This is a genomic window from Sinomonas terricola (assembly GCF_034931225.1).
Taxonomy (GTDB): domain Bacteria; phylum Actinomycetota; class Actinomycetes; order Actinomycetales; family Micrococcaceae; genus Sinomonas; species Sinomonas terricola.
Window position 1 is genome coordinate 1 of the sequence record NZ_JAYGGQ010000020.1, and the last position, 57066, is coordinate 57066.

Below are 57066 nucleotides of genomic sequence, written 5' to 3' on the forward strand. Positions count from 1 at the left end.
GGACCGCGAGGACGATGACCTTGTTCTTCGACATGGCCCATGCTCGGGCCGTGGCGTCGCCGATGTCCCGAGACATGTGTCGCGTATCAGCTGTCGCCGATGTCGCGAGACACGTGTCGCCTATGTCCTGAGATCACACACCTCCACCACCGCAATGTGATGTCCTAGGCATCGAGAACGTCCCTGGTCCTCGGACCGGGGACGTTCTGTTTTCATCGCCGGCTGTGGGTGTGTGGGACACCGGATGCTTCCGTTATGAAGTCCCCTTGATGCTCGGTAAGAACCCTTGAGAGGCACTTCCCTGCGATAAGGGGACTGCCCTCGGGCGAGAGCGCGAGTTTGCCGAGAGCTGCGAGAACGGACATCGATGCGGGCTACGGCGCGAGCGCGAGGGCGATCGCCTTCCCCATGATCTGGGCCGCGTCCTTGGTGGGCCGCACGCCGTCGAGCGTCATGCCTGCGGCATATACGTCGGAGTCTCTCACCCCCGCGGGCGCGTCCACGAACGTCCAGCCCCGCTGCTGCGCGAACTTCCCGAGTGCCGCGTTGAAGTCTGCCGTGGCTTGCGCTTGCGCATTGCGCGGCGGGATCGCCGAAACGAGGACGCGCCGCACGCCGGCCTTCGCGACGATCCGATCGAGGTTCGACTCGGTCTGCGCAAACGGCACGCCTTGGTTCACGTCGTTCGTCCCCGCCATGATGACGAGTACGTCGACGTCGAAGGACTTGACGCCCGCGGCGATCTTCGCCGTCGTCGCCCCTGCGGCAGCCCAGCCGCCTGCGAAGGCGAGCTGCGGGCCCGCTGCGTACGCCACCCATGACAGGGAGCCAGCGCGGCTGGCCGCGAAGTCAGGGCTGTCGCCGAGCGTGATCGCGTCGCCCACCGCTGCGAAGCGGAGAGGGGCGGGCAACGACGGGGCGGCACTTGCACTCGGTGACGGCGGCGCCGCGGTGGGCGACGGCGTCGCTGCAGGCGTCGACGGAGACAGGAGAAAGGTCGCCGCGGGCCTTTGAGCGTTCGCCCGCTCCAAGGAGGGCTTCATGACGGCGGCGACGACGAGAAGGATCGTCACGGCAGCGAGCACGGCGATGCCGACCACCTGGATGCGCGTGCGGCGCACAGCACCTCCTCCTGTCTGATTGGGCGGGCAGCCTCGAAGGCCCTCACCAGTTTGACACGTAAAACGCCACGATCGGCGATCGCCTCAGCGGCCCAGAAGGCTCAAGATTCCTGCGGAGAAGTTCGCGATCATGCCATCGAGTCTCGGATACGCGCGTGGCAGCTCGCGTCGAGCAGGCAAGTGCGCCTCGGCTAGGACGAGCGCCGCATACGCCTCAGGCGAGTCCCGGCTCTCGAGGAGCGACTCCCCCGCGGTCAGATACTCGGCCTCGGGGGCGTGGTACGGCCAGGCCGTCGAGAGGATCGGGAGCCCCAGGGCGAGGGCATCGACGGCGATCAGCCCGACCCGGCCCGGCATGAGGATGCCGCGCGTGAGGCGGCCGAGGGCGGCCTTGACCCGCGCGTCGGCATATCCGAGCAGATGAGTCTGCCCACGCTCGACCGATCGGCCCAGAAGCTCCTCGTCCGCTCCGCGGCCCGCGACGAGGATCTTGATGGCCGGATCCTGAGCCCACACGTGGTCAAGCGCCTCGGCGAGGAACCCGATCCGCTTGCTCGCGTCGAGGCCTCCGATGAAGCAGAAGGTCTTGAGAGGATCAACGTCGCCGAGCAGCTCGCGGGCAGCACCGTCGTCGGTGCCAGCAACGGCGGCCTCGAGCGCGGCGGTGTCGATCGTGTTCATGACGGCCGTGACCCGGCTCGGATCGGCGCCGGATTCGATGGCGAGGCGTGCGCCGCCGGGCGTGTACGCAAAGACGTGGCCGGCCCGGCGAAGCTGCCACCGCTCGACCAGCGAATCGAGCGGATTGGCACGGCCGACGTACGAGCCGATGTGGCCCCACACCCCGACCTTGGTCCCGCGAAGTGCTGAGAGGGCGAGGGCGAGGTTCGTATCGATCGACGAGCCGAGGTGGCCGACGACGACGGCGTCGCACGACTTCCAGCTCCGGTAGGCGGTTCCGAGGCGCAGGGAATGGCCGGCCACCGGAATGCGGAGCTCGCGGTACGGCGTGATCCACGGGAGCTGGGCGGCGTCGTTCCGCCCTGACTGGGCACCGTCGGGAACGTCGGCGAGGACGGCCAGCTCGATGTCGTGTTCGGCGAGGGAGGTCCTCAGGCCCTCGAAGAACGCGACGCGGTACGTGGGAACGTACGGCTGGACGATCGCGACCTTCGTGCGGCGGGAGGTGTCGGTATGGCCCATGCGCGTCAGGCGCCAATCGGCGAGAAATCGAACGCCGGCTCGTACTTGCGGCCCAGGGCCGCGAAGTCCCACCCCTCCGCGATCCACTCGCGGACAGAGAGCACGTTGCGCGCATCGACGATCTTCCGCGCGGTGGTGACGGATCCCAGCGCACGCGGCGTGAGGCGGGCGAACTCCTCCCATTCGGTGAGGACGAGGATGAGGTCGGCCTCGGCAACGGCCTCATCAAGACTCTCCACGTAGTGAAGCCGGGGGAATCGGCGGGCCGCGTTGTCGTTTGCCTTGGGGTCATAGACGGCGACGTCGGCCCCGGCGTTGAAGAGCCGGACGGCGACGTCGAGGGCCGGGGAATCGCGGACGTCGTCGCTGTTCGGCTTGAACGCGGCGCCTAGCGCGGCGATCCGCTTGGACCGCAGCTCGCCCAGCATGGACGTGGCGAGGAAGACGGCGCGCTCCCGGCGGCGCAGGTTGACGTCTTCGACGTCGCTCAGGAAGCGCATGCTGCGTTCCTGCCCCAGCTCGCTCGCGCGCGCCTGTAGGGCACGGACATCCTTGGGAAGGCACCCGCCGCCGAAGCCGAGCCCAGCGCGCAGGAACGAGCGGCCGATGCGGGGATCGAGGCCGAGCCCCTCGGCAAGCACCCGGATGTCTCCCCCTGCCGCCTCGGTGAGCTCCGAGAGGGCGTTGATGAAGCTGACTTTGGTCGCGAGGAAGGCGTTGGCGGCCTGCTTGATGAGCTCGGCGGTCTCGAAGTCGGTCACGAGAACGGGGACATCCTGCTCGACGGTGGCCGCGTAGACAGCGGTCAAGGTCTCGGCATGGTGGTCGGCGTCGACCCCGAGCACGATGCGATCGGGCGCAAGGGTGTCCTTGACCGCGAACCCCTCGCGCAGGAACTCGGGGTTCCAGGCGAGCCCGATCTCGAGCGTGGGATCCTGCTCGCGCGTGAGGATGTCTTGGAGCCTGCGGGCCGTGCCGACGGGCACTGTCGATTTCCCGACGATCAGCGCGTCGCGCGTGATCGTCCGGGCCAGAGAGCTGATGGCCGCTTCGACGAACGAGGTGTCCGCTGCGCCCTCGCCACCCCGCTGAGGGGTTCCGACGGCGATGAAATGGACATCCGCCCAAGGGCCAACCTCTTCGTAGGAGGTCGTGAAGCGGAGCCGCCCTGAGGCGACGTGGCGCGCGATGAGTTCCTCGAGGTCGGGCTCGTAGAACGGAAGCTCGCCGACGGCCAGCGATTCGATCTTGAGCGGATCGACGTCGAGGCCGATCACCTCGTGGCCCATTTCCGCAAGGCATGCTGCGTGGGTAGCCCCCAGATACCCCGTGCCAATCACGCTGATTCTCATAGTTATCCCCCGTTACCTGGAATCCGCCAGCGGCCCATCGGCGAACAATTCATTTTTATATCATTTGTTTGTTTTATTGCTTCGCGCCCGAAACGCCTGGCGTCCAACGCTCCGCGTCCGGGACGACTTAAACGGAATCGGCCCGGCCCACCCAATTTCGGGGACCGGGCCGACTCCGCTGAGGACGTCAGGCGTTGCGGCGTTGGCGGCGGACGAAGGCCAGGGTGCCGACAATCGCGCCACCGAGAACCAGCGCGCCCGCGCCAATCCAAATCATGAGCATCGGCAGCGTCGCACCCGTGTTGGCCAGCGCGGCGCCGCCGCCCGTATTGGCGAGGGAGGCGCCCCCGCCCGTGTTGGCGAGCGAGGCAGGCACGGTGGTGATCGATGCCGTGCCCACATTGCCCGAGGTGAGGCCAGTGGCCGTGAGGGTGTAGGTGCCCGTGGCGTCGGTCGGGAGCGTGACGTTCACGGAGAAGGCTCCCGTGGAGGATGCCGGCTTGGTGAAGGTCGTGAGCGCGGCCTTGACGACGGACAGCGTGACGGACGTCGCACCGTTGACCGAGACGGAGACCTGCTCACCCGGCAGGTACGAACCCGCAGCGAAATTGACGGTTACGGTGCCGCCGGGCGTCGCCGTGCCCGAGACGGTCACATTCCCGCTCGGCACATAGCCCGCGGCGTTCGCGGCGGCGGGCGCGCCAACCACGGCCAGCAGCGCGAAGGCCACTACTGCGAAGGCTTTCTTCAACATAACAAGGTCCCCAGTCTTCGATCGAAAGTTGAGTATCGGCTCTGAAACCGCCGACGAACAGCACTCGACAGTGACATTAGCGTACTATGTCGCGGCACGAAAGTGACAAATCAGAAGTGCTTGATGTGTTAACAGTGGGAGTCGAGATCATGTCAGGCTTCTCATCTGCATGCGCGGCCCCGAGAAATTGGAAGCGCAGAGTCACCGATTGCCCGGGCGAAAGCTCGGCGTCGGTCTGGGCCACGGGGTATCCGGAATTCATGTCCTGGTGCACGTTGAGGGGTGCCCCGTCCTTCCACGAACCGAGATAAACCGAGGACGGCGGGGCGTAGACGTTCACCTGGGTCTTCACGTTGCCCGGCTTGACGCCGTAGATCCCAGCTCCGGTGACGTACCCGGGCAAGGAGGTCCCGGCGTCGGCTGGCGCAGAATTCGTCAGGGTGACCTCGACAGCCCACGTCGGCCTGCCGTCCTCCCGGCACACGACGCCGCCGACACGGTAGGACTCGCGGAGGTAGTAATCCATCTTCGCGCCGGTCGCGTCATTCAGATACACGCCGAAGACGCCGTGCTGGGGCGTCTGATCAGGAAGCTCGCCGGACATTCCCGCCGCTTGGATCGCGTCCTGTTCCTTCGCTTGGGGGCTCCACGCGAGAAGCCGGCGTTCCCTCACGGAACGGTCCAGTGCGTCCATCATCGGCTTCGGATGGAAGCCGCCGCTCGCGATCTTGGCGAAGACGGCGCCGGCTGTCGTCGAGAAGAAGTCGTCCTTTCCCGCGCCCTGATACTTCGCATAGGCATCGCTCAGGAGCACCCGAACGGCATTCGATGAATCGAGCGTCTCCCCCGTGGGCAGACTCACGGACCCCGTGGCCTGTAGCAGATAGCTGAGGGCCACCGGATCGATGGAGAGAACGCCGTCAGCCTGATTGCCGTACTGCCGCTTCCACATCTCCACAGCGAGGCCGGCGGTGAGAGGGAATTGGGGGACGAGATTGATGTCTTGGAAATACTCGCCGACGATCGTCCCATACAGGCCTTTCGTCTGGTCTGCGAGGGGAAGGACCGGCGAGGGGAACTTCTGGAACTCCTTGGCCTCGGTATGCCGCCCTAGCGTGATGTGGCCGTGGTCGACGTGCACCTCGACAGCCGCGCCGGGAATCCCGCCCGTCGCGCGGAGCTCGGCGTTGTTCTGGACGAGCACAAGATAGGTTCTAGGCCCGGAATCACCGAGCATCGCCGGCAGGACGCTCGTGGCCGTATTGGCCGCGACCGCCTGTTGGGCAGCTTGGCGGAGGAGATCCTTGAGCCGGTCAATTCCCTCCGAGAGCTGGGGGACGGCCCCGAATCCCGGCTGCACCTTCGCGACCGTGAAATACGCGTCCTGCAGGACGCTGGCCGCCTGGCTGACCTTGGGCTGAGCAGCGGCGATTGCCTGCACGTCCAGCACGCCGTGGGCGGGCTTGACCGTGGCGGGATCGATGTTCTGCGAGACCTCGGCGAGCGGCAGCACAGCCCCGTGGGTGACATCCGAGAGGATCCCGGCGAGCTGCGTCGTCGTAGAGAAGTTGGTTCCCGCAATCGGGATGTACCCTGCGGAAAGCCACACAGGGTCCGAGACGTAGCCGTGCGCGGAATCCACGTGTGAGGCGAGCTGCTGCGCGGCGTCCCGCGCCTGATCCGCATGGCCCTGCGCGATCTGCGTCTGGACAACCTTGGCCAGGCGTTCCGCCTCCGCGATCTCCTGCTGGGCGAGGTGGGCCCGTACGCCGAGCCAGACCGCCGCCGCGACAAGCACCAGAAGGACGACGGCGCCGATCCCCCACGCGCGCACGCGCCGACTTCGCCAGTCGAACAGTGCGCGACGGCGGGAAGGCGCCGCGTGCTTCACGGGGGCACTCGTCACTGACGCAGGTCCTCCACGTTGTCCCGGAACCATTCGACGGTGGACTTGAGGCCCTGCTCGAGCTCGATCGCCGGGTACCAGCCCGTCGACTTCAGCTTGGAGACGTCGAGGAGCTTCTGCGGAGTGCCATCCGGCTTCGTCGTGTCCCACTCGGTCGCGCCCTCGTAGCCGACAATCGCGGCCACGGCTTCCGCCAGCTCCTTGATGCTCACATCGGTGCCAGTGCCCACGTTGACGTGCTCGGCGCCGTCGTACGCCTCCATGAGGTGAAGCGCCGCCGAGGCGACATCGTCGACGTGGAGGAATTCACGGCGGGGACCGCCCGTCCCCCAGTTCGTAACCGCGGCCGCGCCGGAAAGGCGGGCCTCCTCGTAGCGGCGGATCATGGCCGGCAGCACGTGGGAGCCGAGCCGGGAGAAGTTGTCCCCGGGCCCGTAGAGGTTGGTCGGCATCGCCGAGATCCACGGGAGCCCGTGCTGGCGGCGAACGGCCTGGACCTGGAGGATGCCCGCGATCTTGGCGATGGCGTAGGCGTCGTTCGTGGGCTCGAGCGCGCCGTTGAGCAGCGCCGATTCGGCGATCGGCTGCGGGGCGAACTTGGGGTAGATGCACGAGGATCCGAGGAAGAGCAGTCGCCCCACCCCCACCTCGACCGCGGCGTCCATGACGTTGAGCTGGATCTGCAGGTTCTCACTCAGGAAGTCGGCGGGGTAGGTGTTGTTGGCCAGGATTCCGCCGACTTTGGCCGCGGCGAGGAACACGACCTCGGGGCGTTCGTCCCGGAAGAACTCGAAGACCGCGGCGCGGTCCCGAAGGTCCAGCTCGGAGGACGTGCGCCCCACGAGCGACGTGAAGCCCTCGGCCTCGAGCTTGCGCCAGATGGCGGAGCCGACGAGGCCGCGGTGGCCCGCCACGTAGACGCGGGCGCCGCGATCGAGCTGGCTCGGGGCGAATTCGAGCTCAGCGGACACCGGTCACTTCCCCCCAGCTTTCGAGTTCCACGGTGTCGACCCACGGGCGCTCGGGGAACTTGAGGGCCTGCACGTCGGCGTCGACCATGAGCCGGGCGAGCTCGTCTGGGCCGACCGTCGGCTCCCAGCCGAGCTTCTCCCGCGCCTTGGACGCATCGCCGATGAGCGCATCTACCTCGGACGGACGCAGATACCGCTCGTCGAATCGGACGTAGTCGCGCCAATCGAGGTCGAGGTGGCCGAAGGAGACGTCGAGGAAGTCGCGGACGGTTCGGCGCTGCCCGGTGGCAAGCACGAAGTCGTCGGGCTCGTCGGCCTGGAGCATGCGCCACATGCCCTCGACGTATTCGGCCGCGTAGCCCCAGTCGCGGATGGCCTCGAGGTTGCCCAGGTACAGGTGATCTTGCAGCCCCGCCTTGATGGCGGCAGCGGCACGCGTGATCTTGCGGGTCACGAACGTCTCACCGCGGCGCGGGGACTCGTGGTTGAAGAGGATCCCGTTGACCGCGAACATCCCATAGGCCTCGCGGTAATTGCGCGTGATCCAGTAGCTGTAGACCTTGGCGGCCCCATAGGGGGAGCGCGGGTGGAACAGCGTCGTCTCGCTCTGCGGAGGCGGGGCGGCGCCGAACATTTCCGACGACGACGCCTGGTAGAACCGCGTGTGGATGCCTGAGAGGCGTACCGCCTCGAGCAGGCGCACCGAGCCGATGCCCGTCGTGTCTCCTGTGTGCTCGGGCTCATCGAAGGAGACCCGCACGTGGGACTGCGCCGCGAGGTTGTAGACCTCGTCCGGCCGAAGATTCGCGAGCAGGCTGACCAGGCGCGCTCCGTCGCTAAGGTCTCCATAGTGGAGGAACAGCCGCGCACCCGGCTCGTGGGGATCCACGTAGAGGTGGTCGATGCGCGAGGTGTTGAAGGTCGAGCTGCGGCGGATGAGGCCGTGGACCTCGTAGCCCTTCGAAAGCAGCAGCTCGGCAAGATACGAGCCGTCCTGCCCGGTGATGCCCGTGATGAAGGCTTTTTTGGTCACAACGAGTGTCCTTCCCCCGAGGCCGCCCTCACGCCAGCAGACCCCATGCCGCTGGTTATCGAGAGTCAGCTACCATTAGGCTCACCACTGAGATGGGCCCACCATACGAGGTCTCAGTATGCCGTGACTTCTACTGAAAAAACGATCCGTCACCACTGAGATTAACTACACTTGCCACTGAGACCGTCATGACAAGGCATATCATGCCCCGCCGATAATCGGTGTACGGTATGGGTGATTTGCGAGGCCTTGAGGGGGGATCGTTCGTGGGTGATGGGCCAACGCATGAGGCCGGACCTCCTGTCATCAGCCTGAGATCGGCACCGGGAGCCAGGGAGAGCTGGGACCGGCCACAAGCCGTCGTGTACCTATGGGCTGTGGCCGAGCTGCTCTTCGTCACGAATCCGTGGCAGCTCAGCTCCCGACTCCGGGTCTCCGTGCTGCGGGCTTTTGGGGCCGAGATCGGCACGGGCGTTGTCTTCCGCCCCCGCACCCGAATCCGCTTCCCGTGGAAGCTGCACGTCGGCAACGACTGCTGGATCGGTGAAGGCGTCTGGCTCCACAATCAGGACCACGTCTACATCGGCCACGATGTAACCATTTCGCAGGAAACGTTCCTCACGACGGGCAGTCACGCGTACCGCCGCGACATGGCGCTTATTACGAAGCCAGTTCACATTGAGCCCGGAGCGTGGGTGACCACGAGGTGCATCGTCTTGGGTGGCAGCCGAATCGGCCGCTCCGCGCTCATCACTCCGGGCACAGTCGTAACCGGCGAGGTGCCCGAGAACACCATCTGGGGCAGTTCGGTGCCCGCATCGGCCCTCGGCCTCCGCTTCGATCCGGCGACCCCGCGATGACGACGCCGAACAAGCCCCTGCGGATCGCTCACGTCGTGACCCTCGTCAGCCCCGATGGGGCCTACGGGGGCCCCGTGCGGGTAGCCGCGAACCAGGCCAAAGCACTCATCGAGCGGGGGCATGAGGCCACACTTCTCGGCGGTTGCTGGGGCTTCGACCGCCTTCCCGAAACGTACGACGGCGTGCCGGCTCGCCTTTTCCCGGTGGCGAACATTGTTCCCGGCTCCGGCTTCGCCGGCCTCTTCTCGCGCCAGCTCGCGATGCACCTGTTCCGGCAGGCGAGGTCTTTCGACGTCGTCCACATCCACCTCGCGCGCGACCTCATCACCCTTCCGGCTGCGTGGATCGCGCGGAATCGCGGGGTGCCGTACGTCGCTCAGACGCACGGGATGATCGACGCCTCGGCCAACATTCTGGCCAAGCCGCTTGATCGGTTTCTGACGAGGCCGCTGCTGGGCGACGCGAAGACCGTCCTCCATCTGACCCCGCGCGAGGCCAGCGACCTCGGCGAGGTTGTCGGTGGGCGGCGCGAACTTCGCGTCCAGCACCTGCCGAATGGGGTTCCCCCGGCTGCCTCTCGCACCGGCGTCGACAACGACGCCCCGGATGTTCTCTTCCTTGCGAGGCTGCACCCGCGAAAGCGGCCGAGATCCTTCGTCGAAGCCGCCCAGATTGTCAGTGAAGCCTTCCCGCGGGCAACCTTCTCAATCGTCGGCCCGGACGAGGGCGAGGAACCGGCGGTTCGGGAGCTCGCGCTCCGCTTCGATCCGTCCGGGACGCGGATTCGTTTGGAAGGCGCGGTCAGCCCCGATCAATCGACCGAGCGAATGCGGCAGTCGAGCATCTATGTCCTGCCCTCGGCCAACGAGCCATTTCCGATGAGCGTGCTCGAGGCGATGGCGATTGGGCTCCCGGTGATCATCAGTGAAGACTGCGGCCTCAGCGATGCCGTGCGTTCGGCCGGAGCCGGGCTTGTCGTCGACGGTTCGACGCGCTCGGTTGCCGACGCTATGTTGCAGCTTCTCGGGGACGCCGATCGGCGTCGGTCTTTGGGAGAGAACGCCCGACGGCTCGTCTTCGATCGCTTCTCGATGCCCGCGATCGCCGAACAACTTGAGGAGATCTACTTGGAGGCGACAATGGCCCGCGCCACGGTCCGGAGCATTGCATGACAGCCCAGGACTACGCTCCTCACGGATCCGTCTCGGAGCCTTCCCAGCAGGAGCCGAAGTCATCCCTTTCGGTACTGATCGTCGGGATGCACTATTCGCCGGAGCCAACAGGAAATGCGCCTTACACCACGAAGCTGGCTGAAGGCCTGTCGGCAATGGGGCACCGCGTCGAGGTCATCACGGGGTACCCCCATTACCCGCACTGGCGCATCGCGGATGGCTATTCAGGGCTTTCCACCAAGGAGACAGTCAACGGCGTCACCGTTCGCCGATTTCGACACAGCGTGCCTTCGACCCCACGGACGCTAAACAGGCTTCTCATGGAAGTGACCTTTGGTCTTCATGCCATGTTGCGGCGTTGGGGAAAACACGACGTCGTCCTCGTCGTCAGTCCGGCCCTCTTCTCCGCAGTGTTCGCAGTTTCCAAGGCGCGAATCAAGGGAACACCCGTGGGCGTGTGGGTCCAGGATCTCTATAGTCGAGGACTCAGCGAAACGGGCGGGAGCACCACCGCGACATGGCTGATGAAAACGATCGAGTCCAAAGTCCTGGGCGCCTGCACAGGAGTCACTGTTATCCACGGCCGATTCCGCAACTACGTCGTGAACGAACTTGCGGTCCACGCCTCGAAGGTCAATGTGATCCGCAATTGGACCCACATCCATTCAGAGCAGCAATTTGACCGCGACGCGGTTCGCGGGCGACTGGGCTGGGCCCCTGATGAGACTGTCGCCCTCCACGCCGGCAACATGGGGGTCAAGCAAGGACTCGAGAACGTCGTTGAGGCCGCGCGGCTTGCCGACGCGTTCGACAGCCACGTGAGATTCGTCCTGCTCGGGGAGGGCAATCGCCGCGAGGCTCTTCAGGAAGCGGGCCGCGGAGTAGCTTCGCTGTCCTTCCTGAAACCCCTGAGCGACCTCGAGTACTCCGAGGCTCTTCGTGCCGCTGACGTGCTGATCGTCAACGAGCGACCAGATCTGCGCGAGATGAGCGTCCCGAGCAAACTCACGTCATACTTCGCAGCCGGACGGCCCGTAGTCGCAGCCACTCACCCTGAAAGCGCGACTGCCGATGAAATCCGAGCATCGGGTGCTGGCATTACGGTCGACCCAGAGAGACCCTCGGTGCTCCTGCGTGCAGTAGAGAAACTCGCACTTGACCCCGGCCAAGCGGAAACGCTCGGCAGCGCTGGACCTTCATATGCTGAGCAAGCTCTTTCAGCGGCTGTTGCCCTCGATGCATATTCGAGGTGGCTCGCGGACCTCTCCGGGCTCCCATCTGGACCTTCCTAAACAGCCGCCAGGGAGTCCTTGCAGTCCTTCAGATCGATGTCGTTCGTCGTTTGCCGGTTCTGACCCTAATCCATGTCCTGACCGCGTCGGTGCGCTGTTCCGTGAAGCGGGCAAACGTGAAGGAGATCGCCGCCAAGACAGCAACAATTCCGAGTGCGATCCCCGCGTGCCATACGTCGAGCGGCCATCTCCGCGAGAACTCCGGCACGAAAGCGGCCGCAAGGATCGCAACGATAGGCATGTGTATCGCGTAGAGAGAATAAGAGAAGTGTGCGGTCGACGAAATAGCCGAGAGAACTCGGCCTGGCCTCCCACGCCAAGCTACATCGGACACAAAGAAGCAAAGCATGCACCCCGCGGCAAGGGAGATGATCCAAGCTCCAAGGCGCGATGGCAGCACAACCTCGTGGGCGAAGACCATAGCGGCGAGGGTCCCCAGTGCACCAATGCAGCGTAACGTGCCAAGAGTGCCGGGCCGCAGCCCCATGATCACTCGGGCGATGGGCTGCTTGTAAGCCGCCACCACCGCCCCAACGAGCCACGCCGGAAAGAGCAGGAGTACGGTGGGGCCGGCTATCGCGGCGCCCAGCACGAGCACGGCGCCTCCCGCGACTCGTAGCCACATGCTGATGCCCTTCCACACCAGCATCAACGCCGCCGGAAAGAGTAGATAATACCAAAATTCGTACGCGAGCGACCACAGAGGCTTGTTAAGACCATATTCTGAGACATGGATTGACTGGACGAATAAGAGATTCCCGAGGAACGTAGCTGGGGAATATGAAATTGTCGATGGAACACCGGCGTAGAGCGACGTCTTGGCATAGATGTCCGACCCGCTGAACGAGATGCGACCAGCCTGATCGACGATGAGTGTGAGAACCAGAGCGGGAACCAGGACCAGCCAAAGTCGTGTGAGCCGTCCCATGCTGTACGAGCGCCACGTGAAAGTTCCGCGCCGCAGCCGTGAGAGCGCCCCGCCGCCGACCCAGTATCCACTTAGGACAAAGAAGACAATCACTGCCTCAGAACCGAGGCTCGTGACAGAGTAAAGCAAGGCGGAGCCTGAATAGTGGGAGGCATTTGAATAGTCTTCGAAAAAGAGAATCCTTACATGCCCGAGCACCACCAGCAGTGCCGCGGCCGAACGGATGACGTTTAGAGCCCGATTGTCGCTGCTCACCGTCGCGTCATCGCTTCGTGCAGCTTCGCCTTTCCCCCGCACCGACAGGTTTATCCGAGCTGCGTTTGGCATCGTCACTCCCTGAAAGGTCCGAGGGTGTGCGGCACAGGAATAGCGCCGCTGGAACTCGCCGTGCGCGCCTCGACGCCAAGCAGGTAGAGGATGAGGGTCAGTCCAAGGGCGAACCCCTTATCCTCGAGCGGTAGTGCGAGCGCAGCAAGGGCGATGCAAAGAATCACAAGTCCCAGACCGGCAGTCTGAGCTTCGGAACGGATTCCCGTTGGAATGTGGTATCGAGCGATCCCAATGGCAATTAGCAGCACGGCGGCCGCAAGTACAAGGGTTCCAAATATCCCAAACTTGGCCAGGACGAGCGTCGGGCTGTCGAGCTGGAAGTCGGATGGCGGCTGCAACGGCGATGGATTGGGAAATTGATAGCCGAACCCTACCCCGAAGAGAGGGTGGGCATTCCACACGTCGAGCGTTGTTTGATATGCCCTCAGGCGGAGGACGCCCGACTGGTCAGACGAAATCCCCTCCGAGAAGATCGACAGGAGAGAAGAAGTGCGCCTTACGAAGAAGTCGGCAGACGTCAGGGACGTCACCGCATTGGGAAGGACGTAGGCAAGTATCACTCCTAGCGCGGCCAGTCCGCCGATCAGGCGCAACGGCGGAATCTTGCGGGCGTCTTTCGACCCGACCATCGCAACGAGCGCCACGAGCACGAGCAGTCCGGTCCTGGTTCCGGTCACCAGGACGCAGACCAACGAGAGCAGCCCCATGCCCAGCCACAGGACATTCCTCCGGACGAGGCCATAGGCGATCCCTAGAGAGAAGCCACACCCGGCAAGGACGAAGGAGAACATGCCAAGTCGGTCGATGCTGAGTGTCCCCACACCCCGAGCGGAGAGCCAGTACACCGCGAAGCCGACAGCCGCAACGAGGCAGAATGCAGCAGCCGTGATCCGTGCCCGCATGGCTCCTCCCGTGCTTGCGGCGTCGGAGGCGATCCAAGGGGCAGCCACGATCATCATGTACGTCGTGGCATCACGCAAGACACGGAGGACATCGACACCCCCAAACACTGAGCCGACAGCTTCGATCGCCACGAGCCCAAATAGCACGCCCGACGCGACGAACATTGGCCGGTACGCTCGCTGAATCTCCTTAGGGAGACGGTGCACCCTCAGCATCCCAGCGACGGCCGCCAGGACGATGACGGCGAAGTACACGGGTTTAAGCGCTCCGATCCCGGAACTATCTGCCTGCATCACCGCGAGGGCGCCGCCGACGAAGACAAGCAGACGCAAGTACGACGAGACGAGGCAGATCACTGCTAAGACGGCGGCAAGCGCCCCGACCACAACAACCGGCAAGGTGTCCGCGTTGATGCGGCTGAAGGATAGAACTGCGACGAGGCTTACCCCAAGCAGCGCGGTTGCTGCCCAAAACACCATGTCACGCATTCGAGTGGAACCGGTCACGCTGCTCCTTGCCTTCGTACTCCGTGAGATGGCGTCGGGACGAGAGTTTGCAGAAATCTGCCTCGCTGCACTCACTAGATCTGCTTCCTCGCGGCTACTGCGCCGAGCACGGATTCAACGGGACGGAACAAGCGGTCCCGGATCGACGCGGCGCTCGAACTGTAGCGTGCGCCGTGGGTGCCGGAAACGCCTTCAAAAAGCGGTCGCTCGTGAAATCGCTCAAGACGCACGCCGTTGATGGCGCTCTCGTACGAGAGGCGAGCAGCCATCACACGCTCAAGATATCGCCCAGCGTCGTCGTCCACGAGATCGATGTCCCTAAAAAGTTGTTCAGTCCACGTCCCGACTACGGCTCCGATGAAACGAGTGTCGACCCAAGACCGATCAGCCGTCATACGACTCCTCACCACTGAGTCACCAAGAGGCTCGATGATTCTTCGCGCATTGACCACGACCAATCGTCCTGTGCATTTGAACAGCGTACTATTGGCGTCGAGCATTTCTTGTGCGATTACGTGCCGAATCGAAGCGATCTCGACTGCGCCCTTCCCCCGAGCGAGTTCCTGGGGCGTGGGTGAATAGTCCAGGACGCGAACGCGCGAAGATTCAGTCTTGCCCAGCCCTGCGAGCAATTTCTCCGCCGGTTCGCCTGTGGTTTCTACCACGACGAGTCGAAACAGCGACCCATGAAGGGCCGAAGCCCATCGCGCGATAGCGCCCTGGTACTGACGCAGTCGAATTGCGGGATCCCGCACGGCGATCTTTCCCGAGGTCGTTGGAGAAACAGCCGCGGTCAGGAGGACCACGTTGGGCCTATGCTCTTCGTTTGCCATAAATTTCTCACTTTCCCGTCTCAGCGAGTACTGCTGCCCGGGCATGTCGATATATTCGGACAACCCGGACGACGAAGGCACCGAAGATAAGAATCTGGGTGATCAACGAGGCGTATGCGGCCCCGAGCGAACCATAAGCTGCGCCCATGATCGCAACCGCCAGAAGCTGCAAGGCGACCGCAGTTCCCATGCAGAGTGCGGTGTAGCGGTCATGGCCCAATGATTGAAGGATCACCATAAGTGGTTGGCTCAGAATTGAGAAGATGCTGACAAATGCAAGTACACGAAGACTTTCGACCGACCCGACGTACCCGTCACCCAGCAGCAGAGGAACCAACGCAGGTGCCGCGATCGCCACCGCCGTGGAGAGAGCCACCGCACTCGCCGGCATCCACACCGCCTGACGAACGTGGCGCCATGCGTCAATAACATCGGACGAACGCGAGACGAAGGGAGCGGAAGCAGCTGAAAAGGCCGCTGCGAGAAGGCTCATCGGCTGAGTCCACCTGTTGACAGCCCCAAAGAGACCTGCGGCAGCTGGCCCGGCAACGATCGAGAGAATGGGAAGGTCCAAGGACTGCGCAGAGTTGGCCAGCGAAGAGACGCCGAAAAAGCCAGCCCCGCGCCACGGGTTTGTCCGAAGGCTGAACGCCGGCACGGGTCGATGCCGCCCTTCGACAAACAGCCAGCCGAGGGAGGCCGAAACCAAGGATCCGCAGGTCAGCGATATCCACAGAACACTTGCCGACGACAGGCCGGCGACAATGAGCACAAGAAAGATGAGGAAGGCCGCGATCCGGTCACAAAGGATCATGATAGCGACGAGCTCGCCCCGCGCTGCCGCGCGCAATGCTACCTGAGACGTCTGGTTGATGATCAAGCCGAGCATGACAGGCGTGGCGGTCCAAAGCATGCTGTCAGATCTCACCAGAGATACAACTCCGACCCACACGATGCCCGCTGCCAGGGCAGCAACGATCTTGACGGTCAGCCTACGTCCAAGCTCATGAGGATCCATGCTTCCGCGGGAAATCTCGCGAACCCAGTGTGAGTTGGTTCCAAAATCGATGAATCCGACGGCTGCAGTGGCAATCGCAATCGCCGAAACGGCAGAACCTAGCTGTTGAGGCGAACTTCCTCGGGCGGCCAAGAGATACAAGAACGCGAGCAAGGCTTGGGCTCCCGCAGTTGACACCGCGAGGGAGACCGCTTGCCCGCCCACGCTTCGCACGGTGGTCGCGAGCCGCCTCACAGGAGTGCCTCCACGAATTCGGTCTCCTGCGGTCCGACCAGCGGAGCGGGTCGATCCTGCGTCGCGGCTCGCGCGAATGCCAGACCGAGATTCTTCTCATCCAAGGTGACCCATGTTCCGATACCCGTCAACCAGCCAAGGTCTGCCCTCAGGCTCTTCGCGCCTGCAGCGACAACTCGCGTACCGGCGGCAGCGGCCTTCCCGAGAAGTCCGCTCGGGCCTTCGTTCGAGTGGGCCAGAACGAGGCAATCGGTCCGCACAACAGCTGAATCGAGTTCCTCATCGGACAAGGTCCGATTGACTGTCACGACAAGGGCTCCCGCGCCGGACAACTCGTTCAGTGCGGATGTCGTCTCTTCTCCCATGTCGCCGTCCCACGCTCCAGCAACCAGCAACCCCACTCGGCGCGGATCGATATCGGCCAAAGCCATGGCCACGAGCTCAAGGTTCTTCCGCCGCGAGATCGCGCCAAGCACAGCAAACCAATAGCGGTCCTCGCTCAGGCCCCATTCCCTCGTAACCCGCTGCACCGCTTCTGGCGAGCTGTTGAGGCTGATTGGATCCCTGACAACGGGGAGTGCGGACGAACCCGACCACCACGACGACTTGAGAACCGAAACGCGCACCCGCGGGAAGCCGTTCGCCCTGCGGAACAGCGCCGATCGTATTGCCGTTCGAGCCGCCTGCATGCCAGGAATTCTGTGCGGCTGCGCGAGCTCCCGCATGATCAGCAGGGAAAGCCCGCCGACGCCGGCCCATCCCCTCGTCAGGGCGAGCTTCATGGCGAAGCGATCGCCGTCTGGAACCACCGTCAGCGCTGCCCCAACGTCTCGGCTCAGACCTGCCAACGCCTCCGGCGTCCATGAGGCCGAGACAGCGGGGTGAAATTGCCCGGACAATTCGCCGAGGTGGAGTACTGCGTCCGGGGAGTCGAGCTGTGCGGGCCGGGTCGCGAGGACGACGTCCTGTCCTCGAGCCACGGCCGCCTCGACCAGCAGGCGCACGTAATAGGGGCGATGGCCAGTCATGTTTGGTTCGACAACGAGAACAGGCCCTTGTAGGGCGGAAGGTTGTTCTTGCAGCGAATTCAATGCGCCTCCTTGCCCGGCGCCACGACCGCCTTGAGGGTTCGCCAAAGGATGATGATGTCTCCGATGAGCGACCAGTTCTCCACGTAGAAGAGGTCCAGGCGCAAAGAATCCTCCCACGAAAGGGAAGAACGTCCACCAACCTGCCACATCCCGCTCATTCCCGGCTTGACGAGGAGGCGCCTCTGGGCGGCGTCGTCGTACAGAACAACCTCGCCATCGCGCTGCGGCCTCGGGCCAACAAGGCTCATACTCCCGAACAGCACGTTGAAGAGCTGCGGAAACTCGTCCAGCGAATGCTTCCGGAGAAACGCTCCGATTGGGGTGATGCGGGGATCGTTCTCCACCTTGAACAGGGGAAGATCGCCCTTGCCTTGCTGGGCTAGCAGCTTCGCGAGCTCTTCGTCGGCATTGGCCCGCATCGAACGGAACTTGTACATCATGAACGGCTTGGCGTTGAGACCAACGCGCTCCTGCCGATAGATGATCGGCCCAGGTCCGCTGAGCTTGACGGCCAACGCGAGAAAGAGGAACAGCGGCGAGAGCAGCAGAATCAGAACAGCCGAGCCGACGAGGTCGAAGATCCGCTTTCCCAGATGGCGCGGTCCGTCATAGCGGGGCACATCGACGTGGATGAGCGGGAGACCGGCAACGGGCCGGGTTCGGATTCGGGGTCCTGCGACATCGGTGAGGCTCGCACCAACGATCAGTTGCTGCCTGTCGCCGTCGAGCTTCCAGCTCAGCTTGCGCACATTCTGAGGGGTTAGCTCCGCCCCGCCGGCAATGACCAGCGTGTCGGCCTGGGTTTCGGCCATCGCCCGGTCTACTGCTCCCAGGTGCCGGAAGACCGGCACGGGCGCACGCTCACTCGGCGTCGCTGCGTCGCCCGTCCAGCATTCTCCGACGACGTGATAACCCTCTTCAGGGTGGCGCAGAAGCTCGTCCCTAAGGTGCCCAACCATCGCCGGCGATCCCACGAGGAGCACACGCGCGGAGTATTCCCCCACCTGCCGCTTGACGCTCAGCCATTGCCGCCACAGCCAGCGGGAAAGGATGAGAAAAAAGATACCCATCGGCAGCGCCACGAGAATGTAGCCGCGGGCGAGATTGATATGGAAGAGAAAAGACACGATCGCCACGAGGCCGAAGAGGCGCACAGAAGCGTCCGCGATGAGCCTGTATTCCAGAGGTCCAGCACCGATCACCCGGGCACTCCTGGTCTCGTAGATCGCGAGGATGACCGTCCAGGCCGCTATGAGAACCACGGAAACCGTCGAGTAATTCACCGCGAGCTCATCGAGTGAGCCTTGGAAGGCCACGTTCGCGCTATCAAGACCGAACCACGCGATCTGGACCCCGAAAACAACCCACACGAGCACGAAGAGATCTGTGACCAGCAGTCGGCGCGCGAGCAGCTTTCCCCAGTTCTGTTCGCGTCCGCTGGCCTGCGCCCTCACCTCGATATTCGTGGTCCCCATGTTGTTCCCCCCGTCTAGCTACTTCCTACTTGTTGCCGGCGTCGAAACCTCGGGCCTCGGCGTCCCCGGAGACGAGTACGTCGCAATCGGTCCCGGTGTCCCGTGCACCTCCGGATGTCCGTCCACCAAGGCGAAGCCAACCAAGACGACGTCGAGGGCGGCGAGAAGGATGATGGCCACGATCACCCAGAGCCGTGGCCGTCCGTCCGCTGCCCCCGGCGGCCTCATTGCCGCGCGCCCCGCACATCCGGGGCCCGCAATGTCGCTTCGGACGGCCAAAGCCCGCTCGCGATGATTCCGATCTCGGCGTCAAGCCGAGCCCCGACCGCCTCGTAGACCTCGAACGGCTGCCGATAGGGGTCTTCGAGATCGTCGTGCTCAGGTTCATCGGGCGGCGAGACGAAACCGCGCAGGGAGCGTGCGGCGTCGACCACGCTGGCCGTGTCCGCAAGGGTCGCGCGCTCGGCCTCCGGCACCGCCCCGAGAAGCCGCGCAAACTCGCTGATCGTGAAGGCCTTCCGCGACATCCGAGGGAGCATCTGCACCACGGAACCGCGATGCGCCCGGGTGGCGGTGAGCACCAGGTCCGCGCTGCGGAGGTGGGACTCGGTCAGAAGCTGCGAACGATGCCCAGAAGGCTCTCCCCCGTAGCGACGCGAGACCATCGCGGCTTCCTCAGGCATGGGGGCGCCGTCGTCGGCGACGGTCCCGGCGCTCGACACGATCACGGGATGTCCAGCCGTCCTGGCGCGCAGGAGCTGCTCGGCGATGGGAGATCTGCAGAGATTCCCCGAGCAGACAACGAGCACGTTGAAGCTGACCCCCACCATGCTCCTACCCAGCGAGCCCGCGGACCCGGCGATGGTTCATCTGCCGCGAGTCCTTGCCGGTCGTGATCTCGTCCTGGGCGTAGACCGGGCCGTACCCGTAGCTCTGGTACCCATACGCGTGCGGCCCCTGTACGGGGAGCATGCTCAGCACGAAGCCGTACAGGCGCGCACCCACGTTCTCGAGGGCTGTCACAGTAGCGCCCAGCTGGCTGCGGTGCGTCTTGCCCGCCGCGACCACGAGGATCGCGCCGCCAGCGGTCTTGCTGAGGACGGCGGCGTCCGTCACCGGGAGCACAGGCGGGGCGTCGAACAGCACGTAGTCGAACTCGTTCTCGAGGCGCCGCACGAGCGAATGCATCGCCGCCGAGCCCAGAAGCTCGCTCGGGTTGGGCGGAACGCTTCCCGCGGGAAGGACGTGCAGGCGGCCCCGCCCCCACTCCTGCACGGCATCCTCCATGTCGGCGCGCCCGATGAGCAGGTCCGTGAGCCCCACGGCCCCCTCGAGGCCCATGTACTGCGCGAGCTTGGGCCGCCGAAGGTCGGCGTCGACGACGATGACCTTGTGCCCCGCGTTGTCGAGCGCGATGGCCAAGTTGGACGCGGTGCTGCTCTTGCCCTCGCTCTCGATCGACGAGGTGATGACGAAGCTGCGTGCCCCGCCAGCCGCGTCGACGAACTGGAGATTCGTCCGCAGCGTGCGGAAGGCCTCGGCGCGCGCGCTCCGCGGATCGTCCTGGACGATGAGCGGCCGCTTCGGCGCCTTGGGATCGTAGGTGATTCCGCCGAGGATCGGCGCCGGGCTGATCGCGGCGACGTCGCGCTCGCTGCGCACCCGGTTGTCGAGCGTGTGGCGCAGCACCGCGGCACCGACGCCGAGGGCAAGGCCCACGAAAAGGCCCAGCGCGACGTTGATCGGCACATTCGGAGTGACGGGAGTCGCAGGGACGTCCGCTTCTTTGACGCGGGTCAGCTTGACCTGGGCCGTCTGCGATCCGGTGGACTCGATGTTCTGGACGACATTTGTGAGGCTTTCAGAAATGCCGTTCGCGGTGTCCGCGGCCTTGACCGGGTCCGGCGACGTCGCCGAGATCTCGATGAGCGTCGTATCCAGGGGAGCCGACGCGGTAACCGTCTTCGCGAGCTCATCTGCCGTGACCGAAAGATGCAGGTTCGAAATGACCGGCAGGAGCACGATCGGCGTCGTCACAAGGCCCGCGTAGGTCTTGACCCGCTGCTGCGTGAACGTGTTCCCCTGCACGAGGTCCTGAACCGTCCCGCCGGACTGCGTCGAGACGAACACCTGGGCCGATGCCTTGAACTGAGGCTTGCTCAGAATCGAGAACACCGCTGCCGAGGCAACGCCCAGCAACGCCATCACCACGATCAGGACCCAGCCCGTGCGTAGGATGCGAATGTATTCCCTGAGCTCCAAAAGGCCTCCCCGCTCATGTCACACGGTTGCATCCCGTGCCAACACATATGTTGCCATAGGTCAACATCTATTACGGCTCTGGTGGATAAATATGGAAAGCATCACACTCGTTAGGAATATGAGGCTTGCGTGGGCCTTCCTTGGCCTCGTGGGCGCGGTGGCGTGCGGCTGGGGCGTCGAAATGCTCTCGACGACGATCGCGTCGTCGCCGATCCTCGAAGCCTCTGCCTACCTCGCGGTCTGGATTCCGCTCGTCGCCGCCCTGATCCTGGGCCTCCGCGGGCAGCGGCCGCGCGAGGCCCTGACGGCGCTCGGCCTTCGCCTTCGACCTCTCGATCTTCTCTGGGGGATCGGCATCGGCTGCATGGGCCGCGCCGCGGACGCGATGCTGCGCCTCCTCGCCGTCGGATCCACGGGTGCTTCGCATGCGCCGACGCTGAGCAGTGTGCCCGCCTCGATATCCCCCGCAGCCCAAACGATCGTCCTCGGCATCCTCGCGCCGGTCATCGTCGCCCCGGTTCTCGAGGAGCTCTACTTCAGAGGTTTCCTTCAGCGCGCTCTGGCCGCCGCGTTCGCGAGGTTCGGAGAAGTCGCCAAGTGGAGCCTCGCCGTCGTCCTCTGCTCGCTCGCCTTCGCGGCCGTGCACTCGCTGCTGCTCCTCGCGAACCCGGCGGAAGCCCTCCTCACGGGCGCGGCCACACTCGTGTTCGCCCTCGCGGCAGGCACGACGGCGGCGGCGACGGGCCGCCTCGGGGGCGCCGTCGTGGGGCACGTCGTGTTCAACGGGCTCGGCGTCCTGCTCACGTGGCCTGCGTGAGGCGTCGGCTCGGTGTAGGCGCCTCGATAAGTTCAGGCGTTTGAACCGAGTTCCACGAGCGTCGGCGCCGGGGTTGACTCTGCGCATCAGCGGGGAATGAAATTCTCAGAATGAGGGCAGTTGCTGTCGGCATCGACGTTGGGCACCTCGACGGCAAAGGGCTCGACCTCGTCGCCCTTGGACGCCTCCCGCCACGTCCTCCAAGGCATTCGACACCTTCACGATCTCGATCAGCTCGCAAGGATCGTCGGTGGCCTCGAGCCCGCGGTGGTCTGCATCGATTCGCCGTCACAGTGGGCGGAGGCAGGCATGCGTCGCCCCGCCGAGCGGGAGCTGACTCGGCGCGGAATCAACCTCTACACCACCCCGCCAGAAGACCAGGCGGGTCCATTCCACCGCTGGATGCGGGACGGGTTCCGCGTCTATGACGCGCTCGCCCCCAGCTACCCCCGCTACACCGGCGGCGATGTCCATGGGACGGCGGCCGAATACTACCCGCACGCCTCGGCGGTTGCCCTGGCAGGACGAATTGGCGACTTCACCAGCAAGGTCGACATTCGCCGTCGGCTGTTGGCGAAGCATGGGGTTGACGAGCCAACGCTGCTCGGCCCCGATCAGGTGGATGCGGCGCTGGGCGCGCTCACGGGCCTGATTGCGCTGGACGGTCGGCATTCGTGGGTGGGCGAGGGGCCGGACGCGATGCTTCTCCCGGTGCCCGAACTACCGGAGAAGTTCCAGCGCGTTTCAGCAGCGCCGGCTCTACCACGTGACGCCGAGGCTGCGCGTGGATCGCTTCCCTCCGACGAGAGAAGACGCCCGCCATGCCTCTGCGGATGCGGCGAAACGCCAGCAGGCCCCGGATCACGATTCATGCCCGGCGACGATCACTGCGTGAACCTCGCGACATGCCGAAGGTGGAACGGACGGGCCTGATCCACCCAGGATGATCACTCTTTTGAGCTCGAAGCCGCCTCTCTTCAGCGGGCCAATTGCGACGTCTGCTCTCTCTTCAACCGGAGGACGCTGATCGAACGCGAGATCATGACTACGTTCGCCGCGAATGCGCCGTACAGGAGACTGACGGCCGAGTGTGAATGGACCATCAGGGCCAGGATCAGAAGGATCACGATCGGGACCGTGGCGGGCATTGCGAGCATCATGGCGCCGATGAGGGGCCCGGAGGCTAGGCCGCGACGGGCGACAATGTTCCAGATCCCCACAGCCGCGTACGCGACCGCGGCCGCTCCGAAGAGCGCGACCACCAAAGACTCGGTGGTCATCACGGTTTGCGAGACGTGTCGGCCAGCAGCGCTGATGGAGTTCGCTGCCCTGAGGGCGGCGGCGGTCTGCCATCCGTAGAACGGCGCGGCGACTCCGAGGACCAGCGAGGCGGTCCCGACCGAGAGGCGCCACCGGCGGGCGTACTCGGCATCGTCGGCGCCGACGAACCGAATCCCCCCGGAGGCCGGCAAAGGCTGCCGCGGTAACGGAGGAGGACTCTGCCAATGCGGTAGTGCAGGGTTGGGATGGCCCGACCGCTGTGCCTCGGGACGCTGCAAAAGCCGCGGCTGCGGCCCGGGAGGCTGGTACTGCTCGCTCACGGCGTGCTCCTTCTCGTACAGGAACGCCCCTGCGCTCCCCCAACACGCGACGAGCCTATTTGGCGGGCAACGAGATCTCGCCGATCTTGTGGAAGAACTGCGCTAGAGCTTGGGGCCAGTCGGATCTCGCCGTCGACATCCCCAAGTGGTGGCCGCTGCCGAATTTGAGTACTCCCCACGGTGGTTCCAGCGTGTGTGCCTTGCGACCATGGCGTGTATCGCGCCCGAAGGCGCGTCTTGGCAGAGATCGAGAGGGGTTGATAATGCGTCGCTGGAAGCATTTGTTGGGAGTTGCTGCGGTGGGTGTCCTGCCGGCGGCCATCTTGGTGATGGGAGCGTCAGGCGCCAGCGCGGCGCCGTTGAATGCACCTTCTGCCCTTGAGGGCACCTTCGATTGCGGGAGTGCGGGCACCGGCACCTTCGTCGTCAACAACGGCAACGCTCAAGCGGCCGTTACGTGGGACGTAGCCCACGTGACCTTCACCACGGGCGCCAATGCTGGCGAAACGGGGATTTTCGTACCCGACAGCTTCACTCTGGTAGGCATGTTCAACGGCCAAACCGTCTTCACCGAGACGGCGAGCAAGAAGGCTCCTGCGGCGACGGTCGCCTGCACGATCTCGGCGTCGCAAACCATGCCTGGCGGTGGCGTGTTCACCTTGACCGGGGATGTGGCCGGAAAGACGGTCGTCACCGGCTAGGTGCATCAGGGCCGATCATGAAGGGAGCCGTCTGCCTTCGGCTCCCTTCTCGCGCTCAGCCCACGGGAGCCGTCTCGCCGACAAGGCACGCGCCCGTGCCGATGGGCGCAGCGAGCTCCGTCGAGACGCTCGCCTCGGATCGCACGAACTGCCCGATGAGGCATCCGCCGCCGTACTTGACTGAGACGGTCAGGGTGGGCGCCTGGAGGTTGGCGCTCGTCTGGTCCGCGGTGCGCTGCATCGAGGCTGGGCTGAAGCCCACGGCAACGAGAGCGTCGGTGAGCGTCTTCGCGGTGACGGAGGACGACGACGTCGACTGGGCGGCCCTTGTCAGAACACTCCCGAAGAGCTGCAGATTGTCCCCGTCCGAGGCCAAGGGGTCGAACCGTGCGAGCAGCGGCCGGGTGGGGGCGGGCGATGGCGTCGCGGCATTCGGCGAGGCCGCGGCAGACGGCGCCGCGGGGTGAGGCAGGAATGCGCGCCAGCCACCCGATGTCGTCAGCAGGGCGGCCACCGCCACGACCAGCGCGGCGACGACGAGCGCCACCCCCGCAGCGACCCTCCCCGGACGACGACGCGCCGCGACCTCCGCGCGTGCGGTCGCCTCGTCGTCGTCCTTCGTGAGTTCGTTCGTCTTGGCCTCGCTCATGCGCCGGACCCCACCGTGCCGCGATCATCCACGAAAGTCACTGCCATCCAGGGGAACACCCACAGGTCCAGCGCCACGAGGATCGCGCCCGCGAGCAGGACGAGGATCGCGATCCGGACCGCGATCGAACCGGGCAGGATCCGCCAGATTGCTCTGTACACGTCAGCCGTCCTTCGCAAGGAGTGGGGCCAGCTCGGCTGGCGGCGCGGTGTCGAAGCCCACGAAGGTCGCGTAGGCGGCCACGCGTTCGAGCGGCGGGAAAACGGCCGGATAGCACGTGGTCAGGGTCATGAGGCGGTCGGCTCCCGCGATGCGCGAAACCGCGGGAATCGCGTCGAGCACGGTGACGGCATCCGGCTGCACGAATTGGAAATTCCGGAACGTGTAGGTGTACCAGCCGACCGATGTCTGGATATATATCCGATCGCCGAGGCGCAGCTTGCTCAGGTTGAGGAAGCTGTTGCCATATCCGATGTCGTGAGCGGCCACCGCGAAATTCCCGACCCCGCCCGGCATCGCGGTGCCCGTATAGTGGCCGACGCCTGCCGTCACGCTGTTGAGCACGCGCTCCGTGTCCACGGACTGCCGCAGAATGCGGCGCCAGTCGCCGCCGAGCCGGGGAATGTAGATGACGCCGATCGTGTCGGCGACTCTCGCGGGCTCCGCCAGGACGGGCACCGTGCCGGCGGGCGCGCTCGGCGCGTGCGTCGGCGCCGACGTCGTCGGCGTCGGGCTTTGGGACGCCGGGGTGGGCTGCTGCGCGCGAAGCTGCTGAGTGAGCTGCCGGCTCTGTTCCGCGGCCGTCTGCTCCTGCCGAAGGCCCACGACCCACGGATTGAAATACGCGTCCCACAGCACGAAGAGGCCGATGAAGACGGCGGCTGTGATGAGCAATTCCCCGAGAACGCCAACGGCCTTGACCCATCCCGACCGGACGTCCGAAGCTCGGTTCGACACCACGTCCCTCCCCCGCCGTGCGTCTTTCGTGGGCCCTTCGAGAATACAGGGAGGGGTCAGCGCCTTGCGCTCACCGCGTCCAGCACGACCTGCGCGAAAGCCTCGGGGGTGTGGACGAGGATCTCGGGCTGGTCGACGGGACCAGTCCACGCACGTCTGCTAGCTTCCATCGCGCTCGCGAGGCTCGCGCTCTCAGGGTCCGCGAGGAAGACGCCTCGCATGCCTTCGACCGAGGCGGCGACGCCGCACGAGCGCGTGACGACGGCGTGAATCCCTGCCGCAAGCGCCTCGTTGACCACAAGGCCCCAGACTTCCTCCGTCGACGGCAGCACGAGCGTGTGGTGCTCCGCGAGGACCTCGGGCACCCTCTCGTACGGCACCGGGCCGACGAACGCGACCCGGTCGCGAAGGCCCAGCTGATCGCATAGCGCGCACAGTGACTCGAGAAGATGACCGGAGCCGGCGATGGTGAGAGAACTGTCCCCGTCCGCAAGCCTCGCAAAGGCCTCGATAAGGCCTGCGACGTTCTTCCGTTCGATGAGCTGCCCCAGGTAGAGATAGCGGTGGCCATTGGCCCTGCGGTCGCCGACCGCCGCGGAAGCCCTCGCCTGATGAGCTCTGGCGTGAATTCCAAGGACATCCACGGGATTGAACCCGACGAAGATCTTTGAAGCGTCGACGCCCATGGAAAGCAGGGCTTCCTTTGCGGCTGGACCTGGAGCGAGGACGGCGTCGAGTCCCCGGAGGAACCTCTTCCGCACCGATGCAATGGGGCCCCGGCGGAACGCGTGGGTAGCCAGCGTGGACTCGTAGAAGCCGATAAGCCGGGCGCCCCAACGGCGGCCCCGCGCCGCCGCGGTCCAGTAAGCGGGCGACTCCCACCCCGTCAGCACGAGGGCATCAAACCCCTTGCCCGGCAGTCGGCCCACCGCGCGCGGCAGGTAGAGCTGTCGCTCCCCCGCCGTCAGACGCACGGTCGGGACTTCCGAGACTGCGACGGGCGCGTTGTCCCAGGACATCCACTCGGATGCCCGGTTCCCCCGGCCCCGCTCGAAACGCGAGCGGTTCTCCAGAAGGAAGACGTGCAAATCCGCGGAACGCGCCAAGGACTCCCAGATGGGCCTGCGATACGGCGCGGCGAGATTGGTGACCCACCCGATGCGCGGCAGCGGACGGCTCATGCCGATGAACCGCCCACACCGCGTCCATGCTTCGGTTCCACTCCCCCGCCTTCCCCAACTGTTCCTGCCTTACGTATCGGCCGCTCTTTCGGGCACGACAGCACGCCGGGTATTAAGCCGTCAGATTCTCAGGTGATTCATAGCCGATTCTAAGGAAAGTCCCCATTCCCAACGAGGCGTGGTTGCCCCCGGCGGCCTGTGAGTTTGCCCAGAATACGCCCGGAAATCGCCCAGAGGGCGGCTTTCGTGGGCTTCGCACCCCTGCCACGATGGCCCAGCAACCTGCACGTACCCTGAGCTCGGCGCCCTCGTCGGGGGTACTTGGTCCTCGCCGCAGGACTACGCAGCGGGGGATTCTTCCGAGCCAGCCCACCACTTGATTACCGCCGAATGAGGACGCGATTCACGCCGTCGTCCTTTACCGCCCTATGACGCCCCGGGACCTTGGGAGTGAAGCCGCTGTCGCACGGCCAACCCGAGGTTCAACGATGGCAACGGTCTCAGCCTTCATTCGCCCCCTCGTCGCCACCGCAGCGGTGGTCGGCGCCTTCGTGATCGTCGGCGGATCATCCGCCGCAGTCCCTCCCCCACCGCCGGCAGCGCCGGCTGCGTCGGCGTCCGCCGCATCGGCGCCGGACCCTCTCGGCGAGCAGCGCGCCGTCGTCCTGGCCGCCCGGGAGGCAACCCAGGCCCGTCTCGTCCAAGAGGCCGCCGAAGCGGAGCAGAAGGCGGAGGCCGCCGCGCAGGCAGCGGCAGCCGAGGCCGCTGCGCAAGCTGCCGCGGCACAGGCCGCACAGGCCGCCGCAGCTCAAGCCGCCCAGGCCGCCGCCGCGCAAGCGGCTCAGGACGCGGCCGCACAAGCCGCGAGGCAGGCCCCCGCCCCCGCCCCCGCCCCCAAGCCCGCGGCGCCGCCGTCCGCGTTCATCCCCGTCGTCGGCGCCGGCGGCCAGGCCGCCGTGAACGCGTGCCAGGGGCCCGTGCATTTCACGCCCGTCACGGTCTCGGTCAGCATCGCCGAGCACGACTACTGCGGCGGCTGGAACAGGATGAGCTGGATCCAGCCGGGGACTATAGTCACGGTCCAGGGCTACGGGACCTTCACGGCCTTCCAGCGAATGGTCGTGTCGCAGGGTGCGTCGGAATATGTGGTGGGCAACTTCGCCGGCGGCTACCCGCCCATCTTCCTGCAGACCTGCATCCCGGGCACGGACCAGATGCTGCTCATCGGGCTCCACTGATTCGGGGCGCCCGGGGCCGGGGCTACACGGCGTATGATGCGGCCACGCGGTACCCCGACAGCGCGTCCGCGGACGCGTCAGCTTCCCCGAGAGGACCCACCATGCCCGTCAAATGGCTCGACGAACCGGAAGAGCACGATTACCCGGCCGCAGCGAGTTACCTCTCCCTCATCGCGTCGCAGGACGAGGTCAAGGCCCTCGTCAAGGACCTCAAGAAGGCCCCGGTCACGCATCAGAAGGCCAAGGACATCCTGCGCGCGTCCCAGCTCGCCCTCCTCGACGAGACCAACGCGCACGTCCGCTCGGATCTCATCAAGGTGCACCGGGGCGAGAAGCTCTCCCCCATCCTCCTCGTCCGCGGAAGCATCCGCCGCGGCGCGGCCCTCGAGATCGCGGATGGGTACCACCGCGTGTGCGCGAGCTACTACACGGACGAGAACACGGACATCCCGGTCAAGATCGCCGATTTCCCGTCCCAGGGGGAGTGAGAGGCGCCGGTGTCGTTCGCCGAGCTGTCCCTCATCTGCCTCGTCGCGATCCTGGGCCCGCTGCTCGCGGCAAGGCGCACGTGGCACCTACCGCTCGTCCTCGGCGAGCTGCTGGCCGGCGTCGTCGTCGGCCGCTCGGTACTCGGCTGGGTCAACTCGGACAACGAGACGCTCAAGTTCCTCGCGGACATCGGCTTCGCCCTCATGATGTTCGTCTCGGGAACCCACGTCCCGATCCGCGACCGCACGATCCGAGCGGCCGTGGGCAAGGGCACCTTGCGCGTCCTCATCACCGCCGCCGCCGCCGCGGCGCTCGGCACGGGCATCGCGCTGCTGTTCGGGCTCGCGAACGCGCCGCTCTACGCCGTCCTCATGGCCTCGTCGTCGGCCGCCCTCGTGCTGCCCATCATGGATTCGCTCAAGTTCAAGGGCCCCTCGGTCCTCGAGCTCACGGCGTCGGTGGCTCTCGCGGATGTGGCCGCGATCGTCGCGCTCCCGCTCGCGATCGACCCCTCACACGCGGGCCCCAAAGCCATCGGGGCCGCCGCCGTCGCTGCGTGCGCCGTCGCCCTGTGGTGGCTCCTGCGGCACTTCGAGGCCAACGGCTCGCGGCAGCGCCTCCACGATGTCTCCGAGGACCGGAAGTTCGCCCTCGAACTCCGCATCCAGCTGACCATCCTGTTCGCGCTTGCGGGGCTCGCGGCGCTCTTCAACGTCTCGATCATGCTCGCCGGCTTCGCGTTCGGGCTCGCGGTCTCGGCCGTGGGCGAACCGCGGCGACTCGCGCGGCAGCTGTTCGCCCTCAATGACGGCTTCCTCGGCCCGGTCTTCTTCGTGTGGCTCGGCGCCTCGATCGACCTGCGCCAGCTGGGCGGCCATCCGCAGATGATCCTGTTCGGCGCCCTCCTCGGCGTCGGCGCTATTCTCGCCCACGCCACCGCGCGGCTCACGGGGATGTCGCTGCCGTTCGCGGTGGCCTCCGCGGCGCAGCTCGGCGTTCCCGTCGCTGCCGCGACCATCGGCCGGAGCCTCGGCGTCCTCGCGGCGGGCGAGGACGCCGCCCTCCTGCTGGGTGCGCTCGTGACCATCGGGGCGACGACGGCGGCCGCGAGCTTCGCAGCGAGGCATCCCCCCGCGAACACGCAGGTGGGCGATGCCTCGCCCGAGGCACCCAGCGGCGGGTCCGAAGGCTCGAAGGGCAGACCAGCCTCGGGAACCTGATCTGCGCGCCCGCACCTAGCGGCGCCGTCATTCGCTTGGGTCATCAGCCCAAGCGCTGTTTGGACGATCAGGGCCCACAAGGCTTCGATCACAGCCAATAACGCGGCGGAGCCTCGTTCCGCACGGAAGGCCCCCGTAGTCTGGTTGCCGACCAGCTGGCGTAGGGACCTGTCGAGGTGACGGTGGCTCAGCTGGATGGTCGAATTGCTGAGACCTGCTGCGACGTAAGCGGTCTCGTCGGGTGGGCGTTGAGGATGAAGAAGAGCTTGGCGGTCTCTTCGAGCTCTTCTACGGCGTCCAAGGCCTGTTGCAGATTGCTGCCCGCAACTATGGGTCCGTGGTTGGCGAGAAGGAGCGCGGTGTTTTCCTGGGCGACTGTTTCGGCGAGGCACTCCAGAGCCGGGTCGCCGGGAGCGTGATACGGCAGCAAGGGCAGCCTGCCCACTCGCATGGCGAAATAGGCGGTAAGGGGCGGAAGGCTGTCGGCAGGATTGAGCCCGTCGAGGCAGGAGAGGGCTGCGGCGTGGGTTGAGTGGGTATGGACCACGGCGTGGGCCTGCGGACGCGCCCGAAGAACCGCCGCGTGGAGGAAAGCTTCCTTCGAGGGTTTGCCCCCTTGGACGTGATTTCCGTGTGGGTCGATGACGGAGAGCCGGCTGGGATCGAGGCTGCCGAGGTTCGACCCTGTTGGCGTCACAAGGATATTTCCGTTCCATCTGACGCTGATGTTGCCGGTGCTGCCGTGCGTCAGGCCGCGATCGAAAAGCGAGCGTCCCGCGGCGATGATCGACTCCCTCAGCTCCGATTCGGGTGTCATTTCTGAAGATCCGGGACATGGCGGGCGCGGATCGCGCGGGTGAGGAGGTAGGGGTCTCCGAAGTTCCCAGACTTGAGCAGCAGCGCCAGAGGATCTGGCCCAGGGGTATAGATCCACGGGACGCCAGGGGCCTCCTCGTTGCCGATCAGGCCGCCGGGAATGCGGAGTGCGGTGACCACGGATCCTGACGTTTCGCCTCCGGCGACGACGAGGCGCCGGACGCCCCGCTCGACCAGAGCGACGGCCACCCTGCCCATTGCCTCTTCGAGAATGGCCGCGGCGACGTCCGTTCCCAGTCGTTGCTGTGTCCTCTGCAATTCTTCGGATCCGAGCGATGAGTAGATGAGGGGTGCTGGCCACTTCGCTGGGAGGCTGTCGTACCATGCGACAGCTCCTTGAGCGAGAGCCGCCGGGTCCGTACAGGACAGGGCATCGAGACGATAGGACGGGTGCTCCACTTGCATCAGGGCGATCTGCTCGAGAGTCCTCGCCGAGCAACTCCCGGCCAAGACAGCTGCGAGGCCTTCGCCGACTGTGCCCGGTGCACCGTCGTCGTGGCCTCTTGTCTCGCGGGCGCCTCCGGCGATGGCATGCCCGAGGCCGCCGGCTAGGCCGGCGGATCCCGTCGCGAAAACGTCCTCGGCGCACGCTGCCCCGATCTCGTCGAGGTCTTCGGCGGTCACCGCATCGATGACGGCGTAGCGCACGCCCAACTGTGCGAGCCTGTCGAGTTCCCTGCGGACGGCAGCTCGACCCTCCCGGACGATAGCATGCGTGACGAGCTCGACTGGCCGCTCAGTTTGGGAACGCAGGACGGTCGGGATGTGGGACTCGGTCATAGGGGTGAGGGGGTGGTTGCGCATGGGCGAGCTGGAAAGAAGCTCGCCTCCGACGAACAGGTGCCCGAGGTACTGCGTCCGGTGATGATTCGGAGCGCTGGGAGCCACGACTGTGACGGGTGAGCCGAGCTGCTGGGCCAGAGCATCGCACACAGGGCCGATGTTCCCCGCAGCGCTCGAATCGAAGGTCGAGCAGTACTTGAAATAGATCCTGGGGGCACCACGGGCACGGAGCCATTGGGCCGCAGTCAACGACTGCTGCACAGCGAGGTTAGGGTCCACTGTGCGGGTCTTGAGCGCGATGACGATCGCGTCGTGGGGCGGAAGGTCCGGCTGTTCTGCCGGGGTGCCGAAGAGGATGGCTGTTCTGAGGCCGGCATGCCGGAAGGCAACGGCGGCGTCAGTGGCCCCGGTGAAGTCGTCTGCGATGGCGCCTATCATGCTGGGACCCTGCCTTCGGCGATGTGGTCTTTTCGGCCGAGTCTGCGCCGGAGTTCGGCCATGAGCAGGGGTGGGCTTGCGAGGATGGGGGTCGAAGTGCGCGGCTCGAGGCTCTCCTGCAGGTGGGCCAAGCTTGCCTGGGCAAGAACGACGGCGTCAGTGGCTGCTGCCGCTTCTGCGACTGCCGAGGTAACGAGTGCATCGTGCCTATCACGGTCGCCGGCGAGAATCGCCTCGTAGGCATCGCTGAGCAGAAGAACCGAGATGTCGATCTCCTTGGAACCCGCGTGGGCCCGAAGGAGGTCGGAGCTCGGCTCGACGGTGCTGGCCGCGGTGCAGACGAGGGTGATGTCCGACCCCGCGGCGACGGCGGCAGCGGCCATCGGGTCATCGATCTTCAGGATGGGGACCTGTGTCCGGGCCCGTGCGAGGTCGACGCCCGGCGACGTCGAGGAGCAGGTCATCACGACGAGGTCTGCTCCGGCCTCGCACGCGAGAAGGATTTGGTCCGCCACTCGACTGTGCACATCCGCCTTCGGCTTGCCGGAGAGCAGGTCCTGGAGAAGGCTTTCGTTGAGGATGTGGAATGCGGGCACGTCAGGCAGCTCGGCCGTCATGCGCGCCTTGAAGGCATCCACAAGAAAGCCCACGGTGTGAACGAAGGCAACGGTCATCGCACGGCTCCTCTGGTGTTGACGTAGAGCGAGTAGATCGACCGGCTCGCGGCCATGAAGAGCCGGTTTCCGCGCGCACCGCCGAAGGTGAGGTTGGCGCAGCGTTCGGGCAGGTGGATCTGGCCGATCAGGCGACCTTCCGGGGAGAAGATGCGAACGCCGTCGAGCTCGTCGGTTCCCATCCCCCAGCCGCACCAGAGGTTCCCGTCCTCATCGACCCGGAAGCCGTCCGGAATGCCGTCCTCGGCGTCGATGAGCACCTGCTGGTTCTTCAGGGATGCTCCGTCGGGGCCCACATCATAAGCAACGATGTTCCGACGCGGGATGGCACGACTCTGCACCACGTACAGCTTGGTCTCATCGGGCGAGAAGGCGAGCCCGTTCGGGGCACGCACGTCATCGGCGACGACGGTCAGCTCGCCTGACGTGCTGATCCGGTAGACGTTGGTCGGCAGCTGCGGTTCGTCTCGGAAGCCCTCGTAGTCGTTCAAGCCGAAAGGCGGATCTGTGAACCAGATGCTGCCGTCGGACTTGACCACCACATCGTTGGGCGAGTTCAGCGGCTTCCCGTCGTAGCTGTCGGCGAGGACGGTGATGGAACCGTCGTACTCGGTTCGGGTCACGCGCCGGGTGCCGTGCTCACAGCTGATGAGCCGACCCTGACGGTCCCGGGAGTTGCCATTGGCGAAGTTGGACGGGCCACGGAAGATGCTGGTCTGACCCGTGGTCTCATCCCATTTCATCAGCCGGTTGTTGGGAATGTCGCTGAAGACCAGGTAGCGTCCGTCGCCCACCCAGACCGGCCCCTCGGTCCACCGGAATCCTGTGGCCAAGCGCTCGACTCCGGCAAGGACGATTCGGTACTTCTCGAAGGCCGGGTCGATGACGCGGACCGCGGGATCTGGGTAGCGGGCGCTCTCGGTCCACATCTAGGCGATCTCCTTTACGGGAAGGGGGCAGCTGAGGCGCTCGAGCAGCTGAGTCGCGCCGGTGTTGATGATTGAGGTGTCGGTGGCAACGCCCAGCATGTCGACGCCCTCCGCCCTGCGCGCCCGAGCTTCGGATTCGTTGACGGTCAGGTAGCCGGTCGGCTTCCCCAACTGGCGCAGCTTGGCGAATGCCGTGTCGATGGCAGCCTGGACGTCCGGGTGCTGGCTGTTTCCGATGTGCCCGAGAGAGGCAGCCAAGTCGGCGGGGCCGATGAAGACGCCGTCGATGCCAGGCACCGCGGCGATCGCCTCGAGGTTGCCGAGACCTCGGGCGGTCTCGATCTGCACCAGAATGCAGATCTCGTCCTCGGCGGTGGTCAGGTACCCGCGGTTCTGGCCATAGTTGGCAGCACGCGAGCTTCCTGAGACTCCCCTGACTCCGGCCGGGGGGTACCGTGTGTAGCTCACGGCGGCTGCGGCCTCTTCCGCCGTTTCGATACACGGGATCAGAAGGGTCTGGGCGCCTGCATCGAGAAGCCGCTTGATGAGGACCATGTCCGACCATGCTGGCCGCACGACGGGGCTCACTCCGTGGAGCTGCATCGCCCGGAGCTGGGCGATGACATCGGCCATCTCATTGGGCGAGTGCTCGGTGTCGAGCAGGATCCAGTCGAATCCGATGCCCGCGAAGAGCTCGACCAAGGAACTGCTGTTCAAGGTCGAGAATATGCCGACCTGCTGCCGGGAGCCCAGATTGCGTTTGAAGGTGTTGACGGGAGTGTTCATGGGTTTCCTAAACGGGGAGACGGCCGGCGGCCGCGCCGGAATAATTGGTAAGGGCCTTCGAGAGCTCCACTGAAATGGCCTTAGCCTTGGGCACCCCATCGCGGATGAGGTCGGACATGGGCATCCGGGCTGCGTCAACTGTGAGGCTCACCCCGGCCACGGGGCTGTTGGACGTGTCGAGGATGGGGACGGCGACCGTCCTGAGGCCGTACGCATTTTCGCCGTCAGAGGCCGCATATCCTTGTTCGCGGACGAGCTTCAGCCGGGCGAGCAGGTCCGGGAGCTCGGTCAGCGTCTTTTCTGAGAACTTGATCCGCGGTTCGCTCTCGAGGAGTTCGATCTGCTTCTCCTCGGGCATCCAAGCGAGGATCGCGTGGGCGAGGGCAGCTGCATGGTTGCTGACTTTCCTGCCCGGGCGGGCGTCCGCGCGATGCCGCCCGAGTGGAGTGTCGTAGCGCTTGAGGTAGACGATGTCGTTGCCGTCGACTACCGCGAGGGATGCCGCGTCTGCCACCTCGGGCACGCATTCCTCGAGGAGGGGTCCGGCGTGGTCCCAGAGTTCGTGTGAGGCGAGAGCAGAATAGCCGAGATCCAGGCACTTGAGCGCGAGTCGGAATCGTTTGCCCGGAACGGTCCGGACATAGCCGAGCGAGGCCAGCGTGTGGAGGAGCCTGAAGGCTGTACCCCTGTCGAGGCCGGCCCCGGCTGCCACTTCGCTGACGCTCATGACGGGTTGCTCGGGGCGGAAGGCCTGAAGCACCGAGAAGGCCTTGCCAACGGAGTTGACGACGTTCTTCGGGTTCTCGGACGGTGATGCTTCCTTGGTCAATGGTCTTTCCTTTCCGGCGTTCACAAGTCGAAGAGGCGCATGGAGCCGAATCCTCCGTCGACGCTCAGGACCGAGCCAACCGTGGAAACGGCCTTGGGATCAGCGAGGTAGAGGACTGCCCGGGCGATCTCCTCGGGCGAGACCATGAAGCCAGTCGGCTGGCGATTGTTGTACGCCGCACGCTGGGCATCGGGATTCTGGGCTTCATCGATGAGGCGTCTGATGAAGGGGGTGTCGACCGTGCCTGGGCTGACGCAGTTCACGCGGATGCCTTCGTGGAGCAGATCCGCGGCCATCGCGCGGCTCATGGCCTCGATGGCCCCCTTCGTCGCTGCGTAGAGCGCTCGACGGCGTAGGCCGGTAGTCGCCGTACACGAGGACATGTTGACGATGCTCGGCGAGCCGGACCTGCGGAGGTAAGGCAGAGCTGCCCGCGTGGCTCGGACATACCCGAGGACGTTGATGTCGAAGACCGCGTGCCAGTCTTCGAGCGGACCGTCCTCGACCGAGGCGGGGTAGCTGCGCCCTGCGTTGTTCACCAGCACATCGAGGCGGCCGTGTGACTCGCCGATGGCGCCGATGGCGGCAGCGACCTGTTCGTCGCTGCCGACATCGGCAGTGAACGGCTGAACGCCGGCGGGTGCCCCGGCAACATCCTTGTCGAGCACCGAGACGTTTGCGCCCGCCTCGAGCAGGGCTTCGCTGACGGCCCTGCCGATGCCTGCCGCGCCGCCGGTCACCACTGCCACTGTCCCTTTGAGATTGCCGTTCACGAAGGATCTCTTTCTCTTTGTTGCCTGGGTCGCTTCTGCTGGGTCAGGTCAGGTTCTTGGCGGGGCGGAGGAACAGCGCGCATCCTGCCGAGATGAGCGCGACGACGATCATGTACGCCACCACGGCCGAACTTGTTCCGTACTGGGCTAGGAGGGTGGCCGCGATGAGGGGGGAGAGCCCCCCGCCCAGGATGGGTCCGAGTTGCTGCACGAGGGAGAGGCCGCTGTAGCGAACCCGGGCGGGGAAGAGCCCAGAGAAGTAAGCCCCCTGCGCCCCGTAGACCGAGCCGTGGCCAACCCCGAGCCCGAGCGCAATCGCAGTGTAGATGAGTGCGGGGCTGCCACTGCCGAGCATCGCGAAGAAGGGGACTGCGAGGAGCGCCTGGAAGATCAGTCCAGCCAGGTACACCCGGCGGCGGCCGAGCCTGTCTGAGAGCGCACCGAAGACCGGCAGGAGTAGGCACTCGAGGACCGCTCCGATCATGACACCGTTGAGAATCTCCTGCTGCGGCAGCTTGAGGGTGCTCACGCAGTACGTGATGGCGAACACGGCGTAGATGTTGAATAGGCCGCTTTCGGCGATCTTCGCGCCGATCCCGGCAAGGATGTTGCCCCAATGACCCCGGATGGCTTCGACGACGGGCAGTTTGGCGGTCGCCCCATCCTCCTGGACCTTCGCGAAGGCGGGCGACTCCGAGATCCGGTATCGGATGAACAGGCCAAGGGCGACCAGGACGATGCTGCTGAGGAACGGGATCCGCCAGCCCCAACTGATGAAGTCGGCGTGCGGGAGTGCCGCCAGTGCGCCCATGAAGAGAGTCGGGACGACCAAGCCCGCCGGGACCCCGATGTGCACAAGCGAGCTGTAGAAGCCGCGCTTGTTCTCAGGGGCGTGCTCGATCGTCATCGTCATGCCGCCGCCGTACTCGCCGCCGATTCCTATCCCCTGGACGAGGCGGAGAGTCACCAGCGTCAGCGGCGCGACTACCCCGATCGCCGAGTACGAGGGGACAAGGCCTATGGCAAAGGTGCCGAGTCCCATGATGAGCACAGTCAGCAGCAGAATCTTCTTGCGCCCGATCCGGTCACCAAAGTGGCCGAAGATGATGCCTCCGATCGGCCGGGCACAGTAGCCGATAAAGAAGGTCACGAAGGCCAACAGGGCGCCCACGAGGGGATCGGAACTGGGAAAGAACACCACGTTGAAGACGAGCGAGGATGCCACCGCATACAGGCTGAAGTCGTAGTACTCGATTGCATTGCCGATTGCGCTGGCAAGGGCGACCCGACGCATCTGGCGGTTGTCATGAAGTTGTGCGGGAGAGTCGACGCCTGAAGGCGAGGGTTCCGCGGTGAGGGTTGGCTTCTTCGCCATTGAAGTACTCCATCGAGACGGGAAATGAGAAGCGTGAGGAATGATTCATCTCACCGTTCGGAATCCGATCACTTGTTCGGATAGTTCCGAGTCTAGGCGCGAGTCGCGAGGCACGTCAATGTCCCCGTTCACCTGCCGCAGTCGTTCCGGTGAGCAGGACAGGCACTGGGTGGTTCGGGTGATGGGGACCACAATCGGTTCGTACCTTCGACAAAGAGGTCTTCGTGGAATCTGAACTTCGCCCGCCGGCGCTTGCCCAGGATGCCTTCGTTGCCAGCTTCGTCACCCTCTCGGGTGCGGGGTTCGGCGAGCCGGCCCGGCACCCCTTCGAGGTGCGGGCTGCCGCCGCGTCCGCAGGCGGCTTCTCGGGCGTCGGGGTGCACATCGACGATGTGGACGAAGAGGATGAAGGCGAACTGGCCCGACGAGACGATGTTCTTCGACGAACCGGCCTATCGGTCGCCGAGGTCGAGTTCATCAGCGGCTGGACGGGCGGCGAGCTCCCTCGCGCTCGGACCAAGGCGTTCCGTCTGGCAGCACATTGGGGCGCGCACCATGTGAGCATCGGCGAATTCACCGGCGGCGCACTCGACCCGCCCACCGCTTCCTCGGTCCTGGCGGATCTGGCAGCCGAGGCCGCGGAGCACTCCGTGACTCTGGCCCTTGAGGCCTTCCCGTGGTCCCGGATCGACAGCTATCCGAGGGCCCTGGAGCTGATCGAAGCTTCGGGGGCCGGGAATGTGGGCCTCCTTGTCGACGTGTGGCATTTCTTCAACACCGGCGCCAAGCTGTCCTTCCTCGACCATCTGGAATGCAGTCGCATCGCCGCTGTGCAGCTGAACGACGGTCCGAGAGTTCACAACGATTTCCTGCAGCAGGCCCGCAGGGCACGGATGCTCCCCGGGCAAGGGGAACTCGGAGTCCACGGCCTGCTGGAGCGTCTTCTTGCCCTGGGCTACACGGGCCCGTGGTTCGTGGAAGTCAGCACCCCGGAATTCCGGGCTCTGGGCGCCCGTGACGCGGCCGAGCAGGCGGTCACGGCCGCACGCCGGGCAGTCGAGGCGGCACGTCAGTCTTCCGTCACCGTTCCATCCAACTAACACCCTCACAACAGGAGAACCACGCCATGACTGCAATGACGCAGGGTGCTTCCGCGCGCCCCAAGACACCTTGGAGGGCGGCCGCGGCCAGCTTCCTGGGGAGCATGGTCGAGTACTACGACTTCTTCATCTACGGCTCCGCTTCGGCGCTCGTGTTCGGGAAGGTGTTCTTCCCCGAGATCGACCCGGTCGCGGGGACCCTGAGCTCACTCGCGACGTTCGCTGTCGCCTACGTGGCCCGCCCGATCGGCTCGTTCTTCATCGGCCACTACGGCGACCGTATCGGCCGCAAGCGCGTTCTCGTGTTCACCTTGCTCCTGATGGGCTTTTCGACCTTCGCCATCGGCTGCCTCCCCTCGTATGCGACCATCGGCGCCGCCGCGCCGGTGCTCCTCGTGCTCATGCGCGTGCTGCAGGGCCTCTCCGCCGCTGGCGAGCAGGCTGGGGCGAGTTCGCTGACGCTGGAGCACTCGCCCGAGGGGCGGCGCGGATTCTTCACGAGCTGGACGTTGAACGGCACGCAGGCCGGCCTGATCGTCTCGACGCTCGCGTTCATCCCCGTGGCGGCGATGCCGAACGCGCAGCTGCTCTCGTGGGGGTGGAGGGTCCCGTTCTGGGCCAGTGCGGTCGTGGTCCTCGTGGCCTTCGTGGTCCGCAGCAAGCTTGCCGAGCCGCCGGCCTTCGAGGAGCTGAAGTCGGAGGCGAAGGTCTCGCGCTTCCCGGTGTTCGAGTTCATCCGGGACTACCGGCCGGCATTCTTCCGCATCTTCTTCTGCGCGCTCATCTCATGTGTGTCCACCGCGATCTCGGTCTACGGCCTGGCCTATGCGACAGGCCAGGCGAAGCTCTCCAAGACCGACATGCTCTGGGCCATCGTCATTGCGAACCTGGTGGCCCTTGTTGCCCAGCCGCTCTTCGCCGTGCTGGCCGACAGGATCGGGCGCAAGCCTGTCTTCATCTTCGGCTGCGTCGGCTCGGGTGCCGCGATGTTCGCCTACTTCCCCCTGGTGGCGACGGGCACCTTCGGGGGCGCCGTGCTCGGAACTGTGCTCGTCACGGGTCTGACGTACTCGGCGGCCAATGCCATCTGGCCGGCCTTCTACGCCGAGATGTTCAGCGAGCGGGTCCGCTATTCCGGCATGGCTGTCTCGACCCAGCTGGGCTTCGTCTTCCAGGGCTTCATCCCCTCGATCGCGGTCGCGATCGCCCTGCCGGGCGCGGGCGGATGGGTTCCGGTCGCGGTGCTCATCGCAGTGATCTGCGGCGTGGCTGCCATCTCGGCGACGACCGCTCGCGAGACCTTCCGTGTACCGCTCGATGGGCTCGGGGCCGGCTCGAGGTCGAAGTCGGCACTGCCAGCAGTCGCTGAGGAAGCGTCCGCGTAAGGAAGCAGAGCAGCGTAAGTGGCCTCCGGCCTGGGACCTCATGCGGTTCCCGGCCGGGGGCCTCCTGCGCCTGCCGCAAGGATCCTCAATGGCGCTCCCACCGGCCCCACCCATGCTTCGACCGTGGGACTGCGCTGGATCATCCTGGACATGACGACGGCGGGGGCGCCCAGGGATCTCTCCCCGGCGCCCCCGCCGTCGTCGGAATTCAGGTGCTGCGCCTAGCCGATGAGGGCCTGCTGCTCCTTCTGGAGCTCGAGGGCGACGTCGATGATCATGTCCTCCTGGCCGCCGACGTAGCCGAGCTCGCCGACGCGGCGCAGGATCCGGTGGGCGGGGACGCCGTAGCGTGCGGCGGCACGCTCGGCGTGCAGGAAGAAGGAGTTGTAAACCCCGAAGCGGCCCTGGACGAGCGCGTTGCGGTCGATGCGGGGAAGGTGGCCTTCGGCGATCGGCCGGAGGATCTCCTCGGCGACGGCGCTGACGGCGTCGACGTCGACTCCGAGGGGCACGCCCATGAGGTCGAAGACGCTGGCGAGGACCTCGATCGGGGAGTTGCCGGGCCCGGCGCCGAGGGCGCAGAGGGTGCCGTCGATCTGGCGTGCTCCTGCCTCGTAGGCGACGACCGAGCTGCCGACCCCGAGCGAGAGGTTCTGGTGCCCGTGGAAGCCGACCTGGGCGTCGTCGCCGAGCTCGGCGACGAGGGCGCTGACCCGGTCGCGGACGCCGTCCATGAGCAGCGCCCCGGCGGAGTCGACGACGTAGACGCACTGGCAGCCGGCATCGGCCATGATCCGGGCCTGCCGGGCCAGCCCTTCGGGGGTGTTCTTGTGGGAGAGCATGAGGAATCCCACGGTCTCCATGCCCAGGTCCCGTGCGGCGGCGAAGTGCTGGACGGAGATGTCCGCCTCGGTCGAGTGAGTGGCCACGCGAGCGATGCTGGCCCCCGCCCCGTGTGCGGCCTTGAGCTCGTGGACCGTGCCGAGGCCGGGCAGGAGCAGGACGGCGATCTTGGCGCTGCGGACGCTCTGCGCGGCGGTGGTGACGAGTTCGACATCGGTGTGGCGGGCGAAGCCGTAGTTGAACGAGGAGCCGGCGAGCCCGTCCCCGTGGGTGACCTCGATGGCCTGGACCCCGGCGGCGTCAAGGGCCCCGGCGATCTCCCGCACGTTCTCGAGCGTGAACTGGTGGCGGACGGCGTGGCTGCCGTCCCGCAGGGTCGTGTCGGTCAGTCGGAGCGCGGGCAGGGCGGGCGACGGGGCGTTCATGCGGGGATCCTCTGCTGGGTCTTGTGCTCGGCAATGAGCTCGCCGGCCCGGACGGCGGCGGCGGTCATGATGTCCAGGTTCCCGGCCCAGTCGGGCAGGTAGTCGGCGTTGCCGCGCACCTCGAGCAGGACGGTGACCCGGGCGTTGCCGCCCCACTGTTCGCTGGCATCGTCGAACTGGGGCTCGGTGCGCAGGGTGTAGCCGGGGACGTACTTCTGCACCTCGGCGACGCGGGCGGTGATCGCCTCGGCGATGGCGTTGCGGTCCGCGTCGGCAGGGATCGCGCAGAAGACGGTGTCGCGCATGATCATCGGCGGCTCGACCGGGTTGAGGATGATGATGGCCTTGCCCCTGCGGGCCCCGCCAACGGTCTCGATAGCGTGGGACGTGGTCTCGGTGAACTCGTCGATGTTGGCCCGGGTCCCGGGCCCGGCGGAGCGGGAGGAGATCGAGGCGACAATCTCCGCATAGGGGACTTCGGCCACGGAACTGACGGCATGGACGATCGGGATGGTGGCCTGTCCACCGCAGGTGATCATGTTCACGTTCTGGACGTCGAGGTCATCCGGAAGTCCGACGGCCGGGCACAGGAAGGGGCCGACGGCGGCCGGGGTGAGGTCGATGGCGGTGATGCCGGCCTCTGCGTACCGGGGGGCGTTGGCCAGGTGGGCCTTGGCGGAGGTGGCCTCGAAGACCAGATCAGGCAGGTCATCCTGGGCCAGGAGCCAGTCGACTCCCTCGTGGCTGGTGCGGATGCCCATCGCCTTCGCGCGGGCAAGGCCGTCGGAGGCAGGGTCTACCCCGACCATCGAATGAACGGAGAGCCGCTCGCTGCGCAGCAGCTTGATCAGCAGGTCCGTTCCGATGTTCCCGGGGCCGACGATCGCCGCGGTGAGTCTAGTGGTGTCCATAGGTTCTGAGCGCCTTCGGTCATGGAAGTGGCAGGTCCATGAACCGTAGGAGCGCTCACCGTTCGGAGCCAAGGTGGCGTCTCGATGAGCGGAACGCCCTAGAGGTGCGGCAGGGCGGCAGGACGCGTCTTGAGCAGCCGGTTCAGTCCCAGGACGGCGGTCTGCACGGCCGGCCCGACCTGGGAGACGTCAAGGTAGTCGCTGAACCCGGAGATCGAGATGGCGGCGACGACAGTCCCGTCGGCGCCGATGATGGGGGCCGCGGCGCAGCTGATCCCCTCGCCGGACTCCTCGCGCTCGATCGCGAGGCCTGAGGCGCGGATGCGCAGCAGCTCGTCGCGCAGCACATCACCGTCGGTGATGGTGCGCGGGCCCACCTTCCAGAGGCCCTTTTCGATGACGCGGTCAACTGCGGACATCGGCGCGAAGGCGAGCAGGGCCTTGCCGACCCCTGTGGCGAACGCGGGCATCCGGCCGCCCACACGCGAGGGCATGCGGGGGGAGGTGCGCGAATGCATGATCGCGATGTAGACGACCTCCGCATCTTCCAGAACGGCCATGTGCACTGTCTGGCCGGTCGCCTGGCGAAGGTCGGCCATGACCGCCACGGCAAGGCGGCGCAGGTCGCGGGGGCGTGCGGCGAGCTCGCCGAGCTCGAAGACGCGAAGGCCCAGGATGAGGTCGTTGCCCTTGCGCTCAAGGAAGCCGTGCTCGATCAGCTCGGCCACGATCCGCGAGACCGTGGACTTGGCCAGGCCGCACCTGCGCGCGAGCTCGGAGACCCCCATCGCGGGGGTCTCGGAGGTGAAGGCGGAGAGGATGGCGGCCACCCGGCTCACCATGGAGTCAAGATTGTTCCGTTCACTGGGACACACTCGCCCAGTATTCGGTCGGGGATGCCTATAGTCAACGAACTGCCCCAAAGCCCCTCCGGACGACAACGAGGTCCCCATGGTCGACTACGATCCCCGCGACGCAGCCGCGGCGCTGCTGGATGCCTACCGCTCGGGGGTGCCCATTGCGCCTCTGTCTGAGACTGTCCCCGGCCTGAGCATCGAGCAGGCCTACGGCATCCAGCTGGCGCAGGTGGAGCACTGGAAGAACGCCGGGCATGTGATCAAGGGACACAAGGTCGGACTCACTTCGCGTGCCATGCAGCTCCAGCTTGGGGTGGACCAGCCGGACTACGGCCATCTGCGGGAGGACATGTTCCACCTCGACTCCGCCCCGGTGGACCTCGGGGCGTTCATCGCTCCCAAGGTCGAGCCGGAGATCTCGTTCGTGCTCAAGCGGCCCCTCGCGGGACCCGGGGTGACAGTGGCCGAGGCGATCTCCGCCGTCGACTACGCCATCGCCTCGCTGGAGATCATCGACTCGCGCATCGCGGACTGGAGGATCACCCTCGCGGACACGATCGCCGACAACGCCAGCTCAGGCGGCGTCGTGCTCGGCAGCCGCCCTGTGGCACTGCAGGACCTCGACCTGCCCCGCACGGGCTGCAACCTCTACCGGAACGGGCAGGTCGTGGGCACGGGCGCGGGCGGCGCCGTCCTCGGCTCGCCGATCAATGCCCTGGTCTGGCTCGCCAACACCCTCGGGCAGCTCGGCGTGAAACTCGAGGCCGGCTCGGTCGTCATGCCGGGATCCGTCTGCGCCGCCGTCCCAGTCGCGGCCGGGGACACCGTGAGCGCCGAATTCGCCGGCCTCGGGCTCGTCACCACCTACTTCGAAAGTGAGCAGACGCGATGACCGAATGGAATGTGGCCTCCGCCGCGCAGCACCTCCTCGATGCCGAGGCCGAACAGCGCGACATCACCCCCATCACCGACGAATGGGCCGAGCTGGATGTCGAGACCGCCTACCGCGTCCAGGACGAGGTCATCAGGCTCAAGCAGGCCGAGGGCCACACGGTGACCGGCGTCAAGCTCGGCCTGACGTCGCGGGCCAAGCAGCAGCGGATGGGCATCAGTTCCCCCCTCACAGCCGTCATCACGGATGCCATGGTCCTCGGTGCAGGGGTGCCTGTTCCGCTCGACGAGCTGATCCACCCGCGTATCGAGCCGGAGATCGTCTTCGTCATGGGCCGCGAGCTCAAGGGCCCCGGCGTCACCGCTGCTGCCGCAATGGCGGCCGTGGAGACCGTCCATGCGGGGTTCGAGGTCATCGACAGCCGGTTCAAGGACTTCAAGTTCACCCTGCCCGATGTCATCGCCGACAACGCCTCCTCTGCCCGCTACATCGTCTCCGCCCGGGGCTTCGACCCCGAAGGCCTCGACCTGGCCCTCGAAGCCGTGCTCGTGAGAGTCAACGGCAGTGTCATCGACACCGCGACCGGCGCGGCAGTGCAGGGCCACCCCGGCGAGGCCCTTGCCCTCGCCGCGAACTCGCTGGCCGAGCGCGGCCGGTCCATCCCGGCCGGGGCCCTGGTGCTCACCGGCGGCCTCACCGACGCCGTCTTCGTCAACCCCGGGGACCAGATCTCGGCCGAGTTCACCACCCTCGGCACCATCGTCACGGCCGGGAGCGCCGCGTGAACCGCGCCGACGCCGCTCCCGCCGCCGAGGAGCTGGACGAGCGGGGAAGGGCGGCCGAGCTCGCCCGACGCATCGAGGCCTTCCGCGCCTCATACGAGGAACTGATCGGCTTCGTCCCCCCGCGGGTGGCCGCTCGGTTCGACTCCCTCGCCGAGACCGACTCGGACCTGCTTGTCGCCCAGGAGCAGCTGCGCAGCCTCGCCATGTATCCGGAGTGCCTGGACCAGAAGACCGCCCAGCTCATCCTCTTCGGGATCCTCATGTCCAAGCTCAGCGATGCGGCAAAGCTGCACGGCGTCGCCGCGCGGCGCGCTGGCGCCACGGAGCAGCAGCTGCAGGCCACCGTCAACCTCGCCGCCCTCTTCGGCGGGGTGTCCGTGGCGAACCGCGCCCCGGCCGTCCTGGACGAGATCAACCACCTGATGCAACGGAGCACCCCATGACCATCGACTACCGCGAACCTGTCTATGACGTCGCCCAGCTCGGGCACACCGAACTCCTCACCCCCGACCTCGAGGCCAGCGCCCGGTTCTTCACCGAGGTCTACGGCCTGTACCGGGTCGAGGAGACCGCGGACTCCGTCTACCTGCGTGCCTGGGGCGACGAGGTCCTCACCTCCCTCAAGCTCACCGCCGCCCCGCAGGCCGGGCTCGGGCACGTCGCCTGGCGCGCCATGAGCCCCCAGGCGCTCGACCGCCGGGTGGCCGCCATCGAGGCGATGGGCATCGAGGGGCGGTGGACCGACGGCGACATCGGGCACGGTAAGTCCTTCCAGTTCACCGCGCCCGGCGGCCACACGATGGAGGTCTACTTCGAGACCGAGAAGTATCGGGCTCCGGACGGCGAGGAGCCCTACCTCCCCAACCAGCCGCAGAAGTACCGCCCCCACGGCGTCGCCGTCGAACGGATCGACCACATCAACCTGCTCGTCCCCGACGTGCACGCCAGCCGCACCTTCCAGCAGGAGGCCCTCGGCTTCAAGCCCCGGGAGATCCTGACCCCCACCCCCGATACCGAGGTCGGGGCGTGGCTGAGCCTGCAGACCAAGGCCCACGACCTCGCCCTCACCCGCGAACCCGCACCCACTGACGGGCGCCTCCACCACCTCGCCTACGAGGTCACCAGCCGCGAGGACGTGCTCAAAGCCGCCGACATCTTCATGGAGAACAACGTCTTCGTCGAATTCGGCCCGGCCAAGCACTCCCGGACCCAGGGCTTCTTCCTCTACGTCTACGAACCCGGCGGCAACCGCATCGAGGTCTTCGCCGGGGGAATCCACATCTTCTCGCCCGACTTCGAGACGGTGTACTGGAACACCGAGAAGGGTGGCCGCTCGACCGCTTGGGGCGTCGCCTGCCCGGAGTCGTTCTACAACTACGCCACCCCCAGCCAGACCTAGCCGCATGCCCATCATCGAGATCACCCTCGCCGAAGGCCGCAGCGAAGATGACCTGCGACGCCTCATGCAGGACGTCCACGACACCGTGCACCGCAGCATAGGCGCGCCCGAGGCGTCCATCCGCGTCCTCGTCCGCCAGATCGCCCCAGAACTCTGGCTCGCCGGCGGGGAAACCCTCGCCGAACGCGCCCGCCGCTAGCAGTGCACCCCCACGGAAGGACAGGAATGACCACGTCCACAGACGGACGCACCCGCCTCCTGGTCTTGAACGGACCGAACCTCAACCTCCTCGGCACACGCGAACCACACCTCTACGGCAGCGAGACGCTCGCCGACGTCGAAGCCCTCGCCACAGTCCGCGCCAACAAACTCGGCTACGGGATCGAGTTCTTCCAGAGCAACCACGAGGGCGTGCTCCTCGACAAGCTTCATGAGGCACGCGGCCACAGTGCCGGCGTCATCCTCAACCCGGGCGGACTCACCCACACCTCGGTCGCCCTGCGCGACGCCATCACGGCCGTGCAGGTCCCGACCGTGGAGGTCCACCTCACGAACGTCCACGGCCGGGAGGCATTCCGCGGCCACTCCTACATCTCGCCGGTTGCCCTCGCAGTCATAGCCGGCGCCGGCGTCCACGGCTACAGCCTGGCCGTCGAGATCCTCGCCCGCCACCTCAGCGCTCAGGACTCCAGGAACCGCGAGCCCGAGGAAGCCCTAGCATGACCACCCGAATCCTCGGCAGCAAACCCGCGTTCAGAGCGGGCCTCATCGGAAGCGGTATCCAGCTCTCCTTCTCACCAGCCCTGCACGAGACCGAAGGCCAGGCACTCGGCCTCGAATACAGCTACACGCTCATCGACACCGACACCCTGCCCGAACCGGAGCTCCGGTCCCTGGTCACCGAAGCCCGGAAGTCCGGGCTCTCGGGGCTGAACATCACCCACCCCTACAAGAAGGCCGTCATCGAGCACCTCGATGACCTCTCCCCGGACGCCCGAGCCCTCGGCGCCGTCAACACGGTCGTCTTCGAGAGGACCAGCAGTCGCTCCGCACCAACTTCCTCCTCGACCTCAGCCTGCCCGCGGCCCGCGCCGCAGCCCAGACACTCCAGGCACGCCACCGGCAATCGGTCATCATCGCCGAAGGGATCGGCCGCGCCGAGACCTACGTCCCCACCGCCGACGGCGTCGTGAACGCAACACCGCTGGGCATGCCGGCCCACCCCGGCACCCCGATCGACCCCGACTTGCTCAGCGCGACCACTTGGGTCCACGACATCGTCTACATGCCCCTGGTCACCGAATTCCTCGCCAGCGCCCGTGCCCGCGGCTGCAGCACCGCTGGCGGCGAACGCATGGCCGTCTATCAGGCAGCAGAAGCCCTCCGCCTCATCACGGGACACGCCCCGGACACCGGCCGCATGCTCGCCCACCTCCAAGAACTCATTGCCTAGAGGCCGACCACGCCGCCCGTGCTGGCCATTGTGAACCGTGCCGGGCGCCCCCACACTGGCTGCATGCGAGCCAAAATCACAGCGCAGCACCGGCCGCACCACGCCACGCAAGCGGCCGCGGCGCCCGAAGTCCGTGCGGCCGTCCCGTCCCCGACCGTCCCGTCCCCGCTCCCGGGCCCGGCCCCCACGACCGGCCCGATCACGTGGGACGAGCTCCATCTCGCGGGCCGCAACCACGAGGCCCCGCTCGAGTCGCTCCGCTGGCCCGTGAGCCCGCCGGGCCTCCACTACGTCCTGACCCACTTCGACGTTCCGGACGTCGACCCGGTGGCATGGCGCCTGAGGTTCGGCGGCGTCGTCTCCCATGCGCTCGCGCTCACGCTGAGCGACCTGCGCCGTCGCCCGCGCCGCACGCTCACGGTGACGCTCGAATGCGCGGGCAACGGGCGCTCCCGCCTCGAGCCGCGGCCGATCAGCCAGCCGTGGGACCTCGGCGGCTTCGGAACCGCCGAGTGGACCGGGACCCCGCTCGCTCCGCTCCTCGCGGAGGCGGGAGTCGAACCGGAGGCCGTCGAGCTCGTGTTCGAGGGCGAGGACCGGGGCTTCCAGGCCGGCGTCGAACAGCGTTTCGCCCGGAGCCTCTCGATCGCCGAGGCGAGCGCTCCCGACGTCCTCCTCGCGTACGAGATGAACGGCGCGCCACTTCCGCCCCAGCACGGCTTCCCGGTGCGCCTCGTCGTCCCGGGCTGGTACGGGATGGCGAGCGTCAAGTGGCTCAGCTCGATCGAGGCCGTCGCCGAGCCCTTCGCGGGCTACCAGCAGGCAGTCGCCTACCGCTATCAGGAGGACGCGGACGACGGCGGCGCTCCCGTCGAGCGCATCCGGGTCCGGTCGCTCATGGTTCCGCCGGGCGTCCCGGACTTCCTGACACGGCGCAGAACCGTGGACGCGGGGCCGACGATGCTGCGCGGGCGCGCGTGGTCGGGCGCGGGACCGGTCACGAAGGTCGAGGTCGGCATCGACGGGGTGTGGGCCGCGGCGCAACTCGAGCCGCCCGTCGGGCCGTACGCGTGGCAGGAGTGGTCATGCCCGTGGGTCGCGACCCGGGGCGCGCATCGCCTCGCGTGCCGCGCGCACGATGCGGCGGGCAACGTCCAGCCGGAGGAGGCGCCATGGAACCTCCAGGGGATGGGGAACAACGGGGTCCAGACGCTCGAGGTGGAGGTTCGTGATCCGGGCGCTGCTTCCTAACGTTCCGGCGTCAACGCGTGGCGCCTCTTGACGCTGGTGTTGCTGGAGTGAATCGTGGGACTATGACCCGCACTCTGCGCCCTTCGGTCCTCGCCGCTTCCGTGCTTGTCTCGCTCGTTGCCGCCGTCGGCCTCGCGGCCTGTGGCAACAGCCCGTCGAACCCGTCGACGTCGAGCGCTTCCCCGTCGGTGAGCGCTTCGGCCAGCCCATCCCCCTCGGCGAGCTCGGCCTCTCCGACCACTGGCATGTCCGGCGCGGCGGGACCCGCGCGGTGCCTCTCGACCCAGCTGAGCGCGTCGATCGGCCAGGGCGCGGGCGGCGCGGCGGGCCATTTCTACGCGAAGATCGTGCTCACCAACACCGGCTCGACCCCGTGCCTCCTGAGCGGCTTCGCGGGCCTCTCGCTCACCGACGGCCCGAACGGCGGCCCCATCGGGGCGCCCGCGGACCGCGACACGTCGGTGCCCGTCGTCGACGTCGTCCTCAACCCGGGCCAGGCGGGCGCCGCCGACTTCGGCATCACGCAGGCCGCCAATTACGTCGGGAGCTGCACCCAGGTCCAGGCGGCCGGGCTGCGCATCTACCCGCCGGAAGACTTCGGCTCCCTGTTCATCCCCGATCAGCAGACGGCGTGCAGCGAAACGTCGATCCATCTCCTGACCCTCAAGGCGTTCCAGCCGATGGCGTAAGGCCGCTCCGAGCCGAATAGCGTGATCCGCGAGACCAGCAGCAGTCGAGCGGAACCTAGGCGTCTGCCCGAGGCGACCGCGAACGGCGGTCGCCTACAGTTGGTCCATCAGGCTTTCGCAACGGTCAGCGCCACCAAATAGACACCGGGCCCCGTAGGAGCTCAACCACTCAGCCGCCGCTGAGCCCATCGGTTCGTCCGCTCCGGCCATCCACCCAGCCGCCGGGGCGGACGCATCAACCAAGGCAGCAGCCATGTTCAGCAAGCTCAGGGCCCTGTGGACCACCCAGAAGGCCCTCATCGCAGCAGCCCGGGGAGACGTCCCCGAAGTCGTCCGCCTCGGCAAGCTGGCCCGGGAGCTTCCGCCCCCGCGCCGGCTGCGCCCTGCGGCCACGCGCGCGAGCATCCTCATGGACCTCGCCACAGGTGCCTCCCGGGAGCGGGACCATCGGCACGCCGTCGCCCTCCTGAGGGAGGCAGAGCGACTGTTCACTTCCGTCGGTGCCTCTACCGGACGGAGCCGCTGGGTCGCCGAAATCCTCCTGAGGCTCGGAGGCGAGCTGCGGCTCGCTGGCCGCTACACGGACGCCTGCGATGCCCTGATCCGAGCCGAGCAGCTCGCGAATACCGACGCAGCGCGTCCCATGCGCCTGGCCTCCGTCTTCAACGCCCAAGGCATCTTGGCCAAGGACACGGGCCTCTACGAAGCCGCCCTCGCGCGCTACGAGGCCGCCCGCGCACTCATGGGGGCCGAGTTCGGCGAGGACCACCCGGCGCTCGGCGCCGTCCTGCTTGGGCTCGGCCGCCTTGACGAAGCCGAAGAGGCATACCTCCGCTCGAAGACCATCTGGACGGCGCGGCGCGGCCCGGGTCATCACGAGGTGGCCGTCCAGCTCAACGGCCTCGCCACCGTCAGCCAAGCCCGAGGCGATTTCGATGCTGCGGAGCGAGACTTCTGGGAGGCCCTGCGCATCAAGCAGCGCGTCCTCGGCGCGGAGCACCGCGAGGTGGCTGCTCTCCTGAACAACCTCGGCGCCCTTGAGATGGACCGCGGACATCCGGAGGCGGCTGCGCGACTCTACGAGACGGCGCTGCTCACCTTCCGCGAGACCCTGGGTGACGACCACCCCGACACGCGCCTGTGCACCGAGAATCTGGCACGTGGCCGGGAGCTCACACAACCGAACCAAAGAATGAGGTGGTCGTCATGACCGAAGCACGCTCTCAGCGCACGAACATGCGAGTCGCGGCCCTCGCAGGCCTCGGCGGCCTCGCAGCAGTCGCCGCCGCAGCGCTCGGCGCCGCCGCGTCGTACATGCATTCCCTCGCCCCGGAGGGCACCGAAGGCTACAGGGACACCACACCGCAGGTGGCCGCTCTCGCGTTCTCGTCCGTGGTCCTCGCCTGCGTCGGCCTGCTCGGGCTGGCCGTCCTGTCGAGGGCACGGGGCCGGAGCTCCTGGCTCGCGCTCACCGCATCGCTCCTCGTCGCTGCCGGGCTGACCTCCTTGACCTCCTTCTCCGTGTCGGGCGCCTCGGAAGAGGGCTGGGCGTGGTGGTCGTTCGGAGCTACTGGATTCGTGGCCATGATGCTCGGCCTCGTGCTCGGCGGCGTCCACGTCATCATCACGCGGGTCGTCCCGAGATGGGCCGGGGTGCTGGCCGTTGTGGCAAGTGCCGCGCTGTTCTTCTTCAACACTGAGACCGCTGCCGTGCTCTTCGCGGCGCCTGCCGCGCTCGCATGGGGCATCGTCGGCGGCTTCGCCTTGGGGGAGGCGCTGGGAGACCTCGGCATCGTGCACCGGCACGCGCCTGCGGTCGGGGCCTGAACCTGGCATGGAAGCTCCAGGAAACCGCGCCACCTGGGTGCTCGGCCGCGGCCCGGCCGTCTTCTGGGCGTTGTCAGCGGGAGGTGTGCTGTGGATCGTCCACGGATACTTCCGCATCATCACCCCCTATGGACCGGACACCGTGTGGCGGAAAGATCTCGGCTATTCCCCGATCATCAGCCCTGAGCTGTTCGTGCTGTACAACCTTCCCGGCGGCCTGGCGCTCCTGCTGGCAGCTTCCGCGGCGTTCTCCTTTCTGTCTGCCCTCGGCGCTGGACGCAGTGCGCTGAATTTCACTGCCCGGATGCTGGTTCTGGCGGCCTTTCTCCTCGGTCTTGTCGCCATGGCGGGTCAGCTATTTCTGTTCTCCCCTCCGACCGTGGTCGGCATCAGCTTCGGCATGCCCGCTCTCGGGCTGGCGCTGATCTTGACCGGTGTGATGGTCGCCAAAAACAGCGATGGACTTCGAGAGCACCGAAGAATGCTGGGGCCGGGGTTGATACTGCTGGGCACCATCGGGCTGTTCATCTTGCCGCTGTGGCCGATGATGTACGCAATGGGATGGCTGCCACTCTGGTTCGGGGCCCTCATCTACGCCGCATGTGGGGCAGGCTGGGTCATCTTGGGCGTGAGCCTCCGGCCTGCATCAGGCTCCATCAGTACGACGGCGGAGCACTTCCGGGACTGAGCCACACCGACGTCGCGGCTCACGAAGGCCCTGCCGGCAGTGCCGGGACTGCACGGGCCAGGTCCCGCCGTCGTGCGCCCACGAACCTCACCAAGATCCTGTCAGCGCCTCCAAAACTGTCAGTGGGGTGCGGGATGATGGTCCCATGACGCCCAGAAACGCCCCCGCTGCCCCCGAAGCGGGCGCGGTCCTCGGGCGCTTCGGCGCGGCCACGCGCGAGTGGTTCCTCGGGGCGTTCCGCGAGCCGACCCCCGCCCAGGCCGGGGCGTGGGAGGCGATCTCGTCGGGCCGGCACGCGCTCGTCGTCGCGCCGACGGGGTCAGGGAAGACCCTCGCGGCGTTCCTCTGGTCCCTTGACCGGCTCATGAGGCACGACGGCGGTGACCGCACCCCGGGTGGGCCCACCGGGGGAACGGACGACGACGGCGGTGCGCTTCCGGGGCTCGGCCTCGCCGACGTCTCGGCTCAGGCGGTCGCAAGCACCGGTGCGCCGTCCGCGCGGGCCGCGTCCCGCCGTCGTGCGCCCAAGAACCTCACGAAGGTGCTGTACATCTCGCCGCTCAAGGCCCTCGGCGTCGACGTCGAGCGCAACCTGCGCGCGCCGCTCATCGGGATCTCGCAGACGGCGCGGCGGCTCGGCCTCCCGGCCCCCGCGGTGAGCGTCGGGGTGCGTTCGGGGGACACGACGGCATCGGACCGGCGCGCCCTCCTGAGCAACCCGCCGGACATCCTCATCACGACGCCCGAGTCGCTCTACCTCATGCTGACCTCGCAGGCCCGCGAGACCCTCGCGGCCGTCGAGACGGTCATCGTGGACGAGGTGCACGCCGTCGCAGGAACGAAGCGCGGCGCCCACCTCGCGGTATCGCTCGAGCGCCTCGACGCGCTCCTCCCCAAGCCAGCGCAGCGCATTGGGCTTTCCGCGACGGTCGAGCCGCGCGAGCTCGTCGCCCGCTTCCTCGCGGGGCCGGCGCCGTGCGAGATCGTCGCGCCGCCCGCGTCGAAGACGTGGGAGCTCACTGTCACGGTGCCTGTCGAGGACATGAGCGACCTGCAGGGCGCGGCAGCCGCCCATGACATGGGCCCCGCGTCGGGCCTCCAGCCGCAGGCGTCGATCTGGCCGCATGTCGAGGAGAAGATCGTGGATCTCATCCTCGCGAACCGCTCGACCATCGTGTTCTCGAACTCGCGCCGCCTCGCCGAACGGCTCACGGGCCGGCTCAACGAGATCTACGCCGAGCGCCAGCAGCCGAGCGTCTGGGACGAACCGGCCACCCCGCCCGGGACGCCGCCCACTCGCACTCCGGCCGAGATGATGGCCCAGGCTGGCCAGACCGCGGGCGCGGATCCCGTCCTCGCGCGGGCCCATCACGGCTCGGTCTCGAAGGAGCAGCGCGCCCAGATCGAGGACGACCTCAAGTCCGGCCGCCTGCGCTGCGTCGTCGCGACGAGCAGCCTCGAGCTCGGCATCGACATGGGCCTCGTGGACTTGGTGATTCAGGTGGAGTCGCCGCCCTCGGTCGCCTCGGGCCTCCAGCGCGTGGGCCGGGCCGGGCACCAGGTCGGCGAGGTCAGCCAAGGCGTCCTGTTCCCCAAGCACCGCGCCGATCTCGTGCACACGGCCATCACGGTCGAGCGCATGCTCGCCGGCCAGATCGAGGCGCTCCGCATCCCGGCCAACCCGCTCGACATCCTCGCCCAGCAGACCGTCGCGGCCACGGCGCTCGGCCCGGTCGACGTCGAGGAGTGGTTCGACGTCGTCCGCCGCTCGGCGCCGTTCGCCACGCTGCCGCGCTCGGCCTTCGACGCGACCCTCGATCTCCTCTCCGGCCGGTATCCGAGCGACGAGTTCGCCGAGCTGCGGCCACGCATCGTGTGGGACCGGGACGAGGGCACGATCGAGGGCCGGCCGGGGGCGCAGCGGCTCGCCGTCACCTCGGGCGGCACGATCCCGGACCGCGGGCTGTTCGGCGTGTATATCGTCGGGACCGAGGACGAAGGGTCCGCACGGGAGGCCGCCCGCGGCGGACGGCGCGTCGGCGAACTCGACGAGGAGATGGTCTACGAGTCCCGCGTCGGCGACATCTTTGCGCTCGGCGCCACGAGCTGGAAGATCGAGGACATCACGCACGACCGTGTGCTCGTCTCCCCCGCATTCGGCCAGCCCGGCAAGCTTCCGTTCTGGAAGGGCGACGGCGTGGGGCGGCCCGTCGAGCTCGGCCGCGCCCTCGGCGCGTTCCAGCGCGAGGTTTCCGGCGCGGATCGGGCGCGCGCACTCGAACGGATCGAGGCCGCCGGGCTCGACGCGTTCGCCGCGGGGAACCTCCTCCAGTACCTCGACGAGCAGCGGCAGGCCACGGAGGTCGTGCCGAGCGACCGGGCGCTCGTCGTCGAACGCTTCCAGGACGAGCTCGGCGACTGGCGAGTCGTGCTGCATTCCCCGTTCGGCATGCCCGTGCACGCGCCGTGGGCGCTCGCTGTGGGGCAGCGGCTGAGCCAGCGGTACGGGATCGACGGCTCCGCGATGGCGGCCGACGACGGGATCGTGCTGCGCGTGCCCATGATGGAGGACGAGCCGCCCGGGGCCGAGCTGTTCGTGTTCGAGCCCGACGAGCTCGAAGGGATCGTGACGGACGAGGTCGGCGGATCCGCGCTGTTCGCGGCCCGATTCCGCGAGTGCGCCGCCCGCGCGCTCCTGCTCCCCCGGCAGAACCCCGCCAAGCGGCAGCCGCTGTGGCAGCAGCGGCAGCGCGCGTCGCAGCTCCTCGACGTCGCGAAGAAGTTCCCGCAGTTCCCCATCATCCTCGAGGCCGTGCGCGAATGCCTTCAGGACGTCTACGACCTCCCAGCCCTCAAGGACGTCGCGCGGGCCGTGCAACGCCGGGAGCTCCGCCTCGTCGAGACGACGACGCAGCAGCCCTCGCCGTTCGCCCGTTCGCTCCTGTTCGGGTATGTCGCGCAGTTCCTCTATGAGGGCGATTCGCCGCTCGCCGAACGCCGGGCGGCCGCGCTCTCGCTCGACTCGACGCTCCTCAACGAGCTCCTCGGCCGGGCCGAGCTGAGCGAACTCCTCGACGCGCGCATCATCGAGCAGACCGAGCGTGAGCTCCAACGACTCACCGATGATCGGAAGCTGTCCGGGATCGAGGGCGCGGCGGATCTGCTCAGGCTGCTCGGACCGCTCGCGGTCGACGAGGCCGCGGCCCGGCTGCGCGCGGACGACGACGAACTCCCCGTGGGCAGCCACCTCGCCACCGTCTCGGCCTGGCTCGAGGAGCTCGTGGCGAGCAAGCGGGCCCTGGTCGTCACGATGGCCGGCAACGAACGTTTCGCCGCGATCGAGGATGCCTCCCGGCTCCGCGACGCGCTCGGCGTTCCCCTGCCCATCGGAGTCCCACTCGCGTTCATCGAACCGGTAGCCGATCCGCTCGGAGACCTCGTGGGCCGCTACGCGCGCACGCACGGCCCATTCACCGCGGGCGAAGCGGCTGCGAGGCTCGGGCTCGGCGTCGCCGTCGTGCATTCGACGCTCAAGCGGCTCGCTGCGGACGGCCGCGTCGTCGAAGGGACATTCAGGCCAGCACCTGGTGACGCGCCCGCGGGCGGCACCTCAGGCTCCGCCGCCGAATGGTGCGATACCGAGGTGCTGCGGCGGATCCGGCGGCGTTCCCTCGCCGCCCTGCGCGCCGACGTCGAGCCCGTGGACCAGCCCGCTTTCGCGCGCTTCCTCGCGGCGTGGCAGCACGTCGGCCCCCTCGAAGGCGCGGGCGAGCGGAGAGCCGGGCGGGGTGGCCTGCGAGGGCACGACGGCGTCCTCACGGTCGTCGACCAGCTCGCCGGCGTGCCCATCCCCGCGAGCGCGTGGGAGCCCCTCGTGCTGCGGAGCCGGGTCGCGGACTACGCGCCGTCGGTCCTCGACGAGCTCATGGCCAACGGCGAGGTGCTGTGGACCGGTGCCGGGTCGCTCCCCGGGAACGACGGCTGGATCAGCCTGCATCTCGGCGAGTCGGCGGCGCTCACCCTCTCCCCCGATCCAGATTTCACGCCCGACGCCGCGCAGCAGCGCGTCCTCGACTTCCTCGCGGGCGGCGGCGGGTACTTCTTCCGGCAGCTCGCCGAGGCCGCAGGCGGAATGGACACCGTGCTCACCGACGAGGCCGCCGTTCAGGCCCTCTGGGATCTCGTGTGGGCGGGGCGCGTCACGGGCGACACCTTCGCCCCCGTACGAGCGATGCTCGACGCCGGGCACACGGCCCACCGCCAGCCGGCCCGCACGCCGCGGACCCGCTCGTACAGCGCCCGCTCCTCCCGGGCACCCCATGCCCTGCGCGGCGGCCGCCTCGCCTCGTTCGGAAGCATGGGGCGCCTCGGCGCCGTGAGCGGCCACGGCTTCGACGCGCCGTCCGCCGCCGCACCGCCCGCGGTCGCGGGGCGATGGTCGGCCGTCCCGCGCGCCGACCTCGACCCGACCCTCAAGGCGCACGCCCTCGCCGAACTCCTCATGGACCGTTACGGCGTCCTCACGCGCGGATCCGTCATGGCCGAGGAGATTCCCGGCGGCTTCGGGCTCCTCTACAAGGTGCTCTCGCGGCTCGAAGAGGCGGGAAAGTGCCGGCGCGGCTACTTCGTGGACCGGCTGGGCGCGGCCCAGTTCGCCGTCCCTGCAACCGTGGACCGGCTGCGCTCCTTCGCGAAGGACGATTCCGAACCGAGCCACGAAGCCTCCCCCGGGGCAGCTCCCCCAGCGGGGCTCGCGCTCGCCGCGACGGATCCCGCGAACCCATACGGTGCCGCACTCGCATGGCCCGAGGTGCCCGGCGCCGCGACGGGCCACCGGCCGGGCCGGAAGGCGGGCGCGCTCGTCGTGACGGTCGACGGCGCGCTCATCCTGTACGTCGAACGCGGCGGGAAGACCCTCCTCGCCTTCTCCGACGAGCCGAGCCTGCTGGGGCCCGCGGCGGAAGCCCTCGTCGGCGTCGTCCGCTCGGGCGCCGTCGACAA

56 protein-coding genes (1 of these 56 only partly in view) are annotated in these 57066 nt (G+C 67.0%); 25 read left to right on the forward strand and 31 right to left on the reverse strand.

From position 1 onward, the window contains the following. Positions 1-374: 374 nt before the first annotated feature. The 7 genes from SPF06_RS19860 to gmd all read right to left on the reverse strand — a co-directional run bounded on the left by SPF06_RS19860 (position 375) and on the right by gmd (position 8340). Positions 375-1121 carry an SGNH/GDSL hydrolase family protein gene (locus SPF06_RS19860; RefSeq protein WP_323280894.1) on the reverse strand — a complete coding sequence of 249 codons (747 nt, stop codon included), beginning with the start codon at positions 1119-1121 and terminating at the stop codon, positions 375-377. Positions 1122-1205: 84 nt separating this feature from the next. Beyond that, positions 1206-2324 carry a glycosyltransferase gene (locus tag SPF06_RS19865; protein ID WP_323280895.1) on the reverse strand — a complete coding sequence of 373 codons (1119 nt, stop codon included), beginning with the start codon at positions 2322-2324 and terminating at the stop codon, positions 1206-1208. A 5-nt stretch (positions 2325-2329) separates the two neighbouring features. Continuing rightward, on the reverse strand, positions 2330-3676 hold the full coding sequence (locus SPF06_RS19870; protein ID WP_323280896.1) for a UDP-glucose dehydrogenase family protein: 1347 nt from the start codon (positions 3674-3676) through the stop codon (positions 2330-2332). 187 nt (positions 3677-3863) lie between these two features. Continuing rightward, on the reverse strand, positions 3864-4430 hold the full coding sequence (locus SPF06_RS19875; RefSeq protein WP_323280897.1) for a hypothetical protein: 567 nt from the start codon (positions 4428-4430) through the stop codon (positions 3864-3866). A 76-nt stretch (positions 4431-4506) separates the two neighbouring features. Further along, positions 4507-6336 (reverse strand): DUF4012 domain-containing protein, encoded by a 1830-nt coding sequence (locus SPF06_RS19880; RefSeq protein ID WP_323280898.1) that lies wholly within the window; start codon positions 6334-6336, stop codon positions 4507-4509. Then, complete coding sequence (locus SPF06_RS19885; RefSeq protein ID WP_323280899.1) at positions 6333-7307, reverse strand: GDP-L-fucose synthase family protein; 975 nt, start codon at positions 7305-7307, stop codon at positions 6333-6335. The genes SPF06_RS19880 and SPF06_RS19885 overlap by 4 nt, the downstream gene beginning before the upstream one ends. Beyond that, positions 7297-8340 carry a GDP-mannose 4,6-dehydratase gene (gmd, locus tag SPF06_RS19890; protein WP_323280900.1) on the reverse strand — a complete coding sequence of 348 codons (1044 nt, stop codon included), beginning with the start codon at positions 8338-8340 and terminating at the stop codon, positions 7297-7299. Before gmd ends, SPF06_RS19885 begins: the two co-directional genes overlap by 11 nt. A gap of 377 nt (positions 8341-8717) precedes the next feature. Between gmd and SPF06_RS19895 the strand changes: the two genes are divergently transcribed. From SPF06_RS19895 to SPF06_RS19905, 3 genes are read left to right on the forward strand one after another with little or no spacing between them, the layout of a single operon-like run. Next, a complete protein-coding gene (locus tag SPF06_RS19895) occupies positions 8718-9200 on the forward strand; it encodes an LbetaH domain-containing protein (protein ID WP_323280901.1) in 483 nt (160 codons plus the stop codon). Then, positions 9197-10372, forward strand: a complete 1176-nt coding sequence (locus SPF06_RS19900; protein WP_323280902.1) for a glycosyltransferase — start codon at positions 9197-9199, stop codon at positions 10370-10372. The genes SPF06_RS19895 and SPF06_RS19900 overlap by 4 nt, the downstream gene beginning before the upstream one ends. After that, the gene (locus SPF06_RS19905) at positions 10369-11664 is read left to right on the forward strand and encodes a glycosyltransferase family 4 protein (RefSeq protein WP_323280903.1); all 1296 of its coding nucleotides are present in this window, start codon (positions 10369-10371) and stop codon (positions 11662-11664) included. Before SPF06_RS19900 ends, SPF06_RS19905 begins: the two co-directional genes overlap by 4 nt. Before the next feature lie 28 nt (positions 11665-11692). Here SPF06_RS19905 and SPF06_RS19910 read toward each other — a convergent pair whose 3' ends face one another. The 8 genes from SPF06_RS19910 to SPF06_RS19945 all read right to left on the reverse strand — a co-directional run bounded on the left by SPF06_RS19910 (position 11693) and on the right by SPF06_RS19945 (position 21244). Beyond that, a complete protein-coding gene (locus tag SPF06_RS19910) occupies positions 11693-12919 on the reverse strand; it encodes an acyltransferase family protein (protein WP_323280904.1) in 1227 nt (408 codons plus the stop codon). Between the two features lie 2 nt (positions 12920-12921). Beyond that, positions 12922-14331 (reverse strand): O-antigen ligase family protein, encoded by a 1410-nt coding sequence (locus SPF06_RS19915; protein ID WP_323280905.1) that lies wholly within the window; start codon positions 14329-14331, stop codon positions 12922-12924. Positions 14332-14405: 74 nt separating this feature from the next. Further along, entirely contained in the window at positions 14406-15164 is a 759-nt protein-coding gene (locus SPF06_RS19920; RefSeq protein WP_323280906.1) for a hypothetical protein, read from the reverse strand. Positions 15165-15171: 7 nt separating this feature from the next. Continuing rightward, on the reverse strand, positions 15172-16335 hold the full coding sequence (locus SPF06_RS19925) for an MATE family efflux transporter (RefSeq protein ID WP_323280907.1): 1164 nt from the start codon (positions 16333-16335) through the stop codon (positions 15172-15174). Positions 16336-16412: 77 nt separating this feature from the next. Next, entirely contained in the window at positions 16413-17507 is a 1095-nt protein-coding gene (locus tag SPF06_RS19930; protein WP_323280908.1) for a glycosyltransferase family protein, read from the reverse strand. Beyond that, positions 17504-18982, reverse strand: coding sequence for a sugar transferase (locus SPF06_RS19935; RefSeq protein ID WP_323280909.1), 1479 nt, complete (start codon positions 18980-18982; stop codon positions 17504-17506). Before SPF06_RS19935 ends, SPF06_RS19930 begins: the two co-directional genes overlap by 4 nt. 224 nt (positions 18983-19206) lie before the next feature. Further along, positions 19207-19812 carry an arsenate reductase/protein-tyrosine-phosphatase family protein gene (locus SPF06_RS19940; protein WP_323280910.1) on the reverse strand — a complete coding sequence of 202 codons (606 nt, stop codon included), beginning with the start codon at positions 19810-19812 and terminating at the stop codon, positions 19207-19209. Positions 19813-19816: 4 nt separating this feature from the next. After that, positions 19817-21244, reverse strand: a complete 1428-nt coding sequence (locus SPF06_RS19945) for a tyrosine-protein kinase domain-containing protein (protein WP_323280911.1) — start codon at positions 21242-21244, stop codon at positions 19817-19819. A gap of 118 nt (positions 21245-21362) precedes the next feature. On the opposite strand from SPF06_RS19945, the gene SPF06_RS19950 reads away from it, so the two are divergent. Together SPF06_RS19950 and SPF06_RS19955 are read left to right on the forward strand one after the other, a co-directional pair. Further along, the gene (locus tag SPF06_RS19950; RefSeq protein WP_323280912.1) at positions 21363-22061 is read left to right on the forward strand and encodes a CPBP family glutamic-type intramembrane protease; all 699 of its coding nucleotides are present in this window, start codon (positions 21363-21365) and stop codon (positions 22059-22061) included. A 120-nt stretch (positions 22062-22181) separates the two neighbouring features. Further along, entirely contained in the window at positions 22182-22994 is an 813-nt protein-coding gene (locus SPF06_RS19955) for a DUF429 domain-containing protein (RefSeq protein ID WP_323280913.1), read from the forward strand. A gap of 44 nt (positions 22995-23038) precedes the next feature. Here the strand turns inward: SPF06_RS19955 and SPF06_RS19960 are convergent, their stop codons facing one another. Continuing rightward, positions 23039-23662, reverse strand: coding sequence for a hypothetical protein (locus SPF06_RS19960; RefSeq protein ID WP_323280914.1), 624 nt, complete (start codon positions 23660-23662; stop codon positions 23039-23041). Between the two features lie 263 nt (positions 23663-23925). Between SPF06_RS19960 and SPF06_RS19965 the strand changes: the two genes are divergently transcribed. Beyond that, positions 23926-24363, forward strand: coding sequence for a hypothetical protein (locus tag SPF06_RS19965; RefSeq protein ID WP_323280915.1), 438 nt, complete (start codon positions 23926-23928; stop codon positions 24361-24363). 55 nt (positions 24364-24418) lie between these two features. On the opposite strand, the gene SPF06_RS19970 is transcribed toward SPF06_RS19965, so the two are convergent. Genes SPF06_RS19970 through SPF06_RS19985 form a run of 4 tightly spaced genes read right to left on the reverse strand, consistent with a single transcriptional unit; the run spans position 24419 to position 27150 of the window. Further along, a complete protein-coding gene (locus SPF06_RS19970) occupies positions 24419-25012 on the reverse strand; it encodes a DUF6993 domain-containing protein (protein WP_323280916.1) in 594 nt (197 codons plus the stop codon). Beyond that, a complete protein-coding gene (locus tag SPF06_RS19975) occupies positions 25009-25173 on the reverse strand; it encodes a hypothetical protein (RefSeq protein ID WP_323280917.1) in 165 nt (54 codons plus the stop codon). The genes SPF06_RS19970 and SPF06_RS19975 overlap by 4 nt, the downstream gene beginning before the upstream one ends. A gap of 1 nt (position 25174) precedes the next feature. Further along, positions 25175-25969 (reverse strand): class E sortase, encoded by a 795-nt coding sequence (locus SPF06_RS19980; protein WP_323280918.1) that lies wholly within the window; start codon positions 25967-25969, stop codon positions 25175-25177. A 56-nt stretch (positions 25970-26025) separates the two neighbouring features. Continuing rightward, positions 26026-27150, reverse strand: a complete 1125-nt coding sequence (locus SPF06_RS19985; protein WP_323280919.1) for a glycosyltransferase — start codon at positions 27148-27150, stop codon at positions 26026-26028. A gap of 488 nt (positions 27151-27638) precedes the next feature. Here SPF06_RS19985 and SPF06_RS19990 point away from each other — a divergent pair, with 488 nt between their 5' ends. From SPF06_RS19990 to SPF06_RS20000, 3 genes are all read left to right on the forward strand, one after another. Beyond that, a complete protein-coding gene (locus tag SPF06_RS19990; protein WP_323280920.1) occupies positions 27639-28388 on the forward strand; it encodes a peptidoglycan-binding protein in 750 nt (249 codons plus the stop codon). Positions 28389-28489: 101 nt separating this feature from the next. Then, positions 28490-28876, forward strand: coding sequence for a hypothetical protein (locus SPF06_RS19995; RefSeq protein ID WP_323280921.1), 387 nt, complete (start codon positions 28490-28492; stop codon positions 28874-28876). A 9-nt stretch (positions 28877-28885) separates the two neighbouring features. After that, complete coding sequence (locus SPF06_RS20000; RefSeq protein WP_323280922.1) at positions 28886-30097, forward strand: cation:proton antiporter; 1212 nt, start codon at positions 28886-28888, stop codon at positions 30095-30097. A gap of 187 nt (positions 30098-30284) precedes the next feature. Here SPF06_RS20000 and otnC read toward each other — a convergent pair whose 3' ends face one another. The 8 genes from otnC to SPF06_RS20040 form a co-directional block, all read right to left on the reverse strand. Beyond that, entirely contained in the window at positions 30285-30914 is a 630-nt protein-coding gene (gene otnC / locus SPF06_RS20005) for a 3-oxo-tetronate 4-phosphate decarboxylase (RefSeq protein ID WP_323280923.1), read from the reverse strand. Continuing rightward, a complete protein-coding gene (gene otnK, locus SPF06_RS20010; RefSeq protein WP_323280924.1) occupies positions 30911-32194 on the reverse strand; it encodes a 3-oxo-tetronate kinase in 1284 nt (427 codons plus the stop codon). The genes otnC and otnK overlap by 4 nt, the downstream gene beginning before the upstream one ends. Then, positions 32191-32868, reverse strand: coding sequence for an aspartate/glutamate racemase family protein (locus SPF06_RS20015; RefSeq protein ID WP_323280925.1), 678 nt, complete (start codon positions 32866-32868; stop codon positions 32191-32193). Before SPF06_RS20015 ends, otnK begins: the two co-directional genes overlap by 4 nt. Continuing rightward, a complete protein-coding gene (locus SPF06_RS20020; RefSeq protein WP_323280926.1) occupies positions 32865-33797 on the reverse strand; it encodes an SMP-30/gluconolactonase/LRE family protein in 933 nt (310 codons plus the stop codon). Before SPF06_RS20020 ends, SPF06_RS20015 begins: the two co-directional genes overlap by 4 nt. Next, positions 33798-34583: an HpcH/HpaI aldolase family protein gene (locus tag SPF06_RS20025; RefSeq protein WP_323280927.1), complete on the reverse strand. Its 786-nt coding sequence runs from the start codon at positions 34581-34583 to the stop codon at positions 33798-33800. A 7-nt stretch (positions 34584-34590) separates the two neighbouring features. Further along, complete coding sequence (locus tag SPF06_RS20030; protein WP_323280928.1) at positions 34591-35412, reverse strand: IclR family transcriptional regulator; 822 nt, start codon at positions 35410-35412, stop codon at positions 34591-34593. A 20-nt stretch (positions 35413-35432) separates the two neighbouring features. Further along, positions 35433-36161, reverse strand: coding sequence for an SDR family NAD(P)-dependent oxidoreductase (locus SPF06_RS20035; protein WP_323280929.1), 729 nt, complete (start codon positions 36159-36161; stop codon positions 35433-35435). 67 nt (positions 36162-36228) lie between these two features. Then, the gene (locus SPF06_RS20040) at positions 36229-37560 is read right to left on the reverse strand and encodes an MFS transporter (protein WP_323280930.1); all 1332 of its coding nucleotides are present in this window, start codon (positions 37558-37560) and stop codon (positions 36229-36231) included. A gap of 332 nt (positions 37561-37892) precedes the next feature. On the opposite strand from SPF06_RS20040, the gene SPF06_RS20045 reads away from it, so the two are divergent. Then, complete coding sequence (locus tag SPF06_RS20045) at positions 37893-38660, forward strand: sugar phosphate isomerase/epimerase family protein (RefSeq protein WP_323280931.1); 768 nt, start codon at positions 37893-37895, stop codon at positions 38658-38660. Between the two features lie 26 nt (positions 38661-38686). Then, positions 38687-40045, forward strand: coding sequence for an MFS transporter (locus SPF06_RS20050; RefSeq protein WP_323280932.1), 1359 nt, complete (start codon positions 38687-38689; stop codon positions 40043-40045). Between the two features lie 221 nt (positions 40046-40266). Here SPF06_RS20050 and dmpG read toward each other — a convergent pair whose 3' ends face one another. From dmpG to SPF06_RS20065, 3 genes are all read right to left on the reverse strand, one after another. Then, positions 40267-41313 carry a 4-hydroxy-2-oxovalerate aldolase gene (gene dmpG, locus SPF06_RS20055; protein WP_323280933.1) on the reverse strand — a complete coding sequence of 349 codons (1047 nt, stop codon included), beginning with the start codon at positions 41311-41313 and terminating at the stop codon, positions 40267-40269. After that, positions 41310-42224 (reverse strand): acetaldehyde dehydrogenase (acetylating), encoded by a 915-nt coding sequence (locus tag SPF06_RS20060; RefSeq protein ID WP_323280934.1) that lies wholly within the window; start codon positions 42222-42224, stop codon positions 41310-41312. Before SPF06_RS20060 ends, dmpG begins: the two co-directional genes overlap by 4 nt. Positions 42225-42322: 98 nt before the next feature. After that, positions 42323-43066, reverse strand: coding sequence for an IclR family transcriptional regulator (locus SPF06_RS20065; protein ID WP_323280935.1), 744 nt, complete (start codon positions 43064-43066; stop codon positions 42323-42325). Between the two features lie 109 nt (positions 43067-43175). Between SPF06_RS20065 and SPF06_RS20070 the strand changes: the two genes are divergently transcribed. From SPF06_RS20070 to SPF06_RS20135, 14 genes are all read left to right on the forward strand, one after another. Beyond that, entirely contained in the window at positions 43176-43973 is a 798-nt protein-coding gene (locus SPF06_RS20070; protein ID WP_323280936.1) for a 2-keto-4-pentenoate hydratase, read from the forward strand. Further along, positions 43970-44758 (forward strand): 2-keto-4-pentenoate hydratase, encoded by a 789-nt coding sequence (locus tag SPF06_RS20075; protein WP_323280937.1) that lies wholly within the window; start codon positions 43970-43972, stop codon positions 44756-44758. Before SPF06_RS20070 ends, SPF06_RS20075 begins: the two co-directional genes overlap by 4 nt. Further along, the gene (locus SPF06_RS20080; protein ID WP_323280938.1) at positions 44755-45201 is read left to right on the forward strand and encodes a carboxymuconolactone decarboxylase family protein; all 447 of its coding nucleotides are present in this window, start codon (positions 44755-44757) and stop codon (positions 45199-45201) included. Before SPF06_RS20075 ends, SPF06_RS20080 begins: the two co-directional genes overlap by 4 nt. Beyond that, a complete protein-coding gene (locus tag SPF06_RS20085) occupies positions 45198-46157 on the forward strand; it encodes a VOC family protein (protein WP_323280939.1) in 960 nt (319 codons plus the stop codon). The genes SPF06_RS20080 and SPF06_RS20085 overlap by 4 nt, the downstream gene beginning before the upstream one ends. Positions 46158-46161: 4 nt before the next feature. Next, positions 46162-46356 (forward strand): tautomerase family protein, encoded by a 195-nt coding sequence (locus SPF06_RS20090; RefSeq protein WP_323280940.1) that lies wholly within the window; start codon positions 46162-46164, stop codon positions 46354-46356. A gap of 26 nt (positions 46357-46382) precedes the next feature. Beyond that, positions 46383-46880, forward strand: a complete 498-nt coding sequence (gene aroQ / locus SPF06_RS20095; protein WP_323280941.1) for a type II 3-dehydroquinate dehydratase — start codon at positions 46383-46385, stop codon at positions 46878-46880. Next, entirely contained in the window at positions 46877-47350 is a 474-nt protein-coding gene (locus tag SPF06_RS20100; RefSeq protein WP_323280942.1) for a hypothetical protein, read from the forward strand. The genes aroQ and SPF06_RS20100 overlap by 4 nt, the downstream gene beginning before the upstream one ends. Then, positions 47347-47610 carry a hypothetical protein gene (locus SPF06_RS20105; RefSeq protein WP_323280943.1) on the forward strand — a complete coding sequence of 88 codons (264 nt, stop codon included), beginning with the start codon at positions 47347-47349 and terminating at the stop codon, positions 47608-47610. Before SPF06_RS20100 ends, SPF06_RS20105 begins: the two co-directional genes overlap by 4 nt. A gap of 63 nt (positions 47611-47673) precedes the next feature. Further along, on the forward strand, positions 47674-48861 hold the full coding sequence (locus tag SPF06_RS20110) for a sulfite oxidase (RefSeq protein WP_323280944.1): 1188 nt from the start codon (positions 47674-47676) through the stop codon (positions 48859-48861). Between the two features lie 62 nt (positions 48862-48923). Beyond that, a complete protein-coding gene (locus SPF06_RS20115) occupies positions 48924-49550 on the forward strand; it encodes a DUF4232 domain-containing protein (protein WP_323280945.1) in 627 nt (208 codons plus the stop codon). 253 nt (positions 49551-49803) lie between these two features. Further along, on the forward strand, positions 49804-50760 hold the full coding sequence (locus SPF06_RS20120) for a tetratricopeptide repeat protein (RefSeq protein ID WP_323280946.1): 957 nt from the start codon (positions 49804-49806) through the stop codon (positions 50758-50760). Beyond that, positions 50757-51377 carry a hypothetical protein gene (locus tag SPF06_RS20125; protein ID WP_323280947.1) on the forward strand — a complete coding sequence of 207 codons (621 nt, stop codon included), beginning with the start codon at positions 50757-50759 and terminating at the stop codon, positions 51375-51377. Before SPF06_RS20120 ends, SPF06_RS20125 begins: the two co-directional genes overlap by 4 nt. Positions 51378-51384: 7 nt before the next feature. Further along, positions 51385-52065, forward strand: a complete 681-nt coding sequence (locus SPF06_RS20130; RefSeq protein WP_323280948.1) for a hypothetical protein — start codon at positions 51385-51387, stop codon at positions 52063-52065. Between the two features lie 145 nt (positions 52066-52210). Further along, positions 52211-57066, forward strand: partial view of an ATP-dependent helicase gene (locus SPF06_RS20135; protein WP_323280949.1) — the 5' portion only. Its footprint extends 112 nt past the window's final position; the window shows 4856 of its 4968 coding nt (coding positions 1-4856); its start codon is at positions 52211-52213; the stop codon falls past the right edge of the window.

Coding starts and splice junctions, on each gene's coding strand:
- SPF06_RS19865 (WP_323280895.1), bottom strand. CDS start 2,324: ATGGGCCATACCGACACCTCCCGCCGCACGAAGGTCGCGATCGTCCAG.
- SPF06_RS19870 (WP_323280896.1), bottom strand. CDS start 3,676: ATGAGAATCAGCGTGATTGGCACGGGGTATCTGGGGGCTACCCACGCA.
- SPF06_RS19875 (WP_323280897.1), bottom strand. CDS start 4,430: ATGTTGAAGAAAGCCTTCGCAGTAGTGGCCTTCGCGCTGCTGGCCGTG.
- SPF06_RS19900 (WP_323280902.1), top strand. CDS start 9,197: ATGACGACGCCGAACAAGCCCCTGCGGATCGCTCACGTCGTGACCCTC.
- SPF06_RS19905 (WP_323280903.1), top strand. CDS start 10,369: ATGACAGCCCAGGACTACGCTCCTCACGGATCCGTCTCGGAGCCTTCC.
- SPF06_RS19910 (WP_323280904.1), bottom strand. CDS start 12,919: ATGCCAAACGCAGCTCGGATAAACCTGTCGGTGCGGGGGAAAGGCGAA.
- SPF06_RS19920 (WP_323280906.1), bottom strand. CDS start 15,164: ATGGCAAACGAAGAGCATAGGCCCAACGTGGTCCTCCTGACCGCGGCT.
- SPF06_RS19935 (WP_323280909.1), bottom strand. CDS start 18,982: ATGGGGACCACGAATATCGAGGTGAGGGCGCAGGCCAGCGGACGCGAA.
- SPF06_RS19940 (WP_323280910.1), bottom strand. CDS start 19,812: ATGGTGGGGGTCAGCTTCAACGTGCTCGTTGTCTGCTCGGGGAATCTC.
- SPF06_RS19950 (WP_323280912.1), top strand. CDS start 21,363: ATGAGGCTTGCGTGGGCCTTCCTTGGCCTCGTGGGCGCGGTGGCGTGC.
- SPF06_RS19965 (WP_323280915.1), top strand. CDS start 23,926: ATGCGTCGCTGGAAGCATTTGTTGGGAGTTGCTGCGGTGGGTGTCCTG.
- SPF06_RS19970 (WP_323280916.1), bottom strand. CDS start 25,012: ATGAGCGAGGCCAAGACGAACGAACTCACGAAGGACGACGACGAGGCG.
- SPF06_RS19985 (WP_323280919.1), bottom strand. CDS start 27,150: ATGAGCCGTCCGCTGCCGCGCATCGGGTGGGTCACCAATCTCGCCGCG.
- SPF06_RS19990 (WP_323280920.1), top strand. CDS start 27,639: ATGGCAACGGTCTCAGCCTTCATTCGCCCCCTCGTCGCCACCGCAGCG.
- SPF06_RS19995 (WP_323280921.1), top strand. CDS start 28,490: ATGCCCGTCAAATGGCTCGACGAACCGGAAGAGCACGATTACCCGGCC.
- otnC (WP_323280923.1), bottom strand. CDS start 30,914: ATGACACCCGAATCGGAGCTGAGGGAGTCGATCATCGCCGCGGGACGC.
- otnK (WP_323280924.1), bottom strand. CDS start 32,194: ATGATAGGCGCCATCGCAGACGACTTCACCGGGGCCACTGACGCCGCC.
- SPF06_RS20015 (WP_323280925.1), bottom strand. CDS start 32,868: ATGACCGTTGCCTTCGTTCACACCGTGGGCTTTCTTGTGGATGCCTTC.
- SPF06_RS20020 (WP_323280926.1), bottom strand. CDS start 33,797: ATGTGGACCGAGAGCGCCCGCTACCCAGATCCCGCGGTCCGCGTCATC.
- SPF06_RS20025 (WP_323280927.1), bottom strand. CDS start 34,583: ATGAACACTCCCGTCAACACCTTCAAACGCAATCTGGGCTCCCGGCAG.
- SPF06_RS20040 (WP_323280930.1), bottom strand. CDS start 37,560: ATGGCGAAGAAGCCAACCCTCACCGCGGAACCCTCGCCTTCAGGCGTC.
- SPF06_RS20050 (WP_323280932.1), top strand. CDS start 38,687: ATGACTGCAATGACGCAGGGTGCTTCCGCGCGCCCCAAGACACCTTGG.
- dmpG (WP_323280933.1), bottom strand. CDS start 41,313: ATGAACGCCCCGTCGCCCGCCCTGCCCGCGCTCCGACTGACCGACACG.
- SPF06_RS20060 (WP_323280934.1), bottom strand. CDS start 42,224: ATGGACACCACTAGACTCACCGCGGCGATCGTCGGCCCCGGGAACATC.
- SPF06_RS20065 (WP_323280935.1), bottom strand. CDS start 43,066: ATGGTGAGCCGGGTGGCCGCCATCCTCTCCGCCTTCACCTCCGAGACC.
- SPF06_RS20070 (WP_323280936.1), top strand. CDS start 43,176: ATGGTCGACTACGATCCCCGCGACGCAGCCGCGGCGCTGCTGGATGCC.
- SPF06_RS20075 (WP_323280937.1), top strand. CDS start 43,970: ATGACCGAATGGAATGTGGCCTCCGCCGCGCAGCACCTCCTCGATGCC.
- SPF06_RS20085 (WP_323280939.1), top strand. CDS start 45,198: ATGACCATCGACTACCGCGAACCTGTCTATGACGTCGCCCAGCTCGGG.
- SPF06_RS20090 (WP_323280940.1), top strand. CDS start 46,162: ATGCCCATCATCGAGATCACCCTCGCCGAAGGCCGCAGCGAAGATGAC.
- aroQ (WP_323280941.1), top strand. CDS start 46,383: ATGACCACGTCCACAGACGGACGCACCCGCCTCCTGGTCTTGAACGGA.
- SPF06_RS20100 (WP_323280942.1), top strand. CDS start 46,877: ATGACCACCCGAATCCTCGGCAGCAAACCCGCGTTCAGAGCGGGCCTC.
- SPF06_RS20110 (WP_323280944.1), top strand. CDS start 47,674: ATGCGAGCCAAAATCACAGCGCAGCACCGGCCGCACCACGCCACGCAA.
- SPF06_RS20115 (WP_323280945.1), top strand. CDS start 48,924: ATGACCCGCACTCTGCGCCCTTCGGTCCTCGCCGCTTCCGTGCTTGTC.
- SPF06_RS20120 (WP_323280946.1), top strand. CDS start 49,804: ATGTTCAGCAAGCTCAGGGCCCTGTGGACCACCCAGAAGGCCCTCATC.
- SPF06_RS20125 (WP_323280947.1), top strand. CDS start 50,757: ATGACCGAAGCACGCTCTCAGCGCACGAACATGCGAGTCGCGGCCCTC.
- SPF06_RS20130 (WP_323280948.1), top strand. CDS start 51,385: ATGGAAGCTCCAGGAAACCGCGCCACCTGGGTGCTCGGCCGCGGCCCG.